The organism is Streptomyces macrosporus (assembly GCF_039533145.1).
Taxonomy (GTDB): domain Bacteria; phylum Actinomycetota; class Actinomycetes; order Streptomycetales; family Streptomycetaceae; genus Streptomyces; species Streptomyces macrosporus.
In genome coordinates, this window is sequence record NZ_BAAASZ010000017.1 from 124,524 (window position 1) to 180,167 (window position 55,644).

At 73.9% G+C, this 55,644-nt stretch carries 53 protein-coding genes, 3 pseudogenes and 1 riboswitch (1 of these 57 cut by a window edge); of the genes and pseudogenes, 29 read left to right on the forward strand and 27 right to left on the reverse strand.

All coding sequences use genetic code 11. The features are described 5' to 3' along the window. Nucleotides 1-65: 65 nt before the first annotated feature. Entirely contained in the window at nt 66-1,586 is a 1,521-nt protein-coding gene (locus ABD335_RS09015; protein ID WP_344321605.1) for an amino acid permease, read from the reverse strand. A gap of 409 nt (nt 1,587-1,995) precedes the next feature. Further along, nucleotides 1,996-2,499, reverse strand: coding sequence for an ATP-binding protein (locus tag ABD335_RS09020; RefSeq protein ID WP_425583580.1), 504 nt, complete (start codon nt 2,497-2,499; stop codon nt 1,996-1,998). A gap of 165 nt (nt 2,500-2,664) precedes the next feature. Between ABD335_RS09020 and ABD335_RS09025 the strand changes: the two genes are divergently transcribed. The 3 genes from ABD335_RS09025 to ABD335_RS09035 all read left to right on the forward strand — a co-directional run bounded on the left by ABD335_RS09025 (nt 2,665) and on the right by ABD335_RS09035 (nt 4,820). Continuing rightward, entirely contained in the window at nt 2,665-3,576 is a 912-nt protein-coding gene (locus ABD335_RS09025; protein ID WP_344322106.1) for a helix-turn-helix domain-containing protein, read from the forward strand. Beyond that, nucleotides 3,539-3,667, forward strand: a complete 129-nt coding sequence (locus ABD335_RS09030; protein ID WP_344321606.1) for a DUF397 domain-containing protein — start codon at nt 3,539-3,541, stop codon at nt 3,665-3,667. Before ABD335_RS09025 ends, ABD335_RS09030 begins: the two co-directional genes overlap by 38 nt. A 271-nt stretch (nt 3,668-3,938) precedes the next feature. Continuing rightward, nucleotides 3,939-4,820, forward strand: a complete 882-nt coding sequence (locus ABD335_RS09035) for a hypothetical protein (RefSeq protein WP_344321607.1) — start codon at nt 3,939-3,941, stop codon at nt 4,818-4,820. A 99-nt stretch (nt 4,821-4,919) separates the two neighbouring features. On the opposite strand, the pseudogene ABD335_RS09040 reads toward ABD335_RS09035, so the two are convergent. Together ABD335_RS09040 and ABD335_RS09045 are read right to left on the reverse strand one after the other, a co-directional pair. Beyond that, nucleotides 4,920-5,290: pseudogene (locus tag ABD335_RS09040) on the reverse strand (AAA family ATPase); the annotation flags it as partial. Between the two features lie 174 nt (nt 5,291-5,464). Then, the gene (locus ABD335_RS09045) at nt 5,465-6,493 is read right to left on the reverse strand and encodes a LacI family DNA-binding transcriptional regulator (protein ID WP_344321608.1); all 1,029 of its coding nucleotides are present in this window, start codon (nt 6,491-6,493) and stop codon (nt 5,465-5,467) included. 254 nt (nt 6,494-6,747) lie between these two features. On the opposite strand from ABD335_RS09045, the gene ABD335_RS09050 reads away from it, so the two are divergent. Together ABD335_RS09050 and ABD335_RS09055 are read left to right on the forward strand one after the other, a co-directional pair. Beyond that, on the forward strand, nt 6,748-6,894 hold the full coding sequence (locus ABD335_RS09050) for a hypothetical protein (RefSeq protein WP_344321609.1): 147 nt from the start codon (nt 6,748-6,750) through the stop codon (nt 6,892-6,894). A gap of 77 nt (nt 6,895-6,971) precedes the next feature. After that, complete coding sequence (locus ABD335_RS09055) at nt 6,972-7,559, forward strand: GNAT family N-acetyltransferase (RefSeq protein ID WP_344321610.1); 588 nt, start codon at nt 6,972-6,974, stop codon at nt 7,557-7,559. Nucleotides 7,560-7,647: 88 nt separating this feature from the next. On the opposite strand, the gene ABD335_RS09060 is transcribed toward ABD335_RS09055, so the two are convergent. Next, nucleotides 7,648-8,103, reverse strand: coding sequence for a MarR family winged helix-turn-helix transcriptional regulator (locus tag ABD335_RS09060; RefSeq protein WP_344321611.1), 456 nt, complete (start codon nt 8,101-8,103; stop codon nt 7,648-7,650). Between the two features lie 247 nt (nt 8,104-8,350). Between ABD335_RS09060 and ABD335_RS09065 the strand changes: the two genes are divergently transcribed. Then, complete coding sequence (locus tag ABD335_RS09065) at nt 8,351-10,495, forward strand: neutral/alkaline non-lysosomal ceramidase N-terminal domain-containing protein (RefSeq protein WP_425583581.1); 2,145 nt, start codon at nt 8,351-8,353, stop codon at nt 10,493-10,495. Nucleotides 10,496-10,529: 34 nt separating this feature from the next. Here ABD335_RS09065 and ABD335_RS09070 read toward each other — a convergent pair whose 3' ends face one another. The 3 genes from ABD335_RS09070 to ABD335_RS09080 all read right to left on the reverse strand — a co-directional run bounded on the left by ABD335_RS09070 (nt 10,530) and on the right by ABD335_RS09080 (nt 14,510). Further along, nucleotides 10,530-11,153, reverse strand: coding sequence for a hypothetical protein (locus ABD335_RS09070; protein ID WP_344321612.1), 624 nt, complete (start codon nt 11,151-11,153; stop codon nt 10,530-10,532). Between the two features lie 55 nt (nt 11,154-11,208). Next, nucleotides 11,209-12,480, reverse strand: coding sequence for an MFS transporter (locus ABD335_RS09075; protein WP_344321613.1), 1,272 nt, complete (start codon nt 12,478-12,480; stop codon nt 11,209-11,211). A gap of 872 nt (nt 12,481-13,352) precedes the next feature. Beyond that, nucleotides 13,353-14,510, reverse strand: coding sequence for a LysR family transcriptional regulator (locus tag ABD335_RS09080; RefSeq protein ID WP_344321614.1), 1,158 nt, complete (start codon nt 14,508-14,510; stop codon nt 13,353-13,355). A 249-nt stretch (nt 14,511-14,759) separates the two neighbouring features. Between ABD335_RS09080 and snpA the strand changes: the two genes are divergently transcribed. Beyond that, nucleotides 14,760-15,422, forward strand: coding sequence for a snapalysin (gene snpA / locus ABD335_RS09085; protein ID WP_344321615.1), 663 nt, complete (start codon nt 14,760-14,762; stop codon nt 15,420-15,422). Nucleotides 15,423-15,576: 154 nt separating this feature from the next. Here snpA and ABD335_RS09090 read toward each other — a convergent pair whose 3' ends face one another. The 5 genes from ABD335_RS09090 to ABD335_RS09110 form a co-directional block, all read right to left on the reverse strand. After that, on the reverse strand, nt 15,577-16,587 hold the full coding sequence (locus ABD335_RS09090) for a zinc-binding dehydrogenase (protein WP_344321616.1): 1,011 nt from the start codon (nt 16,585-16,587) through the stop codon (nt 15,577-15,579). 101 nt (nt 16,588-16,688) lie between these two features. Next, nucleotides 16,689-17,708 carry a glutathione S-transferase family protein gene (locus ABD335_RS09095; protein ID WP_344321617.1) on the reverse strand — a complete coding sequence of 340 codons (1,020 nt, stop codon included), beginning with the start codon at nt 17,706-17,708 and terminating at the stop codon, nt 16,689-16,691. 112 nt (nt 17,709-17,820) lie between these two features. Beyond that, nucleotides 17,821-18,480, reverse strand: coding sequence for an FMN reductase (locus tag ABD335_RS09100; protein ID WP_344321618.1), 660 nt, complete (start codon nt 18,478-18,480; stop codon nt 17,821-17,823). Nucleotides 18,481-18,563: 83 nt separating this feature from the next. Then, a complete protein-coding gene (locus ABD335_RS09105; protein ID WP_344321619.1) occupies nt 18,564-19,664 on the reverse strand; it encodes an LLM class flavin-dependent oxidoreductase in 1,101 nt (366 codons plus the stop codon). 379 nt (nt 19,665-20,043) lie between these two features. Next, the gene (locus ABD335_RS09110) at nt 20,044-20,358 is read right to left on the reverse strand and encodes a DMT family transporter (protein ID WP_344321620.1); all 315 of its coding nucleotides are present in this window, start codon (nt 20,356-20,358) and stop codon (nt 20,044-20,046) included. Nucleotides 20,359-20,399: 41 nt separating this feature from the next. Beyond that, nucleotides 20,400-20,461: riboswitch (guanidine-III (ykkC-III) riboswitch) on the reverse strand. Between the two features lie 319 nt (nt 20,462-20,780). On the opposite strand from ABD335_RS09110, the gene ABD335_RS09115 reads away from it, so the two are divergent. Further along, on the forward strand, nt 20,781-22,070 hold the full coding sequence (locus ABD335_RS09115; RefSeq protein WP_344321621.1) for an endonuclease Q family protein: 1,290 nt from the start codon (nt 20,781-20,783) through the stop codon (nt 22,068-22,070). A 24-nt stretch (nt 22,071-22,094) separates the two neighbouring features. Here ABD335_RS09115 and ABD335_RS09120 read toward each other — a convergent pair whose 3' ends face one another. Further along, on the reverse strand, nt 22,095-22,583 hold the full coding sequence (locus ABD335_RS09120; RefSeq protein WP_344321622.1) for a gamma-glutamylcyclotransferase family protein: 489 nt from the start codon (nt 22,581-22,583) through the stop codon (nt 22,095-22,097). 306 nt (nt 22,584-22,889) lie between these two features. Here ABD335_RS09120 and ABD335_RS09125 point away from each other — a divergent pair, with 306 nt between their 5' ends. After that, nucleotides 22,890-23,558 carry a dienelactone hydrolase family protein gene (locus ABD335_RS09125; RefSeq protein WP_344321624.1) on the forward strand — a complete coding sequence of 223 codons (669 nt, stop codon included), beginning with the start codon at nt 22,890-22,892 and terminating at the stop codon, nt 23,556-23,558. Between the two features lie 44 nt (nt 23,559-23,602). Beyond that, nucleotides 23,603-24,256, forward strand: a complete 654-nt coding sequence (locus ABD335_RS09130) for a phosphoribosyltransferase (protein WP_344321625.1) — start codon at nt 23,603-23,605, stop codon at nt 24,254-24,256. Nucleotides 24,257-24,299: 43 nt separating this feature from the next. Here ABD335_RS09130 and ABD335_RS09135 read toward each other — a convergent pair whose 3' ends face one another. From ABD335_RS09135 to ABD335_RS09150, 4 genes and pseudogenes are all read right to left on the reverse strand, one after another. Next, nucleotides 24,300-24,896, reverse strand: coding sequence for a ferredoxin reductase domain-containing protein (locus ABD335_RS09135; protein ID WP_344321626.1), 597 nt, complete (start codon nt 24,894-24,896; stop codon nt 24,300-24,302). A gap of 30 nt (nt 24,897-24,926) precedes the next feature. Beyond that, nucleotides 24,927-25,121: pseudogene (locus ABD335_RS09140) on the reverse strand (Rrf2 family transcriptional regulator); the annotation flags it as partial. A gap of 12 nt (nt 25,122-25,133) precedes the next feature. Beyond that, nucleotides 25,134-26,348 carry an anhydro-N-acetylmuramic acid kinase gene (locus ABD335_RS09145; protein ID WP_344321627.1) on the reverse strand — a complete coding sequence of 405 codons (1,215 nt, stop codon included), beginning with the start codon at nt 26,346-26,348 and terminating at the stop codon, nt 25,134-25,136. Nucleotides 26,349-26,394: 46 nt separating this feature from the next. Continuing rightward, nucleotides 26,395-27,747 carry an MFS transporter gene (locus ABD335_RS09150; protein ID WP_344321629.1) on the reverse strand — a complete coding sequence of 451 codons (1,353 nt, stop codon included), beginning with the start codon at nt 27,745-27,747 and terminating at the stop codon, nt 26,395-26,397. Nucleotides 27,748-27,995: 248 nt separating this feature from the next. Here ABD335_RS09150 and ABD335_RS09155 point away from each other — a divergent pair, with 248 nt between their 5' ends. The 4 genes from ABD335_RS09155 (at nt 27,996) to ABD335_RS09170 (ending at nt 30,805) form a co-directional block, all read left to right on the forward strand. Then, a complete protein-coding gene (locus ABD335_RS09155; RefSeq protein ID WP_344321630.1) occupies nt 27,996-28,229 on the forward strand; it encodes a hypothetical protein in 234 nt (77 codons plus the stop codon). 213 nt (nt 28,230-28,442) lie between these two features. Beyond that, complete coding sequence (locus ABD335_RS09160) at nt 28,443-29,798, forward strand: 6-phospho-beta-glucosidase (RefSeq protein ID WP_344321632.1); 1,356 nt, start codon at nt 28,443-28,445, stop codon at nt 29,796-29,798. Between the two features lie 103 nt (nt 29,799-29,901). Continuing rightward, nucleotides 29,902-30,312, forward strand: coding sequence for an SRPBCC family protein (locus tag ABD335_RS09165; RefSeq protein ID WP_344321633.1), 411 nt, complete (start codon nt 29,902-29,904; stop codon nt 30,310-30,312). 91 nt (nt 30,313-30,403) lie between these two features. Continuing rightward, nucleotides 30,404-30,805 (forward strand): OsmC family protein, encoded by a 402-nt coding sequence (locus tag ABD335_RS09170; protein WP_344321634.1) that lies wholly within the window; start codon nt 30,404-30,406, stop codon nt 30,803-30,805. 35 nt (nt 30,806-30,840) lie between these two features. On the opposite strand, the gene ABD335_RS09175 is transcribed toward ABD335_RS09170, so the two are convergent. The 3 genes from ABD335_RS09175 to ABD335_RS09185 all read right to left on the reverse strand — a co-directional run bounded on the left by ABD335_RS09175 (nt 30,841) and on the right by ABD335_RS09185 (nt 35,276). After that, entirely contained in the window at nt 30,841-32,289 is a 1,449-nt protein-coding gene (locus ABD335_RS09175; protein WP_344321635.1) for an ABC transporter substrate-binding protein, read from the reverse strand. A 5-nt stretch (nt 32,290-32,294) separates the two neighbouring features. Next, entirely contained in the window at nt 32,295-34,241 is a 1,947-nt protein-coding gene (locus ABD335_RS09180) for a hypothetical protein (protein WP_344321636.1), read from the reverse strand. A 177-nt stretch (nt 34,242-34,418) separates the two neighbouring features. Then, nucleotides 34,419-35,276, reverse strand: coding sequence for a 3-hydroxyacyl-CoA dehydrogenase family protein (locus tag ABD335_RS09185; protein ID WP_344321637.1), 858 nt, complete (start codon nt 35,274-35,276; stop codon nt 34,419-34,421). Nucleotides 35,277-35,530: 254 nt separating this feature from the next. Here ABD335_RS09185 and paaI point away from each other — a divergent pair, with 254 nt between their 5' ends. From paaI to ABD335_RS09200, 3 genes are all read left to right on the forward strand, one after another. After that, a complete protein-coding gene (gene paaI / locus ABD335_RS09190) occupies nt 35,531-35,971 on the forward strand; it encodes a hydroxyphenylacetyl-CoA thioesterase PaaI (protein ID WP_344321638.1) in 441 nt (146 codons plus the stop codon). After that, on the forward strand, nt 35,968-37,320 hold the full coding sequence (gene paaK, locus ABD335_RS09195; RefSeq protein ID WP_344321640.1) for a phenylacetate--CoA ligase PaaK: 1,353 nt from the start codon (nt 35,968-35,970) through the stop codon (nt 37,318-37,320). Before paaI ends, paaK begins: the two co-directional genes overlap by 4 nt. A 112-nt stretch (nt 37,321-37,432) precedes the next feature. Beyond that, complete coding sequence (locus tag ABD335_RS09200) at nt 37,433-37,927, forward strand: MSMEG_6728 family protein (protein ID WP_344321641.1); 495 nt, start codon at nt 37,433-37,435, stop codon at nt 37,925-37,927. A gap of 65 nt (nt 37,928-37,992) precedes the next feature. On the opposite strand, the gene ABD335_RS09205 is transcribed toward ABD335_RS09200, so the two are convergent. Then, nucleotides 37,993-39,867 carry a SpoIIE family protein phosphatase gene (locus ABD335_RS09205; RefSeq protein WP_344321642.1) on the reverse strand — a complete coding sequence of 625 codons (1,875 nt, stop codon included), beginning with the start codon at nt 39,865-39,867 and terminating at the stop codon, nt 37,993-37,995. A 381-nt stretch (nt 39,868-40,248) separates the two neighbouring features. Then, nucleotides 40,249-41,187 (reverse strand): UbiA family prenyltransferase, encoded by a 939-nt coding sequence (locus ABD335_RS09210; protein WP_344321643.1) that lies wholly within the window; start codon nt 41,185-41,187, stop codon nt 40,249-40,251. 147 nt (nt 41,188-41,334) lie between these two features. On the opposite strand from ABD335_RS09210, the gene ABD335_RS09215 reads away from it, so the two are divergent. The 5 genes from ABD335_RS09215 (at nt 41,335) to ABD335_RS09235 (ending at nt 46,466) form a co-directional block, all read left to right on the forward strand. Continuing rightward, nucleotides 41,335-42,390, forward strand: coding sequence for a type III polyketide synthase (locus ABD335_RS09215; RefSeq protein ID WP_344321644.1), 1,056 nt, complete (start codon nt 41,335-41,337; stop codon nt 42,388-42,390). 52 nt (nt 42,391-42,442) lie between these two features. Further along, nucleotides 42,443-42,994 (forward strand): isoprenylcysteine carboxyl methyltransferase family protein, encoded by a 552-nt coding sequence (locus tag ABD335_RS09220; protein ID WP_344321645.1) that lies wholly within the window; start codon nt 42,443-42,445, stop codon nt 42,992-42,994. After that, on the forward strand, nt 42,991-44,013 hold the full coding sequence (locus ABD335_RS09225; protein ID WP_344321647.1) for an NAD(P)/FAD-dependent oxidoreductase: 1,023 nt from the start codon (nt 42,991-42,993) through the stop codon (nt 44,011-44,013). The genes ABD335_RS09220 and ABD335_RS09225 overlap by 4 nt, the downstream gene beginning before the upstream one ends. A 71-nt stretch (nt 44,014-44,084) precedes the next feature. After that, nucleotides 44,085-45,317, forward strand: coding sequence for an FUSC family protein (locus ABD335_RS09230; RefSeq protein ID WP_344321648.1), 1,233 nt, complete (start codon nt 44,085-44,087; stop codon nt 45,315-45,317). A gap of 141 nt (nt 45,318-45,458) precedes the next feature. Further along, complete coding sequence (locus ABD335_RS09235; RefSeq protein WP_344321649.1) at nt 45,459-46,466, forward strand: sigma-70 family RNA polymerase sigma factor; 1,008 nt, start codon at nt 45,459-45,461, stop codon at nt 46,464-46,466. On the opposite strand, the gene ABD335_RS09240 is transcribed toward ABD335_RS09235, so the two are convergent. Beyond that, nucleotides 46,374-46,754 carry an STAS domain-containing protein gene (locus tag ABD335_RS09240; protein ID WP_344321650.1) on the reverse strand — a complete coding sequence of 127 codons (381 nt, stop codon included), beginning with the start codon at nt 46,752-46,754 and terminating at the stop codon, nt 46,374-46,376. The genes ABD335_RS09235 and ABD335_RS09240 overlap by 93 nt on opposite strands. A 443-nt stretch (nt 46,755-47,197) precedes the next feature. Here ABD335_RS09240 and ABD335_RS09245 point away from each other — a divergent pair, with 443 nt between their 5' ends. The 4 genes from ABD335_RS09245 to ABD335_RS09260 all read left to right on the forward strand — a co-directional run bounded on the left by ABD335_RS09245 (nt 47,198) and on the right by ABD335_RS09260 (nt 49,855). Continuing rightward, nucleotides 47,198-47,638 (forward strand): VOC family protein, encoded by a 441-nt coding sequence (locus ABD335_RS09245; protein ID WP_344321651.1) that lies wholly within the window; start codon nt 47,198-47,200, stop codon nt 47,636-47,638. A 228-nt stretch (nt 47,639-47,866) separates the two neighbouring features. Next, the gene (locus ABD335_RS09250) at nt 47,867-48,616 is read left to right on the forward strand and encodes an SDR family oxidoreductase (protein ID WP_344321652.1); all 750 of its coding nucleotides are present in this window, start codon (nt 47,867-47,869) and stop codon (nt 48,614-48,616) included. A 5-nt stretch (nt 48,617-48,621) separates the two neighbouring features. Continuing rightward, complete coding sequence (locus ABD335_RS09255) at nt 48,622-49,056, forward strand: hypothetical protein (RefSeq protein WP_344321654.1); 435 nt, start codon at nt 48,622-48,624, stop codon at nt 49,054-49,056. 115 nt (nt 49,057-49,171) lie between these two features. Further along, nucleotides 49,172-49,855, forward strand: a complete 684-nt coding sequence (locus tag ABD335_RS09260) for a DUF6766 family protein (protein WP_344321655.1) — start codon at nt 49,172-49,174, stop codon at nt 49,853-49,855. Nucleotides 49,856-49,916: 61 nt separating this feature from the next. Here ABD335_RS09260 and ABD335_RS09265 read toward each other — a convergent pair. The 3 genes and pseudogenes from ABD335_RS09265 to ABD335_RS09275 all read right to left on the reverse strand — a co-directional run bounded on the left by ABD335_RS09265 (nt 49,917) and on the right by ABD335_RS09275 (nt 52,456). After that, nucleotides 49,917-50,607 (reverse strand): annotated as a pseudogene (locus tag ABD335_RS09265) (MerR family transcriptional regulator). A gap of 81 nt (nt 50,608-50,688) precedes the next feature. Then, nucleotides 50,689-51,615, reverse strand: coding sequence for an alpha/beta fold hydrolase (locus tag ABD335_RS09270; protein WP_344321656.1), 927 nt, complete (start codon nt 51,613-51,615; stop codon nt 50,689-50,691). 169 nt (nt 51,616-51,784) lie between these two features. Further along, a complete protein-coding gene (locus tag ABD335_RS09275) occupies nt 51,785-52,456 on the reverse strand; it encodes a DUF4230 domain-containing protein (RefSeq protein ID WP_344321657.1) in 672 nt (223 codons plus the stop codon). An 863-nt stretch (nt 52,457-53,319) separates the two neighbouring features. Between ABD335_RS09275 and ABD335_RS09280 the strand changes: the two genes are divergently transcribed. From ABD335_RS09280 to ABD335_RS09290, 3 genes are all read left to right on the forward strand, one after another. Beyond that, nucleotides 53,320-53,973 (forward strand): DUF4360 domain-containing protein, encoded by a 654-nt coding sequence (locus tag ABD335_RS09280; protein WP_344321659.1) that lies wholly within the window; start codon nt 53,320-53,322, stop codon nt 53,971-53,973. 484 nt (nt 53,974-54,457) lie between these two features. Continuing rightward, nucleotides 54,458-55,132 (forward strand): DUF4360 domain-containing protein, encoded by a 675-nt coding sequence (locus ABD335_RS09285; protein WP_344321660.1) that lies wholly within the window; start codon nt 54,458-54,460, stop codon nt 55,130-55,132. A 453-nt stretch (nt 55,133-55,585) separates the two neighbouring features. Continuing rightward, nucleotides 55,586-55,644, forward strand: partial view of a LysR family transcriptional regulator gene (locus ABD335_RS09290; protein WP_344321661.1) — the start only. The gene runs 844 nt beyond the window's last position; the window shows 59 of its 903 coding nt (coding positions 1-59); it begins with the start codon at nt 55,586-55,588; its stop codon lies beyond the right edge, outside the window.

A 55,644-nucleotide genomic window follows, 5' to 3' on the forward strand; every position in this document is an offset into this window, starting at 1 on the left:
GCCGGGAACCGGGAGAAGCGGTCCCGGCCCCGGCCGTACGGGGCCGAGGAGCTCGCGGGAGCGGCTTACGAGGACGGCCGCGAGGCCGTGGCGGAGGGGGCCACCGGGTCCTGGTCGACGCTCCCCGCGTTCGCGTCGCCCGGCACCGCCGGCTCGACCGGCGCCGCCGACGCCGCGCGCGACCGCAGCCGCTGCCGCACCAGCGCGATCGCCAGGACCACCGCGCCCACCGCCAGCGACAGCAGCAGGGTGTCGCGGTTGCCGTGCTCGGTGTCGGTCAGCATGTAGCCGATCACCGCCACGATCAGCCCGATGGTCGCCCAGGTGAGGTAGGGGTACAGCCACATGCGCACGGTGAGCTTCTCCGGCGACTCCCGCTCGATGATCCTGCGCAGGCGCAGCTGCGAGAAGCAGATCACCAGCCACACGAACAGGGCCACGGCGCCGGAGGAGTTGACCAGGAAGAGGAAGACCGTGTCCGGATAGGCGTAGTTGAAGAACACCGCGACGAATCCGAAGACGACCGAGGCGAGGATCGCCGTCCTGGGCACGCCGCGCGAGGTGACCCGTGCGAACGCCTTCGGCGCCTCGCCCCGCTCGCCGAGCGAGAACGCCATCCTGGAGGCGGTGTAGAGCCCGGAGTTCAGGCAGGACAGCACCGAGGTCAGCACGATGAAGTTCATGATCTGACCGGCGTGCGGGATGCCGAGCGAGTCCAGCGCGGCGACGTAGGAGCCCTTCTCCACGATCGCCGGGTCGTTCCACGGCAGCAGCGTGACGACGACGAGGATGGAGCCGAGGTAGAAGACCGCGACCCGCCAGATGACGCTGTTGGTCGCCTTGGCGACCGCCCGCTGCGGGTCGGCCGACTCGCCGGCCGCGAGGGTGACGATCTCGCTGCCCATGAAGGAGAAGACGACCAGCAGCACGCCGATGAGGATCGCGCCGGGCCCGTTGGGCAGGAACCCGCCGTGGTCGGTCAGGTTGCCCAGGCTCGCGCTGCCGCTGTCGACGCCCGGCAGCACGCCCAGGACCGCCAGGCCGCCGAGGACGATGAACCCGGCGATCGCCACGACCTTGATCCCGGCGAACCAGAACTCGAACTCGCCGTAGGAGCCGACCGAGACGAGGTTGGTGGCGGTGAGCACGATCATGACGATCAGGGCCCAGGCCCACTGGGGCACGGCCGGGATCCAGCCTTCGAGGATCACCGCTCCCGCGGTCGCCTCGACGGCCAGCACCACCACCCAGAAGAACCAGTACAGCCAGCCGATCGTGAATCCGGCCCAGGGGCCGAGCGCCCGGTCCGCGTGGGCGGAGAACGATCCGGAGGTGGGGTTGGCCGCGGACATCTCGCCGAGCATCCGCATCACGAGGACGACCATCAGGCCGACCAGCGCGTAGGAGAGCAGGATGCCGGGGCCCGCGGCCGCGATGCCCGATCCGGATCCGACGAAGAGGCCGGCGCCGATGACGCCGCCGATGGCGATCATCGACAGGTGACGGTTCTTGAGTCCGGCCTGAAGGCCGCCATCGGGATCTCCGTGGCTGCCTCGGGCCTTCACCGCTGTCGGCTGCGAAGTCATGGGAGACGGATTCCTTTGTGCCGGTTGTGCGATGTGCCGTTGTACGGGTCGCGTACGAGCGGTTCACGACGTGGAGGCAGTGAATCCCAGGCCGGAGACCGAGCTGAATCCTTGATTCCGTATCTTTATGTGGATTTTCCCCCGTCTTTACAAGGCATCGACGTGGAGTTTTCGGTCCGATACCTTGCGCAGTCGTCCGGGGAGCGGCCGCGTCCCGCTCGTGAGGCGTACTCGTGTCCCCGGCTCCGGCGACACGGCCGCGATCGCGGGAAACGTCCGGGAGGACCGTAAAGAGGAACATGCCGCTCCGCGGCCCGGCCGCGCGGGTCCGGCGGGCCGCGCGGCCGGGCCTTCCCGCCCCCCGCCGGCGCACGGACGCGGACGCGATCCGGCGGGTCCTCCGCCGCGATCACGCGCCCGGTTCCCTTCCGGACGGGGGCCGGGGCTCCGTGGTCACCTCCGCCCAGACCGTCTTGCCGACCGGGTCGCGGGGGACCGTGCCCCAGCGGGCGGCGAAGGTCTCCACCAGGAGCAGGCCGCGGCCCGAATCGTCGTCGACCGACGGCGGGGGCGGGGCGGCGGGGGGCCGGGCCGGGGAGGCGTCCGAGACCTCGATGCGGACGACACGCGTCCGCGCCTCACAGGCGAGGCGGAGGCGGAAGTCGCGTCCCGGCACGCGGCCGTGCCGCACGGCGTTGGCGGCCAGCTCGCCGACCAGCAGGGAGACGGTCCGGGAGGCGTCCGACGCGGGCGGCCACCCCCACTCCTCCATGCGCCGCGCCGCCAGCTTCCGGGCGAGCCGCGCGCCCTTGGGCGACGAGGTGAACCGCTGCGTGTACACGAGCGGTTCGGGCTCGGCGTCGTCCGCCTTCTCCGGTTTCGGGTCGTCGTCCGGCGTGGTCGTCGTCGGCACGGCTGTGTTCCCCCGCTCCTCCGCGTGGTCCGCAACGTATGTGAATCATCACGTTCCGTACTCGAGGATCGGCGAACGCGCCTACGCTCGAAAGGGGTTACCGCCTTACCTTCCGATCCGTAAGGACGTGACGCCATGGCCAAGGAGATCGATCCCCACGCGTCGATGGCGGCGCTGTTCGGCTCCCGGGTCCGGAGACTCCGGATCGCCGCCGGGCTGACCCAGGCCGAACTGGGCGAGAAGGCGTACGTGGTCGGCAGCCGGATCACCCAGATCGAGCGGGCCTCCGGCGCCCGGCCCACGCTCGAACTGGCCCGCGCGCTCGACGAGGCGCTCGGCGCGGACGACCTGCTGGTCGACCTGTGGCCGTACGTCTACCGCGAGGCGTTCCCGGACTGGTCGCGGGCGTTCATCGCCCACTCGGAGCGGGCGGTGTCCATCCGCGAGTACGCGGCGCACGTGGTGCCCGGCCTCCTGCAGACCGAGGAGTACGCGCGGGCCGTGCTGAGCCTCGATGTCATGCTCAGCGGCGAGGAGCAGTTGGAGGAGCGGGTCGCCGCGCGCCTGGGCCGGCAGGACCGGCTCCGTTCGCCCGACCGTCCCGAGCTGTGGGTCGTCCTGGACGAGGCGGTGTTGCGGCGTCCGGTCGGCGGCTGGGCCGTCATGCGGGGCCAGTTGGCCGGACTGCTGGACGCCGCCGCCGAACCCCACATCACCGTGCAGGTGTTGCCGTTCGACGAGGGCGGGCACGGCGCGATGGGCGGTTCCCTGACGGTGCTGACCCTGCCGGACGGCACCGACGTCGCCTATACGGAAGGCGCCGACTACGGCCAACTCATCGAAGAACCGACCGAGGTCGAGCGGTACGCGGATATCTACGATCGGCTGCGGGCGGCGGCCCTGCCCCCGCTCATGTCGCTCGACATGATTCGATCCGTGCTGGAGGGCAACCGTGGAGCGAGTGTTCCGTCCCGATCCCAACGGCGCCGCCTGGCGCACAAGCAGTTACAGCAATCAAGCGGGTGGCAACTGCGTCGAGGTGGCCGACGGCTTCCTCGGCCTCGTCCCCGTCCGTGACAGCAAGGCTCCCGACGGCCCGGTGCTGGCCTTTCCCGCGGCGTCCTGGGCGTCCTTCATCGGCGAGTTGAGGAACGACCACCGTCTCTGAGCCGGCCGGGCACCGGTCGGCATCGGCTTCTCCGTCCCGCCGGGCCCTCGTCCGCGAGGGTCCGGCGGGCCACGGACTCCCCTGAAGAACCGGGTAAAGAACCTCCCACCCACCCTCCCCACCCCTCGTCACCCGGACGAGTGACAGGCTTGCAGGTTTGGAATGCGGGCGGTTACGTTCGCCGCGACAACCACAGAAAGACGCGGCCCCCGGCCGGGACGGCCATCCCGTTCCGAGGGCCTCACCGATCAGGAAGAAACGGCCCTTCCCGATGGCTGACCCGCAGTCTAGCGCGCCCTCGCGCGCCGACGCCGGAGTACCGACCTCCGGCGTGATCCACGTCCGCACCCGGCTCACCGCCGACTTCACCGTCCTCGCCAACGCCCTCGTACAGCGGTCCGGAAGCGCGGTCACCATCGGCGTCGCGGCCTACATCGCCTCGCTGCCGGACGGCGCTCCCGTGAGCATCGCCGCCCTGTGCGAGCACTTCACCGAGGGCGAGATCCTGATCTCACGGGCCCTCAGGGAGTTGGAGGCGGCCGGCTACCTGGAACGACGGCGCGAGCGGGGGCCGAAGGGGCGGGTCCGCACGCGCACGTACTTCCGCGACGTGCCGCGCGGGGACGACCCGAACCCCACGCCACCGTTCCGACCGCGGCGCCCCGGGCCGGAAGCGGCGCCGAAGCCCGCCACCACGTCCTTCCCCGCGCCCGCGTCTCCACCCACTCCCGCGTCTCCACCCACTCCCGCGTCTCCACCCGCTCCCGCGCCCTCGCTCGCCGAGGCCGATCCACGGGCGGTCGCGCTCCTCGCCTCGCTCCGCACGGTCGATCCCCGGCTGATCCTGTCCGGATCGGAGGTCGCCCGGCTCGCCCCGGCCGTCACGCGGTGGCTCGCGTCCGGCGTCGAGCCCGCCCGGATCACCGAGTCGCTCACCACCGGGCTCCCCGACCGCCTGCGCGCCCGGCCGTCCGGCATCCTGGCCTTCCGCCTCGCCGAACCACCGCTCCCCGTGCCCGCCCCGACCCCGCCGCCCGCCAAACCGGTCGTCCTGCCCTTCCAGACCTGCGACGGCTGCGAACGCGCCTTCCGCGCGGCCGATCCCGGCCTCTGCCGCGACTGCCGCTCCGAGGGGACCCCGCGGGCGGCGTGACCGCCCCGAGCGGGCGGGGTTCGGCGAGGTGCGCGGTCACCACCACCGCGCCGCGGGGCGGGCCCCGGCCGACGGCCCGGCGAACACGCGGTCCCCTCGGTCCAGGACGTGCCGCAGGTAGGACCGCGGGTCGGCGAGGCAGCGGCGCCAGTGGTCGACCAGGGCGAGTTCGTGCCACGCCACCCGGCGCATGCCGTGCTCGCCGACCTCGACGATGTCCGCGCCCGGCAGCGCGGTCGGCAGCGGGGAGTGGGTGGCGCGGACGACCTGACCGCCGTCCTTCGCCAACCGGTCGATGTGCCGAGCAGTTCGAGGCAGGAGGAGAACGAGAGCGCCGCCTCCGGTTCGTCCATCACATACAGCCCGGGCCGGAGGAACTTCTCCCGGAACACGGCGAGGAAGCCCTCGCCGTGGCTGACCGAGTCCGGTGCGAACCCTTCGCGGTCCAGCGCGTCCAGCGCGGCGATGGCCGCGCGGGTCGCGGGAGGGTCGAAGGCGCCGGGGGCGGCGTAGAGGTCGGCACGGCGTCATCCTCGCCACCGCGCGACGATCACGGCCGGCGGTGTGCGCCGCCGCCTGCCGGGCGTCCGACGCCGGTACGGGAACCCCTCGCGCACGGCGCGGAACGGCCTCCGGCGCGGACCTCAGAGCGTCGCGGTGTCGCGGGCGGGGGCGGCGGTGCTGCCGCGGACGGTGAGGGTGTGGTCGGGGGCCCGGCGGTGCCGGACGGCGCGTCCGCCCACCACGTCGCGGAGTTGGCGGGCCGCCAGGGCCCCGTAGGCGGCGATGTCGCGGCGCAGCGCGGTCAGGGCGGGGCGGACCAGCTCGCACAGCGGGGAGTCGTCCCACGCCACCAGGGAGACGTCGTCGGGGACGCGGACGCCCAGGCTCTGGGCGGCGCTCAGCCCGGAGACGGCCATCACGTCGTTGTCGTACAGGATCGCGGTGGGCCGCTCCGCGCCCTCCAGCAGGGCGCGGGTGACGGCGAACCCCCGCTCGCCGCTGTAGTCGGCCTCCACGTTCCGCCCGGTGACGCCCCGTTCGGCGGTGGCGGCGGTGAAGGCCTCGGCGCGTATGGCGGAGTGCCGCAGGGTGGCGGGGCCGGTGACGTGCGCGATCGAGCGGTGCCCGAGGTCGGCCAGGTGGGCCACGGCGGTCCGCACCGCCGCCGCCTCGTCGCTCCACACCGCGGGCAGGTCCCCGGAGTCGACGGGCGAACCGATCACCACGGCGGGCAGGCGCAGTTCCTCCAGGGCGCGGACCCTGGGGTCGTCGATCCGCAGGTCGAGGAGGAAGACACCGTCGACCTTGCGCTGCGCCCACCAGGCCCGGTGGGTGGCCGTCTCCGCGTCGGCGCCGGAGGCGACGGTGAACAGCAGGGAGGTGCCGTCCTCGGACAGCTCCTCCTGGATTCCCGAGACGAGCTGCATGAAGAACGGTTCGACGCCCAGGGAGCGAGCCGGACGGCCCACCACCAGGCCGAAGGCGCCGGCTCTGCCGTCCGACAGGGCACGGGCCGCGCTGTTGGGCTGCCAGCCCAGTTCGTCCGCGATGGCCAGCACCCTGGCCCGGGTGGCCTCCGACACTCCCGGCCGACCGTTGAGCGCGAAGGACACCGCGCTCTTGGTCACCCCCGCACGGCGGGCGATGTCCACCATCGTGGGACGCTTCACCGCTCCTCCCTCCCGCCCGCGGTCATGGCACGACCATCGCGGACTGCCGCCTCATCCTAGAGCGGGCCACCACGCCCCGGAACAGTGCTGGAAGGGCCGGAGGAAGGCCCCCGGGCGCCGCCCGGCCACGGCCGTCGCCCGCGGACGGCCGGCGAGCCGACATCAGCCGCGTCCGCGGGGGTAGGAGGCAGAAGAGCACAGTCCGCTGCCCGCGCGCCCGACCCGCCGGGCACACGCGATCACCTGGAGGAACCGTGCCGGGCATTCTGAGCAAGATCACCGCGTTCGCCCGCAGCCCGCAGGGGCGCCGGCTGACCCAGCAGGCCAAGCGAGCCGCCTCCGACCCCCGTAAGCGTGCCGAGGCCAAGCGCGCTCTGAGCAGGCTGCGCGGACGCCGCTGAGGCGCCCTTCGTCGCTCCCCCGTCCGTCGTCGCCGAAACAGTGACGGACGGGGGCGTGTGCTGTCAGGATGGCGCGCATGACCGAGGTCCGCACCACCAGTACCAGCGAAAACACCGGAAACGCCGGAAACACGCGAACCGTCCAGACCCTCCATACGGCCGATCTGGACACGGCCGCCCGCGAGGCGGTCCGGAAACTGCTCGACGAGGCGTTCGAGGGAGACTTCGACGACCGGGACTGGGAGCACGCCCTGGGCGGCGTGCACGCCCTGGTGTGGGAGGGCACCGAGCTGGTCGGGCACGCCTCACTGGTCCAGCGGCGGCTGCTGCACGGCGGACGGGCGCTGCGCGCGGGATACGTCGAGGGGGTCGGGGTCCGTTCCGACCGACGGGGGCTCGGGCACGGCAGGGCCATGCTGGAGGCGCTGGAGCGGGTGATCCGCGGCGCGTACGAGCTGGGGGCGCTGAGCTCCTCCGAGGAGGCGCTGGACTTCTACACGGCGCGCGGCTGGCAGCGCTGGGAGGGTCCGACCGCGGTGCTCACGCCCACGGGCGTGGTCCGCACCGAGGGGGACGACGGCGGCGTCTTCGTCCTGCCGGTGACGGCCCGCCTGGATCCGACCCGCGTGCTGGTCTGCGACTGGCGCGACGGCGACGTGTGGTGACCGTCCCGTAGCTCCCCTCCCCCGGCTCTGTCTCTTCCGTCTCTTCCGTCTCCTCGCGACCCCGGGCGGCCCGGCCCGCCCGGGTCGCTCACGCCCCGGACTCCAGTGCGCGCACCGCCGCGACGAGGGGCGCCAGCTCCGGGCGCTTCTCGGCCTCGTCGAGGGCCTCGCGCAACGCGGCGTCGTTGGTCGGCCGCGCCTTCTCCAACAGGGCCCGTCCCTCGTCGGTGACCTCGGTGTAGATGCCGCGCCGATCGGTCGGGCACAGGTAGCGGCTGAGCAGCCCGCGGTCCTCCAGCCGGGTGACCAGGCGGGTGGTGGCGCTCTGGCTGAGCACCACCGCGTCGGCCAGTTCGTTCATGCGCAGGTGCCCGCCCTCTCCGCTGTGCTGGCCGCTGAGCACGTCCAGGACGGAGAACTCGCGCACGCTGAGTCCGTGCTCGGCCTGGAGCGCGCGTTCGATGCGCGCCTCGATGCGGCCGTGCAGGGCGGACAGGGCGCACCAGCCCTGGGCGAGGCCCGGTTCGGGGCGGGTCGTGGTCATGGAGGTCTCTCCTTCGTGTCGCATCCCAGGTTAGCCAGGCGCGAAAACGCGGCGCCCACGCTCGTCGCGCGCGGGCGACGGGGTGCCCACGGCCGTTCCACGGTGTTCTCCGTCGTCCTCCGTCATCCGCCGGCGTCCTCCGCCGGCGGATTGTCCGCGCGCCCCGAGGATGTCATGCTCACATCGTCCACCGGTGAACCGGCGGTAACCCCCCACAGGCGGCACCAGAGCACCGTGAGGAGCGCAGGTGAACGATCCCCGAGCTCTACCGCAGACGTCGTCCGACGAGTCCTCCGAGGCACCGACCCGGCCGCCGGGCAGCAGCCGCCGCGGTGTGCTGCGCGCCGGGGCCGTCGCGGCCGGGCTCGGAATGGCCGGGCTCCCGCTCCCCCCGGCGTCCGCCGCCGGACGCACGCCCGCGCAGGCCCCCACCGGCGCGCGGGGAGCGGACTCGTACCTGGTCGGCCGCGGCATCGCGGACGCCACCGGTGAGGTGGCCGAGGTCGGCCTGATGGGCTACGGCCGCGCCGACCAGCAGGCCGAGGGCCTGCACACGCGTCTGCGGGCCCGCGCCTTCGTCGTCGCCGAACGCGCTCCGGACGGCACCGCGGGCGAACGGGTCGCCCTGGTCGTGGTCGACTCCCCCATGATCTTCTCCAGCGTGCACCAGGCGGTGCTGCGCGCCCTCGCCGAGCGGTACGGCGACCTCTACACCGCCCGGAACGTGATGATCACCGCCACCCACACCCACGCCGGGCCGGGCGGCTACTCCCACCACCTGCTGTACAACCTCACCACACTCGGCTTCCACGCCAAGACCTTCGACGCCGTCGTCCGCGGCGTCGTGGAGGCGGTCGGACGGGCCCACGCCGACCTGGCGCCGGCCGAACTCTCCCTCTCCCGGAGCGAGTTGCGCGACGCGAGCGTCAACCGCTCCCGCGCCGCCTTCGACCGCAACCCCGCCGACGTCCGGGAGCACTTCCCCGACGCCGTCGACCCCCTCACCACGCTGCTGCGCATCGAACGCCAGGGGCGGCTGGTGGGGGCGGTCAACTGGTTCGCCACCCACTGCACCGGCATGTCCGGCGACAACCGACTGGTCAGCGCCGACAACAAGGGCTACGCGGCCTACCACTGGGAGCGCGAGGTCGCCGGCGCGGACTACCTGGCCGCCGCCCCCGAGGTGATCTGCGCCTTCGCGCAGACCAACGCCGGTGACATGTCCCCCAACCTGGACCTGAGACCGCCGACCACGCCGGAGGACTTCGAACGCACCCGGCTCCTCGGCCTGCGCCAGTACGAGGCCGCCGCCCGGCAGGTGGAGCGCCCCGGCACCCGCCTGACCGGAGGCGTGGACTCCCGGCTGGTCTACGTCGACCTCTCCGACGTCACCGTGGAGCCGGAGTTCACCGGCGACGGCCGCTCCCACCGGACCGCCAAGCCGGCGGTCGGCGCGGCCATGGCGGCGGGCAGCCTGGAGGACGGTCCGGCGTTCCCCGGCTTCACCGAGGGCGAGAACCCGCTGTGGGACGCGATATCCCACTCGGTGATCTACACGGTCTCGCCCGAGCTGCGCGACGCCCACGCCCCCAAGGCGATCGCGGTGCCCATCGGGGAGATGAACCGGATCCTCCCCTGGGTGCAGGAGATCGTCCCCGTCCAACTGGTGCGGATCGGCCGGCTGTACCTGATCGGCATTCCGGGCGAGGTCACCATCGCGGCGGGGCTGCGCCTGCGCCGCACCGTCGCCGGCATCGTGGGCGCCGACCTGGACGACGTCCTGGTGGCCGGTTACGCGAACGCCTATGTCCACTACGTCACCACGCCCGAGGAGTACGACGCCCAGCACTACGAGGGCGGCAGCACCCTCTTCGGCCGCTGGCAACTGCCCGCGCTCCAGCAGACGGCGGCGCGGCTGGCGCGGGCCCTGCGCGACGGGCGGGAACTGCCGGCCGGGACGCCGCCGCCCGACCTCTCCGGGCAGGTCCTCTCCCTCCAGCCCCCGATCGTGCTGGACGCGCCACAGCTCGGGCGCTCCTTCGGCGACGTCCTGACCCAGCCGCGGGAGAGCTACCGGGCGGGCGAGCGGGTGACCGCCGTGTTCGCCGGCGCCCATCCCGGCAACGACCTGCGTCGGGGCAGCACCTACCTGCGGGTGGAGCGGGCCGAGGGCGGCGCCTGGCGCACGGTGGCCGACGACGGGGACTGGTCGACGACCTTCCGGTGGCGGCGCGACGGGGTCGCCGCCTCGAAGGTGACCGTCACCTGGGACGTCCCCGAGGGCGCCGAGCCCGGCAGCTACCGCATCCGCTACCACGGCGAGGCCAAACCCCTGGTGGGCGCCACCCGCTCCTTCACCGGCACCACGCGCGCGTTCACGGTCCTGGGCTGAGCGCGCGCCCGGCCGTCGTGCGGCCGGGCGCGGGTCAGTCGGACGGGACGGACTCGGTCTCCGGACCCCGGAAGGAGCCGAGGCACTCCAGGAACTCGTCGCGGTGCAGTTCGGCGATCGGTGCCATCAGGTCCGGGTGGCGCAGCAGGGGCGCGGCCTCCCGGTCGAGCGCGTCGGGCCGGACGAGTCTGCGGAAGTCGACCTGCATCTCGCGCGCGTGCTCGCTCCGCTCCACCGCGGCGACCGCGGCCTCCGCCAGCTCGGGCGAGGTCAGCAGGCAGGCCGCCCAGCTCGCCAGGACCTCGTCCACCCAGGTGCGCCAGGCGCCGTCCGAGTCGCCGGGCTCGCGGGGCGCGGGGATCCAGGAGAGGCCGGCGGACTCGGCGGCCTCCGGGGAGTCCGGGTGCGCCGGGGACTCGGAGGGCTCGGGGGGTTCCGTTCCGGTGATCCGGTCCAGTCGCCGCGCGCCGCCCGGCCCCGCGACCGCGACCAGGGCGGCGTCCATCGGCGTCGGATAGCGCAGCCAGGCGGCGACGGTGACCGCCTGGCGGGCCTGCGCCTCGGCCAGGGACGCGCTGAAGACACCACCGGCGGTCGGGTAGGCCCGGACCAGCCATCGGGTGGTTGCGGCTATGACGGAAGAGAGATCGACAGACACCTTGGTCCCGCAATCGGAGGAGCGGATTCCGGTTCGATGGTAGTACCGAGCCCGCTCAAACCATCGGAGTGAGTTCCGGCAGCGGCTCCGCCGCGGGTACGCGCCGGGCGGGCACCACCGTCGTGGACAGGGTACGGCGGCCGTGGCACAGCGCGCCCACGCCGATCGCGCCGACGACGACCAGACCGCCCGCGACCAGGGCGCCGCGCGCCCCGGCCGCCTCCATCAGCAGGCCCAGCAGCGGAGGCCCGGCGAGTCCCCAGCCGGTGCTCGCGCTGCGCCACACTCCCAGCACCCGGCCGCGCAGGCGGGCGGGCGGATCGGTCTGCAGCACGGTGGAGCCGGCGGTGTCGGAGATCGACTCCACCACCGCCATCGGAGCCACCAGCAGGACCAGCACGGCCAGGGACGGCGAGAGCCCGGCGACGACCTGGAGCAGCGCCCCGCTCGCGGCCATGGCCGCCACCAGGCGGACCGACGGCCTGCGCAGGCGCCCGGCGAGCACGGCGCCGATCGTGCCGCCGACGGCCAGGACGGTGGCGACGGTCCCGAAGTCCTCCGCGTCGCCGGCCAGCGGGCCCGTGACCAGGACCGCCAGGGTCAGCCCGTAGTTCCGCCCGAAGATCGCGCTCACCCCGGTGATCCCGGCCAGGGCCACCAGCCGGGGCCTGCGCAGGAAGAAGGCCAGGCCCTCGCGCGCGCCGCCGCGCGCCGCCGGCTTCCCGGCGGCGCGCGGGCCCCGGGCCGGGGCGGCGGCCGGTGCCTCGCCGTGCGGGGGCCGGGGCACCGGCTTCAGGAAGGGGATGACGGAGGCCACCACCAGGAACGACAGCCCGTTGGCCACGTACGCGGCGGCCGTGCCGAACCAGGCCACCGTCCCGCCGGCGAGGGCGGCCCCGGCCAACCGTCCGACGCTGTGCACCACGGACCCCAGGGCGATGGCGGAGGGGACGTCGCGGGCTTCCACCAGATCGTTGCCCAGCAGCGCGCACGCCGGTCCGTCGACGGTGGCGATCAGGCCGGTGACCGCGGCCAGCGCCATCAGCACGCCCGCGTTCAGCAGGTCGAACGCCACCAGGGCGGCCGTGACGAACGCCACGAATCCCAGCGCGGCCTGGCTCACCGTGGCGGTGATCTTGCGCGGCCAGGAGTCGACCGCCGCACCGCCCGCCACCCCGAGCAGCAGACCCGGCGCGGCCTGCACCGCCACCGACAGACCGGTCATCGCGGCGGAGCCCGTGATCTGGAGCACCAACAGGTTCTGCACCGTGAGCTGCATCCAGGTACCGGCGTTGGAGACCAGGTTGGCCGCCGACCACCACCGCATGCTCGGGCGGCGCAGCGCGCGCCACGGTGTGCGGTCCTCCCCCGTCCCGGTCCGCCGGCGCCGGAGCGCGGTGGAGCGGAGGAGGGAACGGGGAGCGGAGGGCGCGTCGGGAGGCTCGGAGGCCCCGGGAACGCGCGGACAAGAAGAAGGCATGGTGGAAGAGAGGGTGTCGAAGGCCCGGTGGGGGCGTGAACGGTCGGACGCCAGAGGGTGGTCCGACGCTCGGGCGACTCCGCGACGGTGCGGGCCCGGCGGTCCATCATCCTCACAGACCTTCTCCGCCGCCGTGCCCCGCCGGCCGCGTGACGATCCCCACCCGCCGTCAACGGCCGTGGGGGAAAGACGACTTCACCGACGGGTGTCGTTCCTCACAGCGCCTCGCGGCGGATCGCGCGCCACGGTCCGTCGACACCCGGTGGCGGTGCGCGTCGACGGATGTGGCGGGCGTTACGCTGCACCGGTCCGGCCGGCGGGCGACGACTCGGGCCGGTCGGACCGGAGTTGGCCCGTGCGTCGGACGGAGGGCGGCATACCGGAAGGCGCGGCAGGGAAAGCCGGTACGGGCGGAGGCTCTCGCCTCCTCCGCCCGCGCCGGACCGCGGTGGTCCACGGCGACGTGCGCGACGGCACCGACGGGCACCGGAGGACGGGCCCGGGAACACGGACGAACGTGGCGAGAGGCACGGCGGAAGGAGACCTGCCGGTGAACTGCACCACGTGCGGCGCCAAGGTGATCCAGGGCCCCGACGGACGGTGGTCCTGCGGCAACTGTGGAGCGAGCGGATGACGCCCTCCGAGATCCCCGCCCCGGACGTCGCCGTGATGCACTGCGCCCAGTGCGGCTGGGCGGTCCAGGAAGGCCCCCGCGGGGGCTACGTGTGCACCCAGTGCTTCCACACCGTCGAGCCCCCGGAGGTCGGCTCCGGCGAAGGCCGAGCCCACACCCCGTCCGCCGACCGTGCGGCGCGGTCCCGCTCCGACGCCCCGGCCGGCGCGCCGTCCACGGGAGCCGGGGCGCCGGACTCGGGCTCCGTGGCGCCGGACGTGCCGGACGGCAGGAGGCGGTCCCCCGGCGGGGGCAGCAGCGGGCTGCCGTGACGCAGCAGCCAGCGGCGGTAGGCGGTGCTGGCCCAGGCCGCCTCGGTGTAGGAGGCCAGGAGGTCGGCGTAGACGCCGTCGACGTCCACCGCCGCGCCGACGTCCGACCGCCGGACCAGCAACAGCCGGACCGTCAGCGGATCGCCGCGCAGCTGACGGATGACCATGCCCTGACGCGGCTGCGAGATGGGCTGGCACACGCTCACGGCCTCGCCCCCGGCGATCAGCGCCGCGGCCGTGGTGTTGTCGGGGACGTGGATCATGCGCGGGTCCAGCCCCGCCGCCTCCAGGACGCGGCGCGTGGCGACCCATTCGTCGTCGGCCGTGAAGTCGACGATCCACTGGTCTCCGGCGAGGTCCGCCAGGTCCACCACCCGGCGTCCGGCCTGCGGATGGGACGCGGGCAGGGCGACGAACTGCGGCTCCCGGGCGACCAGGACGTGCCGCTCCAGCCCCGGGGGGAAGCGCAGCGGGAACCCCTCCAACTCGTGGACGAAGGCCACGTCCACCAGGCCGTCCGCCACCGCCTGGAGCAGTGAGTTGGAGGAGACGTCGATGTGGAGCGTGACGTCGGTGCCCGGGTGACGGGCGCGGAGCCTGCGGACCCACCCCGCCACGGCCCGGCTGGCCGTGCTGCCGACCCTCAGCCGCGCCTCCCCGGCGAGGGCGGCGGCGCTCCTCGCCTCGCTCACCAAAGCCGCCATGTCCGCGACAATCGGACGCGCGCGGCAGAGCACGGACTGTCCCAGGGCCGTCGGACGACTGCCCGTGCGCTCCCTGGTGAACAGCCGTCCGCCGATGGCGTTCTCGATGCGTCGGAGCTGCGTGGTCAGGGAGGGCTGGCTCATCCCCAGGCGCAGCGCCGCCTTGCGCAGGCTGCCCGCGTCCGCGATGGCGCACAGCACGCGCAGATGCCTCACCTCGAGCTCCACGGCTGGAGGATAACGACGCCCCAACCGAGTGCACCAGACGGCCAAACGCCACTGAAACGGCATGTCACACCTTCCCGGCGGACATGGCCGGAAGAAGGCGATGCCTTGGTGCTATCGCCAGTTGACATCATCCCGAGGACACGGAGGTCGAACAGAATTCTGCCCGTCAAAAGTTCTTGCACAGGACCCGGTCGCTCCCTCACCCCCACACCGGCGCCGGGTTCACGGATGGCAAGGAGATCCCCCCACATGAAGTCCACCAGAGCCGTTCTCCCGGTCACGCTGGGCCTCGGCCTCGCCATGGGCCTGGCCTCGGTGCCGGCGTCCGCGGCCCCGACGGCCGGCGGCCGGGCCGAACTCCCGGCCTCGATCGCGGCGTACTCCGATTCCGCCGAGGACAAGGCCAACACCAGGGCCTTCTTCGAGGCGGTGCTGAAGTCGGCGCTCTCCAAGCAGAAGGCCACGGGCGCGCAGGCGGTCACGGTCGTCTACGACGCCAGCCGAGCCCCCTCGTTCGCCACCGAGATAGCCCGCAGCGCCCAGATCTGGAACTCCTCCGTCACCAGCGTGCGGCTGGTGTCGGGCAGCAACGCCGACTTCCGGTACTACGAGGGCAACGACTCCCGCGGCTCCTACGCCAGCACCGACGGCCGCGGCAACGGCTACATCTTCCTGGACTACCGGCAGAACCAGATCTACAACTCCACCCGCGTCACCTCGCACGAGACCGGTCACGTCCTCGGTCTGCCGGACCACTACTCCGGTCCGTGCAGCGAGCTGATGTCCGGTGGCGGGCCCGGCCCGTCGTGCACCAACGCCTACCCGAACGCCGCCGAGCGCAGCCGGGTGAACCAGCTGTGGGCCTCCGGCCTGAGCGCCTTCGAGAAGGAACTCTCCGTCAAGGTCCGCTGATCCGCCCGCGGTCCTCGGTGGTTCCCCGTCGGTCCGGCATCTCCCCCCACGGTTGCCGGGCCGACGGCCTTCTCGTCCGCTCCGCCCTCTCCTCGCTCTCCGCGCCTTCCCGCGCCTTCCGACCTTCCGCCTTCCGGTGCCCGGTGGCGGCGCGTCAGGGTTTGAGGATCAGCCGGACCGGGTTGCCCTCCTTGCGCAGCAGCCGGTCCACCGCCTCCTGGGCCTCGGCCAACGGGAACGTGCCGCCGACCGACCGGGAGAACTCCACGCGGTGCCGCCGCACCAGCTCCACGAGTTGCGCGACGTGCTCCTCGGAGGAGCCGTAGTGGCCCAGCACCTGCTGCTGGAAGTAGCTGAAGGCGGTGCCGTCGCTGATGGTCAACGGCCGGTCGGTGAGGCCGACCAGCACCAGCTTGCCGCCCCGGTCCAGACAGGCCACCGCCTGCTCCCGCACCGCCGGGACCCCGGCGAAGTCGAACGCGACGGCCAGCCCCGCACCGCCGGTCTCGGCCCGCACCAGAGCGGGCAGCTCCAGCTCGTCCGGGTCCAGGGCCAGGTCGGCGCCGAACGCCAGGGCCCGCTTCCGCGCCTCGGGCAGGGGGTCGACCGCGATGACCGGAGCGGCGCCGACGACGCGCAGCAACTGGACGGCGTGCGCCCCCAGTCCGCCCACGCCCCAGACGCCGACCGGGCGCCCGGGCTCGACGCGGGCGGTGGTGGTGATGGCGGCCCAGGGGGTGGACACCGCGTCCGGGATGATCGCGGCCTGTTCGAACGGCAGGTCGTCCGGCAGTTCCACCAGCGTGGACTCGTGCGCCACCGCGTACTCCGCCCAGCCGCCGTCGTAGTCCACGCCGCGCGTCCACACCGCGCCCCCGCGGTCCTCCCCGGCCTGGAGGAGGACGCGCTGCCCCGGCCGCCAGCGCGTCGTGCCCGGACCCGGCTCGGCGACGACGCCCGAGACCTCGTGGCCGAGGGTGACGGTGTCCCCGGGCAGGTAGAGCGGGGTGAGCGTGCCGTCGATCAGATGCGCGTCCGACAGACAGACGCCCGCGGCCTCGACCTTGACCAGCACCTCGTCCGGCCCGGGCCGCGGGGTGGGCACCTCCTCCACCGAGAAGGTGCGGGTCTTCACGTTGAGTCGTCCGGCGAGCACGGCGATCACCTGCTTCCGCGTCGGGGCCCGCGGTCTCCACGCACCCTTCGGGTACCCACCGGCCCGTCCGGGCACCCCGGGACGCCGGGGCCCGGTGGCGGGCGACCGCGTCAGGCGGCCCGGCCCTCGGGCGGCACCTCCTCCCCCGCGGCCGGCGGGCCGGGGGGCGTGCCGTCGCCGAAGGGGCGTCCGCCCAGCTCCTCGCGGTGGTGCGGGGTCGACCAGGAGGAGAGGTCCGGGCCGAGCGGCACGATCTGCGTCGGGTTGATGTCGGTGTGGACCTGGTGGTAGTGCCGCTTGATGTGGTCGAAGTCGACGGTGTCGCCGAAGCCGGGAGTCTGGAAGAGGTCGCGGGCGTAGGCCCACAGCACCGGGTCCTCGGCGAGCTTGTTGCGGTTGCACTTGAAGTGACCGTGGTAGACCGCGTCGAAGCGGACCAGGGTGGTGAACAGCCGCACGTCGGCCTCGGTGATGGTGTCCCCGACCAGGTAACGCCGGTCGGCCAGGCGCTCGGAGAGCAGGTCCAGACGCTCGAACACCCTGCGGTACGCCCGCTCGTAGGCCCGCTGGGACTTGGCGAACCCGGCCAGGTAGACGCCGTTGTTGACGTCCCGGTAAACGGCGTCCATCACCTCGTCGATCTCGTCGCGCAGCGGCTCGGGGTACAGGTCCGGCGCCCCGTCGCGGTGCAGCGCGGTCCACTCGGTCTCGAAGTCCAGGGTGATCCGCGGGTAGTCGTTGGTGACGAGCTTGCCGCTGGGGACGTCGACGATCGCCGGAACGCTGATCCCGCCGTCGTAGCCGGGCTCGCGGGCGGCGTACGCCTCGCCGAGGAAGGCGATGCCCAGCACCGGGTCCCTGCCGCCCTCGTCCAGGGTGAAGCGCCAGCTCCGCTCGTCCTGGAGGGGGTCGACGACCGCCAACGAGATCGCGTCCTCCAGGCCGAGCAGACGCCGCACGATCACCGCGCGGCTCGCCCAGGGACAGGCCCGGCTGACCACCAGCCGGTACCGTCCCGCCTCGACGGGCCAACCGTCCCTGCCGTCGGCCGTGATGCGGTCGGTGAAGCGGCTGGGGGAACGTTCGTACTCGGGGGTCGTGCTGCCGGGATTGCCCACGGTGGTGGTCATCGGCACCGTCTTTCGTGCAGCGGGTGCGGAACGTCGGTCCGGATCGCCTACCCGCTTCCGCGCCCGGCATCCACGGACCGGCGGCGATCCGCGGATGCCGGGGCGCGCGACCTCAGTCGAGCCCGAGGGACGCGAGCTGCTCCTGGAAGGCGGTGACGGGCGCGGCGCCTCCCGCGGCGTTCCCTCCCGCGTCCCCCGCGACGTCCGCTCCGGCGGGCTCGGGCCGGGTCCGCACCAGGTGGGCCAGCTCCTTCGCGGCCCGCTCGATCCGTGCGGAGAGTTCGCCGTGCCGGGCGTCCCCGCCGCCCCAGTCCTCGGAGGCGGCGTAGACGGCGGTGGGCACCACGATCGCCCGCAGGTAGGCGAACATCGGGCGCAGGGCGTGCTCCAGGGCCAGGGAGTGGCGCGGGGTGCCGCCGGTGGCGGCGATGAGAACGGGCTTGCCGTGCAGCGCGGTGTTGTCGATCACGTCGAAGAAGGACTTGAACAGGCCGCTGTAGGAGGCGGTGAAGATCGGCGTGACCGCGATCAGGCCGTCCGCCTCCGTCACCGTCCCGATCACCTCGCTCAGGGCGGGGGCGGGGAAGCCCGTCACCATGTTGTTGGCGATGTCACCGGCCAGGTCCCGCAGTTCGACCACCCGGATCTCGACCGGGCGTCCGCCGTTCTCCAGCTCCCGCCCGGCGGCCTCGGCCAGCCGGTCGGCCAGCAGGCGGGTGGAGGACGGCCGGCCGAGACCGGCCGAGACGGCCACGATGCGGATGGGCTTCATCTTCTTCTCCTGCGCTTCCTGGGTGTGTCGTCCCGTGGCGGTCGACGGGGTGGCGGGGGGAACGGACGTGCGCGGCACGGCGGTCAGGCCGCGGCGGCCTCGGCGTCGCGGCGGGCGACCAGGGCCTCGTGCGTCGGGCCGTCGGGGACGTCCGCCGGACGGTTGGTCGCGAACTCCTTGCGCAGCACGGGCACGACCTCCTCGCCGAGCATGTCGATCTGCTCCAGCACGGTCTTCAGCGGCAGCCCGGCGTGGTCCATCAGGAAGAGTTGGCGCTGGTAGTCGCCGACGTACTCGCGGAAGGTCAGGGTCCGCTCGATCACCTGCTGCGGGCTGCCCACCGTGAGCGGGGTCTGCGCGGTGAACTCCTCCAGGGAGGGACCGTGGCCGTAGACGGGCGCGTTGTCGAAGTACGGGCGGAACTCGCGCACCGCGTCCTGGGAGTTCTTCCGCATGAACACCTGGCCGCCGAGCCCGACGATCGCCTGCTCGGGGGTGCCGTGGCCGTAGTGGGCGTAGCGCTCCCGGTACAGGGAGACCATGCGCTGGGTGTGCTCCTTGGGCCAGAAGATGTTGTTGTGGAAGAAGCCGTCGCCGTAGTAGGCGGCCTGCTCGGCGATCTCGGGGCTGCGGATCGAGCCGTGCCAGACGAACGGCGGGACGCCGTCCAGCGGCCGGGGGGTGGAGGTGAACCCCTGCAGGGGGGTGCGGAAGCGGCCCTGCCAGTCCACCACGTCCTCGCGCCACAGCTTGTGCAGCAGCGCGTAGTTCTCGATGGCCAGCGGGATGCCCTGCCGGATGTCCTGGCCGAACCAGGGGTAGACCGGCCCGGTGTTGCCGCGGCCCAGCATCACGTCCACGCGCCCGTCGGCGAGGTGCTGGAGCATCGCGAAGTCCTCCGCGATCTTCACCGGGTCGTTGGTGGTGATCAGGGTCGTGGAGGTGGAGAGAATGAGCCGCTCGGTGCGCGCGGCGATCCAGCCCAGCATGGTGGTGGGCGAGGACGGCACGAAGGGCGGGTTGTGGTGCTCGCCGGTGGCGAAGACGTCGAGGCCGACCTCCTCCGCCTTGAGCGCGATGGCGACCATCGCCTTGATCCGCTCGTGCTCGGTCGGCGTTCGGCCCGTGGTGGGGTCGGTGGTGACGTCACCGACGGTGAAGATCCCGAACTGTACTGCGTTCACAGCACTCACATCCCGATAGTTGATTGTTCAATCACTTTCTCGAACACCCCACCGTACGCCCCTATTCCCCCGCCTCGGAGCGCCCCCGCCGCCTCCCCGTCCACCGTGCCGACGGACCGGGAGCCGCGTAGGACGGTATCCACGCAACGGGCGGGTGACGCACGAAGAACGGGGGCGTGCGCGACGGCCGGGCGCCTCGCTCCCCGTGGACACGGAGAGCGAGGCGCCACGACCGAGCGGCACCGGCACGACGAGACGTTCGACGGGAACGACGAGTGCGACGGGGCCGCCGAGAGCGTGTGCGCCGCGCCTGCCGGAAGAGGCCGCGGCGGGCCGGACCGCCGCTCCCGGCGCCTCGGGGCGCGAACCGGTGCGGGAACTAGTGCAGGAGCTTCAGACCCACGACCCCCGCGACGATCAGCAGCAGGCACACCACGCGCCCGACGCTGACCGGATCGCCGAGCGCGACCATCCCGTACAGGGCCGCGCCGGTGGCGCCGATGCCCACCCACACCGCGTACCCGGTGCCGATGGGGATCTCGCGCATGGCATAGGCCAGCCCGCCCATGCTCAGGGCGAGGGTGACGACGAACAGGAGAGAGGGCCCGAGACGGGTCAGACCCCGCGATGCGGACAGCGCGGCGGCCCACACCGCCTCCAGGATTCCCGAAACGACCAGAACGAACCACGCCATGGCGCGACCTCCGCAGTGGTGACGATGCATGACCGCGTATGTCCGCGCCGTCTTGTCCTGACCGGGTACGACGCACTCGTCCGGGGCGCTCGGGCGCCGACGGCCAACGTAACACCACCGCTCTCCGGGCCGGCGCGCGGCCGTCGAGAGCCTCGGTGGGCAGCGGAACGGGCGCGCGGGGGCGTGCACGTGCGACGCGCATCCGTTCCACGGGGGCCGGATTCCCCCGCGAGCCGTTCCCGTCCTCCCTCCCCTTCCCCCCGCCGGGCGCGCGCCGAGCGCCCCGGTCGCCGACGAGGGGAGACGGCCGAGGGGACGGGCCCGGGCCGGCCACGTCCCGCTCATGCCCGCGCCGTACCGGGGCACATGTGAGGCCACGCAGTCGACACTCGGCGGAACGAACCGCCGCGGGAGGTTCCTCCATGCGCCACTACGCCGACCTGCACGTGCACTCCCGGTACAGCAGGGCCTGTAGCCGCGACAGCGACCTCGCGCACCTGGCCTGGTGGGCCCGGCGCAAGGGGATCACCGTGCTGGGCACCGGCGACTTCACCCACCCGGTGTGGGCGCGCACCCTGCGCGAAGCGCTGGTCCCGGCGGAACCGGGCCTGTTCCGGCTGCGGGACGACCTCGACCGCGAGGTCCTGCGGACCCTGCCGCCGACGTGCCACGGGCCCCTGCGGTTCACGCTCCAGGTGGAGGTCTCCACCAACTACCGGCGCGACGGCCGGGGACGCAGGATCCACCACCTGTGCCACGTGCCCGACTTCGACGCGGCGGAGGAACTCGCCCGCCGCCTCTCCCCGTTCGGCGACCTCGCCTCCGACGGACGGCCCGCCCTGGCGATGGACGCGCGGGACCTGCTGGAGGCCGTCCTGGCCAGTGGCGAGGGCTCCTACCTGGTACCGGCCCACGTGTGGACCCCGTGGTTCGGCGTCCTCGGCTCGAAGTCCGGCTTCGACGGCGTGGAGGAGTGCTACGGCGACCTGGCCGAACACGTCTTCGCGGTGGAGACCGGCCTGTCCTCCGACCCGGAGATGAACTGGCGGGTCTCCGCCCTGGACCGCTTCCGGCTGGTCAGCCACTCCGACGCGCACTCGCCGCCCATCCTCGGCCGCAACGCCACCGTGTTCGACACCGGGCTCGACTACTTCGCGCTCCGCCACGCCCTGGAGAGCGGCGAGGGGTACGTCGGCACCGTCGACCTGTATCCCGAGGAGGGCAAGTACCACCTCGACGGGCACCGCGGCTGCGGCGTACGGCTGGAGCCGGCCGAGACCAGGGAGCGCGGGGGGAAGTGTCCGGTGTGCGGCAGGCGTCTGACGGTGGGCGTGCTCCACCGGGTCGAGGAGCTGGGCGACCGCTCCCCGGGACGGCGGCCGGCCACCGGCGGCGAGCCGCTGAAGATCGTGCCGCTGCCGGAGATCATGAGCGAGATCCTCGGGGTGGGGCCGAAGAGCAAACGCGTAGCGCGCGCGGTCGACGCCCTGACCGCCGCGCTGGGACCGGAGCTGCCCCTGCTGCTCGACGTGCCCCTGGACGAGATGCGCGAGGCCGGCGAACCGGAGGTGGCCGAGGCGATCGGACGGCTGCGCGCCCACCGGGTGCGGCGCGAACCGGGCTACGACGGGGTGTTCGGCACGGTCTCCCTGTTCGCACCGGACGAGCCCGCCGCGGCGGCCGGCCGGAGCGGCGGGGAAGCGGACCGGTAGGGCCGCGGCCCGGCGGGGCGCCGGTCAGAGGGCCGGCGCGTCCTGCTCCGGGACGGGCCCCGGGACGAGCGAGGCGCACCGGAGGACGAAGTCGGCCAGGTGGCGCTCTGCGAAGTCCTCGACGCTCCAGGTGCCGGGCAGCACCCTCCCGGCGGACCAGACGTAGGCGCAGCAGTGCCGCCCGTCGGTCAGGGCCAGACGCCGCCGGTCGTACTCGTCGCCCTCGAAGGCGTCCAGCACACGCCACTCGGCGGGCGTCAGATCCTCCAGGAGCAGGCCCGTCACCGTCTCCTCGGCGGGGACGAGGCCGGGGTAGAGGCGCCCTTCGAGGGGCGCGGCACGCCATCCGGCGACGTCGGCCGGGGTCCGGGCGGGCACCCGGCCCAGGAGCGCGCGCAGGACCTCGGGGAACCGCAGGGTCCCGTAGACGAACAGCGGGTCGGCCGCCGCGGTGGGCCGGTCCCGGTCCCCGGCGTCCACGGGGGTCGGAGCCTGGTCGGCGGGGCGGAGCACGGGTTCCTCCTGGGGCGTCGACGGCGGAGCGGGCGCGTCGCGCCGTGGACGGGACGGGCGCCACGGGTTCGGCCCGCTCCCCATGATGGCGCGGCTCCGGTGCCCGCGCGCACCGGGGTGGACCGGTCGGCGGCGGCGCCCCGGGGCGCCGGGCGCGTCCGGCCCTCCCTCCACACGACCCCACCGGAGACACATGCCTCCCGCATGTGCGGACCCGGGTCCGGACCGGACGCTCCGGGCGCGCATACCCCTGCCGGCGGCGGGTACCCCCGGCCGGGCACGGACTCCGCAGCGCGGGAGGTGACCATGCTCCCCGACACCGAGACAGCCCGAATCGCCACCGATTCGGGAGCCGTTCTGACCGGAGACCTCGCCGTGCCCGACGGGGCGCGCGGCGTGGTGGCGTTCGCCCACGGCAGCGGCAGTTCCCGGCACAGCCCGCGCAACCGCGCGGTGGCCGGGGTCCTGCGGGACGCGGGCCTGGGCACGCTGCTGTTCGACCTGCTCACCGAGGACGAGGAGCGCACCGACACGGTCACCGCCGAGCACCGCTTCGACATCCCCCTGCTCGGGCGGCGCCTGGTGGCGGCCGTCGACTGGCTCGCCGACCACCCCTCCACCGCCGGAATGCCGATCGGCCTGTTCGGGGCCAGCACGGGTGCCGCCGCCGCCCTGGTGGCGGCGGCGCAGCGGCCGGAGAAGGTGCGGGCCGTGGTCTCCCGCGGTGGCAGGCCGGACCTCGCCGAGGACGCCCTGGACCGGGTCGGCGCACCCGTCCTGCTGATCGTCGGCGGCGAGGACCGGGACGTCCTGCGGCTGAACGAGCGGGCCGCCGCGCGGCTGACCGCGCCGTGCACGGTGCACGTGGTGCCCGGCGCCACCCATCTGTTCGAGGAGCCCGGCACCCTCGACCAGGCGGCCGCCGCGGCCCGCGACTGGTTCACCCGCATGTCCCACCAGACGTCGCCCGGGTGACCGGCCCGCGGTTCGACACGCGGGGGGCGAAGGGAGGAGAGACCATGCGCTTCCACGACCGCAGGGAGGCGGGCCGCCGCCTCGCCGAACCGCTGCGCGCACTCCGACTCGCCGGGGAGTTGGAGAACCCGCTGGTCCTGGCGCTCCCCCGGGGCGGCGTTCCGGTGGCCGACGAGATCGCCCGCGTGCTGCACGCGCCGCTGGACGTGCTGGTCGCCCGCAAGATCGGCGCCCCGTTCAACCCGGAGCTGGGGGTCGGCGCCATCGCGGGCGAGGGTCCGCCGCTCTTCGACCGGCAGTCGCTGGCCATGCTCGGTCTGACGGCCGAGGGGCTCGCTCCCCAGGTCGAACGGGAGCGGGCGGAGCTGCGCCGCCGCGAGGAGCTGTACCGCGGCGGTCGCTCGGCGCCCGACGTCCACGACCGGACGGTGATCCTCGTCGACGACGGGCTGGCCACCGGCGTCACCGCGCGCGCCGCGCTGCGCGCCGTCCACGCCCTCGGCCCGGCACGGGTGGTCCTGGCCGTCCCGGTGGCCTCGCCCCAGGCCGCCGCCGCGCTGGAGCCGGAGACGGACCGGTTGGTGTGCCTGTCCCGGCCGTCGTCCTTCCAGGGCGTCGGGCAGTGGTACACGGACTTCACGCAGGTGGGCGACGACGAGGTGATCACCACCCTGCGCGCCTCCGCCGGCGCGCGGTGAGGCGCCGGCGGACGTCCGGGGCGGAGCGGGCCCGCCGCGCCGGTCAGGCGGCGTCGAGTCCCAGGTCGGGGCCGAAGGACTCGTAGTGGATGCGGGACGCCGGGACGCCGCGCTCCAGCGGCTGCGTCCGCACCGCGCGCATGAACGGCACCGGTCCGCACAGGTAGGCGCGGACGCCCTCGGGGGTCTCGATGTCGGACAGGTCGACGTATCCGGTGCGTTCGGCGGGCCAGGGTCCCTCGGGGCGCTCGTACCGAACGTGGGCGGAGGCGTCGGGCAGCTTTCCGACCAGGAGTTCCATCCGCTCGCGGTGGGCGTGGGCGGCCTGGCCGCGGTCGCCGTGGACGACGGTCACGGAACGCGGCGAGCCGGCGGCGACGAGGTGGGCCGGCATGCCGATCAGCGGGGTGCAGCCGATGCCCGCGGAGGCCGGCAGCACCGGGCCGTCGCCCTCGTCGAGCACCACGTCGCCGAAGGGCTCCCCGACGGTGAGCACGTCCCCCTCGCGGACGTGCTCGTGGAGCCAGGTGGAGACCTCGCCGGCCGGGTCGCCGGCGATCCGCTTGACGGAGATCGCGCGCTCGTCGTCGGCGGGACGCAGCGTCGCCACCTCGGCGGTCCCCTCCACCCGTTCGGTCACCCGTCAGGGCCGCCACACCCTCCCGTCGTCGACGCCCGCGCCGGCGTACAGCCGCGCCTCCGGCACGCCCAGGTGCCGGAGGCGGCTCACCACCTTGGACACGTGCGTGTACGGCGCGGCCACGGCCGCCGCCACCTCGCGCGAGGTGGCCGTCTCCGGGCCGTCCGTGACCGCCAGGCGCATCACGACACGCAGCGCCAGGTCGGTGAACTTCGTCAACCGCATGTCCTGACGGCATCAATGCGCATGTGTGATGCGAATTCCGGGCTCCCGGGGAGGTTCCGTGCCGGAGACGCGGAGGCGGACCGGTGCCGCCGTCCCGCCTCCGGCGGCCGGGAGCGGTCCGCGCCCCGGGGTGATCGACCCCAGCACGGTGGCGCGGCGCGCTCCGGTGCAGGCCGGGACCGTGCCGGGCAGGCCGTGGACGGTGAGGAAGCCCAGGACCGCGAAGGCGTACGCCTCCTTGGCGTCGGAGGGCAGCCCCAGGTCGTCGGAGGTGCGCACCGGCACGCCGTCCAGGGCCCGGCCGAGCGCGGCCATCAGGGTGGGGTTGCGGGTGCCGCCGCCCGAGGCGATCACCTCGGTGCCGCCCGCGTCGCGCACGGCGTCGGCGACCGTCCGAGCCGTCAGCTCGGTGAGCGTGGCCAGCACGTCCTCGGTGGACAGGTGCTCGAAACCGGCCAACGCGGCCCGCAGATAGGCCGCGTTGAACAGCTCCCGGCCCGTGGTCCTGGGCGCGGGCAGGGAGTAGTACGGCTCGGCCGACAGCCGCTCCAGCAGCGGCGCGTGGACGGTGCCCGCGGCGGCGAGGGCGCCGTCCACGTCGCGGTCCGCCCGGCCGCCGGTCGCCTCCCGGACGGCCGTGTCGAGCAGGACGTTGGCGGGTCCGGTGTCGTACGCCAGCGGACCGCGCCCGCCCACCGCCACCGTGATGTTGGCGATGCCGCCCAGGTTCAGGGCGACGGGGACGCCCGGCCGGTCGCGCAGCCACATCACGTCCACGGCGCTCACCAGCGGCGCCCCCTGCCCTCCGGCGGCGACGTCGCGCGGGCGCAGGTCGGAGACGACGGTGCGTCCGGTGCGCTCGGCGATCCAGGCGGGCTGCCCGAGTTGGAGGGTGCCGCGGACGTGCCCGTCCTCGGTCCAGTGGTGGACGGTCTGCCCGTGCGAGACGATCAACTCGGCCCGTCCCGCGCACAGTTCGCGGTCGGCGCGGTCCGCGGCCGACGCCAGGGCCTGCCCGAGGAGGGTGTCGAGCCGGCACACGTCGGCCATGGTGGTGGACGCGGGCGGCAGCGCGGCGAGCAGGTCGCGGCGCAGCCCGTCGGGGAAGGCGCACTCCAGCGCGCCGAGCGGGGTCAGGACGACGGTGTCGCCCTCGATGGTCAGGTCGGCCGCCGCCGCGTCGATCGCGTCGCAGGACGTGCCCGACATCAGTCCGATCACCCTCATGGTCGCGCCTCCTTCGCTCGGTGGACCCGTTCCGCGTCGGTCGCCGTCAGTCGCGCAGCGCGCGCCGGTGGTCGTCGCCGCGCAGGGAGAGCAGCGCGGGCAGGCCGACGGCGCAGACGATCGCCACGTACCAGGCGGGGATGTCGACGTCGCCGGTCCGCTTGATCAGCTCGGTGACGACGAGCCCGGCCGACCCGGAGAAGACGGCGTTGGACAGCGCGTAGGCCAGGCCGAGTCCGGTGTAGCGGACCGTGGTGGGGAACATCTCGGCGAGCATCGCGGGGCCGGGCCCGGCCAGCAGCCCCACCGCCGCGCCGGCGGCGAACACCGCCGCCGACTTGGCCGCCGTGGAGGCGTCCGGGTCCTGGAGCAGGTTCAGCAGGGGGAAGGCGAGCAGGATCAGCAGGACCGTTCCGGCGGTCATCACCGCCCGCCGCCCGATCCGGTCGCTGAGCGCTCCGGCGGGCAGGATGGCCAGCGCGAAGCCCGCGTTGGCCACGACCGTGGCCACCAGCGCCTGGCGGAAGGACGCCCCCAGGGTGGTCTGGAGGTAGGACGGCATCACGACGAGGAAGGTGTACCCGGCCGCGGACCAGCCCATCAACCGGCCGACGCCCAGCGCGATGGCGCGGGCGGTCGCGGCGGCGCCGGGCGGCGGCACGGCGGCGGGGGCGGGCGCCGGAAGGGTCCGCGGGGCGGACGCGCCCGCCGTCTCGTGGTGCGTCCGGCGGAAGGAGGGGGTCTCCTCCAGCCGCAGCCGCAGCCACAGGGCGACCAGGCCCAGCGGCACCGCCAGCAGGAACGGCAGCCGCCAGCCCCAGTCGCCCAGGGCCTCCTCGCTCAGCACCGTGGCCAGCAGCGCGGCCAGACCGGCACCGGCGAGCAGGCCCAGCGCCACCGTGAACGACTGCCACGCCCCGTACAGCCCGCGCCGGCCGGGCGGCGCGAACTCCGTCATCACCGACACCGCGCCGCCGAACTCCCCGCCCGCCGACAGCCCCTGGACGACGCGGACGAGGGTCAGCAGCCACGGCGCGGCGGCGCCCACGGTGGCGTACGTGGGCAGCAGGCCGATCGCCGCGGTGGCCGCGGTCATCAGCAGGACCACCAGGATCAGCGTGGGACGGCGGCCGATCCGGTCGCCCACCCGGCCGAAGAGGGCGGCCCCCACCGGACGGAAGAAGAAGGCCAGGGCGAAGGAGGCGTAGGTCTTCACCAGGGCCTCGATGTCGCTCGCGCCCTCGGGGGTGAAGAACCGCGCGGCGATGATCGTGGCGAAGTAGCCGTAGACCCCGAACTCGTACCACTCGATGAAGTTCCCGACCGATCCCGCCACCAGCGCGCGGCGCGACGCGGGTGGTGCGCCGCCCTCGGTCCGGGTCCCCGCGGTCGCCGTCATCCCTGTCCTCCCGGTCGTCGTGTCCCTGCCATGCCGTTCATGCCCCGCCGGGAGGAAATGAATGTCCGCACTCCGGATCGGATTGTCGGGGGCACGTCACGCCGTTCGGCGGCTCCCCGCCCGGACCCCTCGGCCGGGCGGGTGATCGCGCTGCGCCGGTCGGAGACCGGGGCCGCGTCGCGGAGGAGGGTCGGCGGACGTCCGCTCCATCCTTGCGGCTGACCGACCCAGCGGAGGAGGAACGTTTCATGAGCGTGTGCGAGGTGTGCGGCAACGACTACGAGATGGCGTTCGAGGTGCACGCGGCGGGAGCCGTCCACGTCTTCGACAGCCTGGAGTGCGCGGCCCAGCGGATGGCGCCCATCTGCGAGAACTGCCAGTGCCGCATCCTGGGCCACGGGGTGGAGGCGGACGGGCACTTCTACTGCTGTGCCCACTGCGCGCGCACGCAGGGGCACGCGCAGCTGGTCGACCACGTCTGAGCCCGCCCCCCGCGTCCCGGACGGGCCCCTCGGCCACCCGGGCCCGTCCGGGACACGGAGGTGTGCGACCATCTCAGCCTGCCTCGCCGAGTCCCGCGGGGCGCGAAGGGTTCGAGACCGTCGACGGACCGTCGACGGACCGTCGACAGACCGGGGACAGACCGTGGACGCTGTGACGACCGGGGCGGACACCGGACGGGAGGTGGCCGCACGATGAGGCTCACCGTGCTGGGCGGTGGCGGTTTCCGGGTGCCGCTGGTGCACCGGGCACTGCTCGACGACGCGGGGGGCTCCCCCGCCCACGACGGCGTCCGCTGCACCGAACTCGTCCTGTACGACACCGACCGCGCCCGGCTGGACGCGATCGGCGCGGTCCTCGCCCACCAGCGGGAACACCACACCGGACCGGCCCCCGCGCTGCGGGCCACCACCGACCTCGACGAGGCGCTGCGCGGCGCCGACTTCGTGTTCTCCGCGATCCGGGTGGGCGGCCTCGCCGGCCGCGTCCGCGACGAGCGGATCCCCCTCGCCGAGGGCGTCCTGGGGCAGGAGACCGTGGGCGCGGGCGGGGTGCTGTACGGCCTGCGCACCGTGCCGGTGGCGGTGCGGATCGCCGAGCGGATCGCCGCCCTCGCCCCCGACGCCTGGGTGATCGACTTCACCAACCCCGCGGGCATGGTGACCGAGGCGATGGGCCGCGTCTTCCGGGAGCGGGGCCTGCCCGACCGCGTGATCGGCATCTGCGACTCCCCGGTCGGACTCTGCCGCCGCGCGGCGCGCGCCCTGGGCGTCGACCCGGACCGCGCCGGCTACGACTACGTGGGCCTGAACCATCTGGGCTGGCTGCGCCGCCTCACGGTGGACGGCGTGGACCGGCTGCCCGAGCTGCTGGCCGACACCGCCGCGCTGGAGTCCTTCGAGGAGGGCCGGCTGTTCGGCGCCGACTGGCTGCGGACGCTGGGCGCGCTGCCCAACGAGTACCTGCACTACTACTACTTCAACCGGGAGGCGCTGGCCTCCGTCCGCTCCGCCGCGGCCACCCGCGGGGAGTTCCTCCTCGACCAGCAGTCCCGCTTCTACGAGCGGGCGCGGCCGGACGACCCCGCGCAGGCGCACCGGGAGTGGGAGCGCACCCGCCGCGAGCGCGAGGAGACCTACATGGCCGAGAGCCGCGAGGCGTCCGGCGGCTGGGAGCGCGACGGCTGCGACCTGGAGGGCGGCGGCTACGACCGGGTCGCGCTCGCCCTGATGCGGGCGATCGCCCGGGGCGAGCGCACCACCCTGATCCTGAACGTCCCCGGTCGCGGCGCCGTGCCGGGGATGGACGGCGACGCGGTGGTCGAGGTGCCGTGCCTGGTGGACGCCGCCGGGGCCCACCCGCTGGCGACCGGCCCCGTCGCCCCCGACCAGCTCGGGCTGATGCTCACCCTCAAGGCCGTCGAGCGGTCCACGATCGAGGCGGCGCGCGACGGCTCGCGCCGCGCGGCGCTGCGGGCCCTGGCGCTGCATCCCCTGGTGGACTCCGTGCGGGTGGCCGAGCGGATCCTGGACGCGGCGGGCGGGTTCTGAGCCGTCCCGCCCAAGCCGGCGGGCGCCGGCGTGGATGCCCGGCCCGGACGTGGGTACGCCGTTCTGCGTCCCGTGACACACCGACCTTCGGGAGTGAGATCCGGTGAGCGAATACGAGCGTTCCCGCACCATGCCCGCTCTGCCCGAGCTGGTCTTCAACGAGGTGTCCGACCTGGACGGCCTGAATCGCTGGCTGCCGATGGACCTCCACGCCCGTGTGGAGGACCCCCCGGCCGTGACCGTGCACGAGGACCGCACCGGGCACGACGTCCGGGCCCTGTTCCGCACCCGGCCCGATCAGATGCGCGCCGAGTGGGGCACCCGGGACGAGGGCTCGTACGCGGGCTGGCTCCAGGTGGCGGGCATCGGCAGCGGCGCGAGCGAGGTGACCGTGCACCTGTCCTTCTTCGACGAGGAGCACGCTCCCCCGCGGGACGCCGTCCACGTCTCCCTCGACCAGAGTCTGGAGCGGCTGGCCGAGCGGGTCAGGATGCGCACCGAGCACGCCGACTGACGGCGGGGAAGGGCGGGGAGGAGCGCGCCGGCGGACGCCGTCAGTCGATTGGAGGCGCCTCGCCGGGAGGGGGCGCGGGTAGACCTTCCCCATGTCCCCTTCCGAACAGGATCTGTACAGGGCCCAGGCCCGCTCCCGGCACGGCACCGGCCGCGTGGACATCCCCGGGAGGGCCGGCATTCCGGTCGGTGCCCCCAGCGAACTGGGCGGCAGCGGGCAGGGGTACGACCCCGAGCAGTTGTACGCGGCGGCCCTGGCCACCTGTCTGCACCAGGCCCTGGTCATCGCCGCCACCGAGACCGGCGTCGACCCCGCCGGCAGCGAGGTGACCGCCCGGGTCCGCCTGAGCGACGGCGGCGCCCAGCACTACGCCTTCGACGCCACGGCCGAGGTCTCCCTGCCCTCCGCCGAGGGCGACCGGCGGGAGCGCGTCATCGCCCAGGCCCTGCGCATCTGTCCGATCACCGACCAGCTGAACCCGCCGCCGACCTGAGCCGGCCGGCCGCGGCGGGAGCCGTCCCCGGGAACTCACCCCCGGGGGAAGACCACTTCGACGAAGACCGGGTTCCCGTCGGGCCTCAACTCCAGGATCGGGACGGCCCTCTCCGCCGGATTGCCGTCGTTCCGGAAGGACAGGAAACCGCTCGTGCCCGGCACCCTCTGCTCGCCGTGCATCTGGCGGAACATGGTGCCGACCGTCTCGCCCGTCACCTCGCTCTCGCCGCCGGCCGCCATCTGCGCCCCGACGGCGGCCGTCAGCACCGCGTCGTGGGCCATCATCGCCTGGCCGTCCCCGTGCCGGTCGCTGGGGAACCACCGGTCCATCAGGTCGCCCTCGCGGAAGGCGCGGATCGAGGGTTGGGAGACCCGGTCGGGATGGTCGCTCCACATGTCCGGGTGGGCCAGCCCGGTGTAGAGCACCCGGATGCCGCTCCTGGCGGCGTCGGTGAGCTGCTCCTTGGTGAGGTTGGTGGTGTCGTCGCCGGTCATCACCGTGACGTTCCAGTCGGTGCAGGGGCGGTTGGCCAGCCGGTCGAGGAAGTGGGTGAGGTGCTTGCCGCGGCCGGCGAAGTAGACCGCCGCGGGCTCGTGGTGGCACAACTGCTGCGCGATGAACGCCAGTTCCGTCTCCCACGCGGCCTTCGAGGAGTCGAACGTCCTGGCCTCGGTGACCAGTTCGTGCCTGCCCTTCCGGGGGAACTCCGCGGCGAAGTCCTCGCTCAGCGTCTCGGCGTACAGGTTGTGCCGTGCCGCGTCCTTGACCACCACGGCGGTCGCGATCCGCTCGCGCCTGAGGTACCTCGCCGCAGCCCGGGCCTCGTCCCGGTTGGTGGGGGCGACCCGGACGAAGCCCTCCTCGTCGCCGATGCTGGTGGCCGTCATCGCGCCGGCGACCGTGGCCAGGCCCTGCTCCGACAGCTCCCTCAGGGCCGCCAGGTTGCGGGTGGTGCTCGGACCGAGGCCGGTCACCGCCACCAGCCGCTCCTTCTCCTTGCGGGCCACCAGCTCGCGGACGGTGTGCTCCCAGTACCGCGACTCGCTGCCCACGTTGGCGATCAGCAGCCTGACCCGGGGCACGCCCCTCAGATCGCCCCGGTTGCCGCGGTACTGGGCCAGGTAGGCGCCCTGGAGCTCGTGCCGCACCGACTCCTTCGAGTTGCTGTCGCTCCCCCGGAGCGTGAAGGAGGTCATGTAGGCGATGCTCACGTACGGCTCGCCGCTCTCCACGAGCTTCTCGTTCTCCGCCGCGATCTTCTCGGTCACCTCCTTCAGGTGGCCCTCGAAGACGTGCGACCCGTCGGTCACCCCGACGCACTCGCCGGTCGCCTCCATCCTCGTCACGCCGTCCGCGCACCGGGAGCGGCGTTCGGCGTACCAGTCCCACAGGACGATCGACACCCCCGCCAGGACGGCCAGCACCACGGCCGCGGTGACGGCGCGTTTGACGGCCAGCAGGGAGATCCGGCGTCCGGGCACGCGCCTCACCCCTCGTCCGGGGCGCTCAGCGGGTGGCGCCAGCGGCGGTAGCGTTCGGCCTCGTCGTACAGGGCCACGATGTCACTCCCCCTCATCTCGGACAGCCGGTCGTACTTGGCCGCTATCACGCTGTTCAGCCGCAGCCCGGGGTCGCCGAGCGGATCGCTCCACAGCCAGCGCGCGCACACCAGCCCGCGGATCACCGAGGTGTCGGTGATCGACTGTGCGGGCTCCTCGGGGGCGAGGTCGCCCAGCAGCGCCAGCGACGGGCGGTCGGACGGGAGCCGGTTGGGCGCGGAGGTGACGGCGTTGACCAGGGCGATCCACTCCGTGGCGCTCCGTTCGCGGAAGCGGTCGGTCAGGTGGGCGACCACCTCGTCGACGCGGTGCGCCGCCAGCCGGTGGTACAGCGCCTCCACCCACCGGCCCTCCGCCTCGAAGTGGTCGCTCAGCAGTTCGTGGACGGCGTCCCACTCCCCCCGGTCGGCGGCCAGCCGCCACAGCAGCAGCCTGCGCAGCCACGGGTGCAGGCGCGGCTCGGCCCGGTCCGACTCCAGCAGCAGGCGCGAGCGCACCTCGTTGAAGAGCGGCTCCCCGGCCCCGCCCGGCGTCACGGCGCCGAGGACGCGGCTGCCCATGGCCAGGTCGCGGGCCGCCGCGCACCGGACGAGCGCGTCGCGCTGCGCCGCGGAGAAGTCCTCCAGCAGGTGGTCCAGCGCCGCGTCGGCCAGGGTGGCGTGCGGGGTGCCGCGCACCCGGTGGCCGGGCAGGGAGCGCAGCCACAGGTCGAACTCCTCGCCGCCGCGGCGGGGCGCGTTGGACAGGTCCAGGGCGTCCATCACCTGCCGCACCGCCACGGGCAGGCCGCGGGTGAGCCGGTAGACGAACGGCGCGAGACCGGAGTGCCGGGGCGAGGCCAGTTCGATGCCGGTGCGCACCTCGTCGAGGGTGAGGTCGCGCAGCCGCAGCGGGTACCACCAGGAGTCGTCGCTGTCGTGGCTCGGCCGGCGCTCGCGCCAGTCGGCGAGCGAGGCCCGGTCGGGACTCCGCAGCCGCCAGGGCCACTGGTCGCCGGAGGACGAACCCCAGTTGTCCAGCCAGCGGTTGGAGCTGCCCACCACCGTCAGGGGGTCGCAGGGGGTGCCGGCCAGGGCGGCGTCGCGGCGCGCGCCGATCAGCAACTCCAGGAACAGCCGCCCGTGGTCGGTGTGGCAGTTGTCCAGCAGCAGCAGGTGGGAACCGGGGGCGAACCAGCGGGCGGTGTCGTGGCGCAGGTCGTCGAGGAACGCGGCGAACAGCACCCGGTCCAGGTTCCGCTTCTCCTGCTCGGTGCCGTTGTGCCGCCACATGTTGAGTTCCAGCAGGGCGTCCCACGGGTCGCGGGAGGGCACCAGCGGGTGGTCGGCGAACCACTGCGGGGCGCCGGCGAAGCGCTGCCCCGGCAGTCTGCGCCCGCCTCCGCGGGCGGCGTCCCGCAGGATCGTGGCGACCACCGCGGGGGCGCCGTTGGGCGCGCCCAGGGCGCTGCCCGCGACCTCCAGGAAGGCGGCGAGGTAGTCGCCGTAGCGGCTCTCCGCCTGCTGCCGGAACTCGTCCAACTGCCGGGCGACGGCGCGCCGTCCCTCCGCGCGGGTGGTCATCCGCAGTTCGCGGTCCGAGGCGAGCAGTCCGAGCGTGAGCCGGGGGAAGCGCGAGACGCGGTACTGCGGGAGCTTGCGCTCCAACTGCCGGGCGATGAGGGCGAGGGCGTAGCGGGGCAACAGCGCCTGGCCGGCGGCGAAGTTGAGGTACGCGAAGGGGTGGTCCACGCCGAACCGGCCCATGATGGCGCCGTGGGCCTCGCTGGCGCCGCTCCCCCGCGGGCCGACGAGCATCGTCACCGGCCGCTCCGTACCGGAGGGCTGGTCGAGACACTCGGCGACGAGGGCCATGATGCCGTTCCGCCCCCGCATGCCCATTCTCGCTCCGGCGTCCTCCACCCGGCCGTCCCCTCCCCCGTGACACCCTGCGGCAACGAAACCGTCGGAACGTCCCAGGATGCCACCTTCGGTTTCCGCGCGACAGCGGTCCGCGACGGTTTTCCGGTGGGGGCGGAGGGCCGGGACGGCGGTCCCCGGCCCTCCGCCGGGTCACTCCCGCCAGGTGTAGAAGCCCTGTCCGGTCTTGCGGCCCAACTCCCCGCGGGCGACCTTCTCCCGCAGCAGCCGCGGCGGCGCGAACCTCTCGCCCAGGGTGACGTGGAGGTACTCGGCGATGGCCAGGCGCACGTCGAGGCCGACCAGGTCGGTCAGGCGCAGCGGCCCCATCGGGTGCTTGTACCCCAGCGTCATCGCGGTGTCGATGGCCTCGGGCTCGGCGACGCCCTCCTCGACCATCCGGATCGCCTCCAGCCCGAGGGCCACGCCCAGCCGGCTGCTGGCGAAGCCGGGCGAGTCCTTGACGACGACGTCCCGCTTGCCCAGGGCGTGGGTCCACTCCAGCGCGGCCCGCACGGTGTCCTCGGCGGTCTGCCCGGTGACGACCACCTCCACCAGCGCGGAGGCCGGTACGGGGTTGAAGAAGTGCATGCCCAGGAACCGCTCCGGGCGGCTCAGGGCGGAGGCGAGCTCGGTGACCGACAGGGAGCTGGTGTTGGTGGCCAGCACCGCCCGGTCGCCCACGGCCTTCTCGGCGGCGGCCAGCATCCGGGCCTTGAGGGCGGCGTCCTCCGGCACGGCCTCCACGACCAGGTCCGCGCCGGCCGGCAGGTCGTCCACCGAGGCGGTGACGGTGACGCGCTCCAGCACCCGCTCGACCGGCTCGTCGAGCCTGCCCCGCTCGGCGGCCCGGCGCAGGCCGCCCGCGACACGCTCCAGGGCGGCCTCGGCCGCCTCCCGTCCGCTCTCCACGACGACCACGTCGGAGCCGGCCGTCGCGAAGGACTGGGCGATGCCCGCGCCCATCCGTCCGCCGCCCACCACGCCGACGGTCCTCGGTGCCGCTGTCATGCCCTCTCCTCGTCCTCTCGTCGTCCACGCGCCGCCCACGCGCCGTCCTCCCGGGCCCGTCCCGCCGGCCGCACCCGGCGGATGCCGGACCCCTTGACAGGTGGTCGGGGTGTTGGGTTACCTGACGTCGCCGCAACGCTAACCGAATGGTCGGTCGGCCTCAAGAGAGGTGCACGGCCGCCCTGCCGGACCGGCGGGCCGCACGAGCGACCCGCGACGGACCACGACGGACCACGACGGAGTGGTGGAGGCACATGACACAGGTCACGGAAACCGGCCGGGGCCCCGCCCATGCGATGTTCGCCGCCGACCGGGCCTCGCGGGGCCTGGGCATCGAGCTGCTCCGCGCCGGCGACGGCACGGCGGCCGTGCGGATGACGGTGACGGAGGCGATGGTCAACGGGCACGGGGTCGCCCACGGCGGCTACCTCTTCCTGCTCGCCGACACCGCCTTCGCCTGCGCCTGCAACAGCCACGGTCCGGTGACCGTCGCGGCCGGCGCGGACGTCACCTTCGTCGCCCCCGCCCACGAGGGCGACGTGCTGGTGGCCGTCGCCGAGGAGCGCACCCGGTTCGGCCGCAGCGGCGTCTACGACGTGACCGTCCTGCGGGGCGAGCAGGTGATCGTCGAGTTCCGCGGACGCAGCCGCACCGTCGGCGACCGCGGCCTCCCCGGACGGAAGGAGACGGCATGATCAGCGATCCGACGGTTCCCACGGGCCCGGCCCGATCCCCCCGACCGCTCCGGGCGCCGGGCGAGGAGTTCACGGACGCGGCCGAGCGCATGAGCCGCGAGGAGCTGAGGGACCTCCAGCTCAACCGTCTCCGCCACACCCTGCGGCACGCCTACGAGAACGTGGAGCACTACCGGCGCGCGTTCGACGAGGCGGGCGTCACCCCGGACGACTGCCGGTCCCTGGAGGACCTGGCGCGGTTCCCGTTCACCACCAAGGCGGACCTGCGCGACACCTACCCCTTCGGCATGTTCGCCGTGCCCATGTCGCGCGTGCGGCGCCTCCACGCCTCCAGCGGCACCACCGGGCTCCCCACCGTGGTCGGCTACACCGAGAACGACCTGTCGGTCTGGGCGGACCTGGTGGCCCGCTCCATCCGGGCGGCGGGCGGCCGGCCCGGGCACAAGGTGCACGTCTCCTACGGCTACGGGCTGTTCACCGGCGGGCTGGGCGCCCACTACGGCGCCGAGCGGGCGGGCTGCACCGTCATCCCGGCCTCCGGCGGCATGACGGCCCGCCAGGTGCGGCTGATCCAGGACTTCCGGCCCGAGATCATCATGGTCACGCCCTCCTACATGCTCACCCTCCTCGACGAGTTCGAGCGCCAGGGCGTCGACCCGCGCACCTCCTCCCTGGAGATCGGCATCTTCGGCGCCGAGCCGTGGACGGAGGAGATGCGCCGCGAGATCGAGGAGCGCGGCGGTCTGCACGCGGTGGACATCTACGGCCTGTCGGAGGTGATGGGCCCCGGTGTCGCGCAGGAGTGCGTGGAGACCAAGGACGGCCTCCACATCTGGGAGGACCACTTCTACCCGGAGATCGTCGACCCGATCACCGGCGAGGTGCTGCCCGACGGCGAGGAGGGCGAGCTGGTGTTCACCTCCCTGACCAAGGAGGCCCTTCCGGTCGTCCGCTACCGCACCCGCGACCTGACCCGGCTGCTGCCCGGCACCGCGCGGCCCGCCTTCCGCCGCATGGAGAAGGTCACCGGCCGCAGCGACGACATGATCATCCTGCGCGGTGTCAACGTCTTCCCGACCCAGATCGAGGAGATCGTCCTCCGCGTCCCCGGCGTGGCGCCGCACTTCCAGATCCGGCTCACCCGCCGCGACCGGATGGACCACATGACGGTGCGGGTCGAGGCCCGCCCCGGCGCCGGTCCCGAGCAGCGCGAGGCCGCGGCCGCCGCGATCGCGCGGGGCGTCAAGGACGGGATCGGCATCACCGTCGAGGTCGAGGTCGTGGAGCCGGAGACGCTGGAACGCTCGGTGGGCAAGATCCGCCGGGTCGTCGACGAACGGGGGGCATGACCGCGGCCGGTCCGGGGAGCACCCGTCCGGCACCGCCCGGGCTGCGGGAGCCGGCACGGACTGCGATGATCGCAGTCCGTGCCGAGAGGACCGGAGAAACGGATCGGACACCGTGCAGACGTTCCTGCCGCTCCCGGACTTCGCCGGGACGGCCCGCGTGCTCGACTGGCGGCGCCTGGGGAAACAGCGGGTCGAGGCCCTCCAGGTACTGCGCGCCCTGACCGTGCCCGGCTACGGCTGGGCACGGCATCCGGCCGTCCGCATGTGGACGGGGTACGAGGAGGCCCTCGTCCGCTACGGCATGGAGATCTGCCGCCACTGGCGCCTGGCCGGACGCAGCGACACCTGCGAGGTGACGATGCTGACCGATCTGCGGCACGCGACCGGCGTCTCCTCCCCGCGCTCCCAGGAGGAGCTGGCGCGGGCGGGCGAGCTGCCTCCCTGGCTCGGGGACCCGTCCTTCCACCTCAGCCACCGGTCCGCGCTGGTCCGCAAGGACCCCGAACACTACGGGCCCCTCTTCCCTGACGTCCCGGACGACCTGCCGTACGTGTGGCCGGCCTCCGACCGCGACACCGGCGCTCCCGGGGCCGGCCGGGCGCGGTGAGGCGTGGGGCGCGCCCGCGGGAGGACGCGTCCCGCCGGGGTGGCGGTGGACGGAGCCCCGCCGGGTCAGGAGGACGGGCGGTCGTCGCCGCGCGAAGGATGCGTGCGGTCGTCACCGCGGGGGGCGTCCGTGAAGACGTCGTCGGCGCCGAGCGCCTCGGCCCCGGGAGCCGACCGGTTGTGGGCGGCCGGGCTGTGGGCACGGCCGCGGGGCGGCGGGGTGTCGTCGCCCTCGGCACCCGCCCCGTACGGCGGCAGTCGCAGGGCGAGCAGGGCCACGTCGTCGCCGCGGGGGTCCATGCGCTCCAGGAGTTCGTCGCAGAAGTCCTCCACGTCGCGGCGGGCCAGGGCGGCGGCGTGGCGGCACAGCAGGTCCATGCCGGTGTCGATGGGCCGGGTGCGGCTCTCCACGAGGCCGTCGGTGTAGAACAGCACCGTCGACCGGGGCGGGAGCTGCTCGCGGGCGTCGGGCCAGGAGGTCCCCAGGTTCAGGGTGGAGCTCATGCCCAGCAGGGGGCCGTGGCTCCGCTCCAGGTAGCGGGTGCGGCCGTCGTGGGTGACCAGGAGCGGCGGGGGGTGCCCGGCGTTGACCCAGTGCAGCCACCAGGGGCCGCCCTCGGTGCCCTCGATGCGGGCGAAGACGACCGTGGCCATGGGGGCGTCGCTGGTGTTGGTCATCGCCTCGTCCAGCCGGCGCATGATCAGGCTGGGGGGTTCCTGACGGTCCCAGGCCAGGGCGCGCAGCATGTTGCGGACCTCGGCCATGTGGGCCGCCGCCTGCAGGTCGTGCCCGACCACGTCCCCGATGACCATGGTGGTGGACCCGTCGGCCAGCAGGAAGGCGTCGTACCAGTCCCCGCCGATCTCGGCGGCCGCCTGGGCCGGCCGGTAGCGGGCCGCCATCCGCAGGTGGTCGGTCTGCGGCAGCGGGGTGAGGAGCTGGCGCTGCATGGTCTCGGCGACGTGGCGCTGCTGGTCGAAGAGGCGGGCGTTGTCCATCGCCAGCCCGGCCCGGCGGCCGATGTCGTCGAGCACCATCGCCTCGTCGTCGCCGTACTCCGGGGAGTCCTTGCCGCGTGCCGCCGTCAGCACGCCGAAGACCTGTCGGCGGCCGAGCAGCGGCACCACGACGGCACTGCGCCCGCCGAGGCGTTCGAACATCCTCCGGTGGGCGGTGTCGAGCGGTGTGCCGGGTCCGTGTTCGAGCTCGTCGGCGTCCAGCACCACCGGTCCGGAGCCGCGCAGCGCGCGGGCCAGGAGCGAGCCGGAGAACTCCGGCAGCGGTGGCAGCGGCCCCTCCAACGCCCTGGCCGTCACCGGGTCGTCCTCGCTGTGGACGGCGAGGCGCCGCAGCTCCCCCGACTGTCCGGTGTAGACGTCCACCGCGGTCCAGTCGGCCAGTTCCGGCACCAGCAGCCGGCCCAGCCGCCGCAGCACCTGGGAGATGTCCAGGCTGGAGATGAGCACGGAGGAGATCTCCGACACCAGCGTCAGCCGCGCGGTCAGGGACTCCAGGGCCGCCAGGTGGGCCTCGGTCTGCTCCTCGGCGGCCTTGCGGACGCTGAAGTCGTGGAAGACGAAGACCACACCGTCCGGCTCCCCCTCCAGCCGCAGGGGCGCCGCCGCCCAGATGATCGGGACGGTGGTGCCGTCGCCGCGCAGCAGGAACTCGTCGCTGCCCTCGGCCGGACGGCCTCCGGCGAGCACCGCGACCGTTCGGCACCGCTCCCGGGGGAACGGGCTGCCGTCCGCGTTGCGGTGCAGCAGGTCGTGCATGTCGCGGCCGAGCATCTCCTCCACCGGGCGCGCCACGATCTGCACGGCCCGCGGGTTGGCGGCGATGATGCGGCCCTCGGAGTCGGCGGCGAACACGCCGGACCCCAGGCCGTCGAAGACCGCTCGTAGGACACCGGGCTCCCGTGCCCGGTCGATCGCGTTCATCGCCTCGCTGCCCTCTCGCCGCGCGAGCCGGAGCCGTGCCCGGCCGACCGTGGCGGACCGTATCCCGCCACGGTGCCGCCCGGCTTTCTCGCGGGCCCCGCGCCGGCGGCTCCCGCACCCGGCCTGTCGGCACTGCCGTCGGGGAGTGCCGACTACCCCGTACGCGCGATCTCAGACATTCCGCGCCCGTCCGGTGGACGGACGGCCGTGCGGCGCGTCCGGACGCGCCGATCCGGTGGTTCCGGATCCGAGCCGAGTGCGGCACGGCGGTGTCGGTCCGCCGGGACTCCCCCGCTCGGGGGTGGGCTCGACCCGACGCGACGCGACCTCGTGACCGGCGCCTTCGCCGCGCCCCGCGGTTCCGGGCGCCCCGCGACCGCCTCACGCGATCGAGGCCCCGCGCGCCACCAGCAGGGCCACGTCGGCCGCCGCGACCGCGACCACCGCCACGAAGGGTCCCCGGGGCCTCGGCCGGTCCGTCCGTCTCCCGGCGGCGACCGCCCCGCCCAGGACCGCCCCGACGACGAGGGCGACGGCGACCCGGCCGAGGACGCCCTCCGGTCCCGGCGGGACCGGCACCAGCAGGGCCGTGGCCGCCGCGGGCGGCAGCGGCAGCAGCAGCCGCACCCCGGTCGGGCCGATCCGCTGGGGCCCGCCCCGCACCCCGGCGCGCAGGTCCTCGTCGATGTCCGGCAGGGCGTCGGCCAGATGGGCGCCCACCCCCAGCAGGGCGGCGGCGCCGACGGCCCACCAGGCGGGCGGGGGGTGTCCGGGCGATCCGAGGGCGATGAACGCGGGCAGGGCGCCGAAGCCCGCCGCGTACGGCAGCCAGGACCACACGGTGGCCTTCACGCCGAGGTTGTACGCCCACCCCGCCGCCACGAAGACCAGGTGCGCCGCGCCGGCGAGCGCGCCGCAGACCAGCGAGAGCGGCACGCACAGGGCCAGGGCGCTCCAGGCGGCGACCCACGCCGTACGGGCGGAGACCGCGCCGGAGGCCACCGGCTTGTCCGCGCGGCCGGCGCGCAGGTCGCGGCGGGCGTCGACGGCGTCGTTGCTCCAGCCCACGGAGAGCTGACCGGTGAGCACCGCCGCGGCCACCACCGCGCAGTCGGGGCCGGAGCGTCCGGCGGTCACGGCCAGCGCGGTCACCAGCACCGTCACCGCGACGGTGGGAAGCGGATGACAGGCCCTCGCCAGCGCCGCCGGCACCCGTACGACGGCGGGGACGGGCCGACGGGCGCGGGCCGGGACGCGGGGGGCGGGGGTGGGCGACGCGGTGGAGGGGCCGAGGGGGTGCGGCCGGTCCGGGGGGCGCATCCTCCCGAGCGTAGGGCCGCCTCGCCCGCCGGAGCCGTCCGGCGCGTACGAGATGACCCGGACGGGTGGCAGGGGGCGCGGAGGGACATGCGGCACACCCCCGGGAGGTACCCGCAAGGTGTCCCATGCCCTCGATCCGGGAAGCCGATGAGCCGCATCGCAGCCGTGCACTCGGTCCTGGCGCCGCACCGGTACAGCCAGCGCGAGATCACCGATCTGGTGGCCCGCCTCTGCCTGCCCGAGGGCGCCGACCGCCGTCCGCTGGACCGCCTCCACGGGAACGCCCGGGTGCGTTTCCGCCACACGGCGCTGCCGCTGGAGGCGTACGCCTCCCTGGAGGACTTCGGCGCGACGAACGACGTCTACGTCTCCACCGCCGTGGAGCTGGGCGCCGAGGCCGTCTCGGGGGCGCTGCGGGCGGCCGGTCTGTCGCCGCGCGACGTGGACCTGGTGATGTGCGCCTCGGTGACCGGTCTCGCCGTCCCGTCCGTGGACGCCCGGCTCGTCGGACTCCTGGGCCTGCGGCCGGACGTGCGGCGGCTCCCCGTCTTCGGTCTGGGCTGTGTGGCGGGGGCGGCCGGGATCGCCCGGCTGCACGACCACCTCCGCGGCCGGCCCGACCACGTCGCCGTCCTGCTCTGCGTCGAGCTGTGCTCCCTGACCCTGCGACGCGGCGACGCCTCCCCGGCGAACCTGGTGGCCGGCGGGCTGTTCGGCGACGGCGCCGCCGCCGCGGTGCTGTGCGGCGCCCGGCGCCCCGCGCCGCCCGGCCCGGTCGTCGTGGACACCCGCTCCCACCTGTACCCGGACACCGAGCACCTGCTGGGCTGGGACGTCACCGGCTCGGGCTTCCGGGTGGTGCTGGACGCGGCCGTGCCGGAGGTCGTGCGCAAGCACCTGGCCGACGAGGTCGACGGCCTGCTCGACGACCACGGCCTCCGGCGGCGGGACGTGGCCTTCTGGGTGTGCCATCCGGGCGGGCCGAGGGTGCTGGACGCGGTGGAGGAGGCGCTCGGCCTGCCGGACGGAGCGCTGGAGGTCTCCCGGCGCTCACTGGCGCGCGTCGGCAACCTCTCCTCCGCCTCGGTGCTGCACATCCTGCGCGACACCCTCGCCCGGCACCCGCCCGGCGGCGGGGTGCCGGGCGTCCTCCTCGCGATGGGGCCCGGCTTCTGTACGGAGCTGGTGCTGTTGCGCTGGTAGGCGTCGGCGGACGCCGGCGGAAGGACGTCGGGATCGAGGAGGCGGGACGGAAGTGTTCTGGTACGCGGCGCTGGTGCTCGCCGTCGGGGCCGAGCGGGTGGCCGAGTTGGCGGTGGCGCGGCGCAACGCCCGCTGGAGCGCGGCCCGCGGCGGGGTGGAGCACGGTCGGGGCCACTACCCGGCGATGGTGGCCCTCCACACGGCCCTGCTCGTCGGGGCGCCGGTGGAGGTGTGGGTCGCCGGACGGCCCTTCGAGCCCGCGCTGGGGTGGTCGATGCTCGCCGTGGTCCTGGCCGCGCAGGCGCTGCGCTGGTGGTGCGTCGGGACGCTGGGGCCGCGGTGGAACACCCGGGTGATCGTGGTTCCCGGACTCCCCCCGGTGGTCCGCGGCCCGTACCGCCTGCTGCGGCACCCCAACTACGCGGCGGTGGTGGCCGAGGGCGCCGCCCTGCCCCTGGTGCACGGCGCCTGGGTGACCGCCGCGGTCTTCACCGTGCTCAACGCGGCCCTGCTGGCCGTCCGCGTCCGCTGCGAGGACGCCGCCCTGGCCTCGGCGTCCCGCGCGGCCCCGGCGTCCCCCGCCTCCCCGGCGGGCGCGGCGTGATCGACCTGCTGGTGGCGGGCGGCGGACCGGCCGGACTGGCGGCGGCGGTCTGCGGCGCGCTGGCGGGCCTGGAGACGGTGGTGGTCGAGCCGCGCGAGGCGCCGGTGGACAAGGCGTGCGGCGAGGGCGTCATGCCCGGCGGGGTGCGGGCGCTGCGCGAACTCGGCGTGGACCTCGCCCCGGCGGGGGGACGCGAGCTGCGCGGCGTCCACTACACGGACGGCGTCCACAGCGTCCGGGCGGCCTTCCGCGACGGTCCCGGCCTGGGGGTGCGCCGCACCGGACTGCACCGCGCGCTGTGGCTGCGGGCCGGCGAGCTGGGGGTGCGGATCGTGCCCGGCCGGGTCGAGGACGTGCGGCAGGAGGACGACGCGGTGCTCGCCGCCGGCCTGCGGGCCCGCTGGATGATCGCCGCCGACGGCCTCCACTCCCCCGTCCGCCGGGCGCTGGGGCTCCAGGGGCCCGGGCACGGGACGCGGCGGTACGGGCTGCGCCGCCACTACCGCGTCGCGCCGTGGACGGACTTCGTCGAGGTGCACTGGTCGCCGCGCGGGGAGGCGTACGTGACGCCGGTCGGGGAGACGCTGGTGGGGGTCGCGGTGCTCAGCGCGGAACGCCGCGGTTTCGACGCCCATCTGGCGGACTTCCCCCACCTGGCCGCGCTGCTGTCCGGGCCGGCGGCCGGACCGGTGCGGGGCGCCGGTCCCCTGCGGCAGCGGGTGCGCGCCCGGGTGGCGGGCCGGGTGCTGCTGGTGGGCGACGCGGCCGGGTACGTCGACGCGCTCACCGGCGAGGGCGTCGCGCTGGCCGTGGCGTCGGCACGGGCGGCGGTGCGCTGCCTGGTGGCGGGCCGGCCGGCCGCGTACGAGGCCGCCTGGCGTCGCCTGTCGCGGCGCCACCGGCTGCTGACCGGGGCACTGGTGCGCGCGAGCGGCCGGGAGCGCACGGCGCGCCTGGTGGTGCCGGTCGCCTCGCGACTCCCCATGGTGTTCGGCGCGGCCGTTCGGGCACTGCGATAAGGGACGGAAGATCACCCGAACGTTGGGAGGACAACCGGTGTCGATCCGCTCCGCACGGGGAGGGACAGCACGTGCCTGATGTTCCCTCGCCCGTGGCCGAACTCGTCAGGCGGCGCAGGGAGCCCGCGGTCGTCCAGGCTCTCCGTTCCACGGCCGCCGCGACGCTGGCCTACGTGGCCGCCCTGTGGCTGCTCGACGTCCGGGCCCCGCTGCTGGCCCCGCTGACCGCGCTGCTGGTCGTCCAGGTCACCCTCTACGCCACGATCACCAGCGGCATCACCCGGGTCAACTCCGTGGTGGCGGGCGTCACGGTCGCGGTCGTCTTCAGTTCGCTGGTCGGTCTGAGCTGGTGGAGTCTGGGTCTGATCATCCTGGTCTCCCTGGGCATCGGTCATCTGGTGCGGGCGGGCGACTTCATCAACGAGGTCGCGATCAGCGCCATGCTGGTCCTGGGGGTGTCCCACGCGACCGACCTGGCCCTGGCCCGGGTGTTGGAGACCCTGATCGGCGCGGCGGTCGGGCTCCTGTTCAACTTCTTCTTCGTGCCCCCGGTGTGGGTGCAGCCCGCCGAGGAAGCGCTGATGGACCTGGCCGAACGGATGCGGCGGCTGCTGCTGCACCTGGGCGAGTCGCCGGGCTCCCACACGCCGGTGCACCGTGCCGCGGCGCGGCTCCAGGAGGCGCGGCGGCTGGACAACGACATCGTGCAGGTCGACCGCGCCCTCGTCCAGGCGGAGGAGAGTCTGCGCCTCAATCCCCGGGCCAAGGAGCCCCTGCTCTCCCGGGTCGTGCTGCGGACCGGTCTGGACACCCTGGAGATCTGCACCTCCGTGCTGCGGTCGGTGTCGCGGTCCCTGACCGATCTGGCCGTGCACCGCAGGGACGAGCCGCTGTTCCCCTCGGACGTCGCCGAGGTCCTGGAGGAGCTGTTCGGACATCTGGCCGAGACCGTGCGCAACTTCGCCGTCCTGGTCACCAGCCCGTTGAGCAGCAGTTCCGAGGAGGCGGAGGAGCGGCTGGCCCGCGAGCTGGAAGCCGGCCGCATCAGCCGCGAGAAGGTCGCGCACCTGCTGCTCGACCGCGTCAAGGGGCACCCGCGCCAGTGGCACCTGCAGGGCGCGCTGCTGGCCGAGATCGACCGCCTGCTCGACGAGTTGGACGTGGAGAAACGTTCCACCCGTCTGGCCGAGGAACTCGACCGCTACACCCGCGAGGCGCGGGAGCGGCACCCGATGCTGTACGAGCTCAAGCGGCGGCTCCGGCTGCCCCTCGGCCCCCGCCGCCGTCGCACGGCCGTCCGGTAGGCGGGGTCCGGCGGGCTTCCCCCGCGGCCGACCGCCTCCGGAACCGCTTCCGGGGGCGATTGTCAGTGGCCGGTGGTTTGCTGGGCAGTGGTCGGCCGCGAGGGAGCGGCCGTGCACAGTCCAGGCCTACAGGGGGACTCGATGGGTGACGTCGCGACGACGGAGAGCGCCAGGAGCGCGGCGACGCGCGAGTCGGCGGAAGGGAAGCTGGAGCGGCACCGGAGGGAGCTGACGGGCTACTGCTACCGGATGCTGGGATCGGCATTCGAGGCGGAGGACGCCGTCCAGGAGACGATGGTGCGCGCCTGGCGGGGCCTGGACCGGTTCGAGGGCCGGTCCTCGCTGCGGTCGTGGCTGTACCGCATCGCCACCAACGTGTGCCTGGACATGCTCGGGAGCAGCGCGCGGCGCGCCCGCCCCATGGACCTGTCGTCCCCGGGCGGGGCGGAGTTGCCGCCCGGGCCGGCGCTCCCCGAGACCACCTGGATCGAGCCGATGCCCGACGGCAGGATCCTCGGGGACGGAGGCGATCCGGCCGAGACGGCCGTGACGCGGGAGTCGGTGCGGTTGGCGTTCGTCGCGGCCCTCCAGCACCTCGCGCCCCGGCAGCGGGCGGTGCTCATCCTGCGCGAGGTGTTGAACTGGAGGGCGAGCGAGGTCGCCGAACTGCTGGACACCACGGTCGCGTCGGTCAACAGCGCGCTCCAGCGGGCGCGGGCGACGCTGGCCGCGAGCGACGTCACCGCCGACGGCGGGACGGACGGGATGGACGAGGAGCAGCGGGTCCTCCTGGCCCGCTACGTCCGCGCCTTCGAGGCGTACGACCTCGACGCCCTCACCTCGGTCCTCCACGACGACGCCACCCTGTCGATGCCGCCCTACGAGCTGTGGCTGCGCGGCCACGCCGACATACGGGCGTGGCTCGTCGGGCACGGCGCCGGCTGCCGGGGGTCACGGCTGGTACCGGTCACGGCGAACGGCTGCCAGGGCTTCGGCCAGTACCGGCCCGCCCCGGACGGTGGTTTCACGCCCTGGGCGCTCCAGGTCATCGAGGTGTCAGGGGGGCGGATCACCGGGATCAACGCGTTCCTGGACACCGCCCGGCTGTTCCCGCTGTTCGGCCTGCCCCCGCGGCTCGACCCCCGCTGAGCCGGCCGGGTCCGGCGCGGCCGCGGCGCCCACCTCCTCGTCCAGCCCCGTCCAGGCGAGCAGGCGCCGCAGGTCGCCGTCGGCGCGGCCCAGCCGGATCCGACGGCCGCGGCGGAGCGCGGTGAGTTGCAGCCGGGCCAGGGCCTCGACCGTGACCAGGTCCGCTGCGGAGCACTCGCCCACGTCCACGGTGACCGGATCGGCGCGGGTGCCGCTCAGCAGGCGGCCCAGACGCTCGCAGAGCGCGGGGATGTCGGCGCGGGTGATCGGCCCGTCGACGGCGAGCACGAGCCCCGCCGGCTCCGGGCACGGTCGGCGACTCTTCGGACGGGGGGTCCGCGGTTCCTCGTGAGCGGCCAAGGCCGGCCTCCTGTCGTGGGCGTCGTCAGGAAGGACCGGCCGGGCGGGCGAAACTCATCGCCGCCCGCGCGGGCACCGGCACCGACGGTGACACGGGATGCCCCACGGGTGACGGCGCGCGAAGCGGCGGTGGTGGAGCGATGAGTTCTCCACCGCCGCACCGTCCACCCTGTGCGGGCCGCTTCCGGCGTCGCCGCCCGGAACGGGGGTTCCGGAGCGTCCGGCGGTCGACGGCGGGAGCGGCGGACCACGAACGACGACTCCACGGAGAACCGCGGAGAACCCCAGAGAACCCCAAAGAACCGCAGAGAACCACAGAAAACGGCAGAGATCCCCGGGAAATCCCGGGCCACAGCAGGAAAGAGGCTTTCATGTCGAAGAAGCTCTTCGTCAACCTTCCCGTGAAGGACCTGAAGCGGTCGACCGACTTCTTCACCGCGCTCGGCTTCTCCTTCGATCCGCGGTTCACGGACGACAAGGCCGGGTGCCTGGTCATCGGCGACGACATCTACGCCATGCTGCTGACCGAGCCGTTCTTCAGGACCTTCACCCCCAAGGGCGTCGTCGACGCCTCCTCCGGCACCGAGGCCATCCTGGCGCTGGGCGTGGACAGCAGGGAGGAGGTCGACGAGTTGGCGGACAAGGCCCTGGCCTCCGGGGGCTCGCCCGCGAACGAGCCCGCCGACCAGGGTTTCATGTACTCGCGCAGCTTCCAGGACCCCGACGGCCACCTGTGGGAGGTCTTCTACATGGACATGGCCGCCGCGCAGGAGGAGCAGAAGGAGGAGACCGCCACGCAGGGGCAGCGATGATCTCCGGGTGACTCCGGCCCGGTCACCGCTCCCCGTTCGCCCGCCCGGCCGACCCTCCGGGGTCGGCCGGGCGGTTGTCCCTCCGCGCCCGGGTGTACGGCCGTTTCCGCCCTCGTCACGGGGGCAGGGCAGCCATTCCGCCCCCACGGCCCCGGCGGCCGGACGTGTGCCGCCGGGCACGGGCGGACGCGACAGCGGTCGAGGCGACCGAGCCAAGGAGGGAACGCCGTGAACGGTTCTGCGCATGTGGACCTGACGGGCAGACGCGCGCTGGTGACGGGGGGCGCCCGCGGGTTGGGCGCCTCCGTCACCCGCCGCCTGGCACGCGCCGGGGCCGCGGTGCGGGTGGTGGACGTACGGCGCGAGGAAGGCGAGAAGTTCTGCGCCCGGCTGAGCGAGGAGGAGGGCGCGGACGTGCGGTTCCTGGAGCTGGACGTCCGCGACTCCGAGGCGGTCGCGGCGGTCTTCCGCCGACTGGACGAAGCCTCGTGGGCGTTGGACGTCCTGGTCAACAACGCCGCCGTGGACGTCTCCAAGCCGATCGAGCACCTGTCCGCCGAGGAGGTCACCCGGGTGATCTCCACCAATCTGCTGGGCCCGATGTACCTGTGCCTGGAGGCCTATCGGCGCATGGTGGCCCGCGGCGGCGGACACATCGTCAACATCCTCTCCACGGCGGCGAACCGCACCTGGACGGAGGCCGGCCCCTACTCGGCGGGCAAGTCCGGGCTACGGGCCTTCACCCACACCCTCTTCAAGGAGGCGCAGCGCGACTGCCCCGGCATCGGGATCACCGGGGTGATCGCGGGCGGCATGGAGACCCCGTTCGTGACCGAGCGGTTCCCCGACGCCGACACCTCCAAGCTGCAGAGCCCGGACGTGGTGGCGGACGCGGTCATGTGCGCGCTGGCGGTGCCCGAGGGCAGCGTGATGTCCGAACTGGTCGTGGTGCCGCGGAGCGAGCCCTCCTGGCCGTGAGAGGGGTGACCACGGTGGGTCCGGCACGGCGCGCCCGTCGGACGGCGGTGGCGGCCGTGGCGGCCGTGGCGGCCGTGGCGCTGGTCTGCGGCTGCGGCGCGTCCCGGGAGCGGATCGACGGCGCCTCGGCGGCGGCGTCCTCCTTCGCCGAGGCGGCGCGGGCCGGTGACGGTGCCGCGATGTGCGCCGTGCTGGCCCCCGAGACGGAGCAGGAGTTGGAGCGGTCCGAGCGGACCGCCTGCGACGATGCGGTCGTCGAGCAACACCTGCCCACCGCCGGCCCGGTGGAGAGGGTCGACGTCCACGGCCGGCAGGCCATGGCCGTGTTCGAGGACGACACCCTGTTCCTGTCCCGGTTCTCCTCCGGCTGGAAGGTCGTCGCCGCCGGCTGCACCCCTCGCCCGGGCCGGCCGTACCAGTGCCGGATCCAGAGCGGGTGAGGCGGAATGAAGGCGCTGTTCGCGCTCTGCCTGCTGCTGGTGCTGACCGGGACGCTCTGCTTCATCGCGGTCGGACTGATGCAGCGATGACCCCTCGTCACCGCCCGGAGGAGGTGTGCCGGCCGTGCGCCGCTTCCTGCGCGACAACAGCCTGACTCTGGCCTTCCTGGTCGGCTTCCTGGTCGTCCTGGTGGCCCAGGCGTTCGCCGGGCAGGCCGAGTTCAACAGCCAACTGGTCTCCGAGGGGCTGGAGCCGATGGGGTTCCGGTCGTACGTGACCTCCTCGGACTTCGCCGTGGACGTCACCGAGAACTGGCAGTCGGAGTACCTGCAGTTCTTCCTCTACATCTTCGGCACCGTCTGGCTGGTCCAGCGTGGCTCGCCCGAGTCCAAGGAACTGCACAGGATCGGCGTCGAGTCCGACGAGGAGCAGCGGATCGGCGAGCACGCCCGGGAGGACTCTCCCCGCTGGGCCGCCGACCGCGGCTGGCGGGGCCTGGTGTACTCCCGCTCCCTGGGGTTGACCATGGGCGGCATCTTCCTGCTCACCTGGCTGGCCCAGTCCGTCACCGGCGTGGCCGCCTACAACGAGCAGCGGTTGCGGGGGCTCCAGGACCCCGTCGGCTGGGGCCGGTACCTGGCCTCCGCCGACTTCTGGGCCCGCACCCTGCAGAACTGGCAGTCCGAACTGCTCGCCGTCGCCTCCATGGTGATCTTCTCGGTCTACCTGCGGCAGCGCGGCTCCCCGGAGTCCAAGCCCGTCGGCTCCCCCCACCACGCCACCGGCGTCGAGGGCTGAGGGCGCCGGCGCGTCCCGCCCGCCGCGGCGAGGGCGGGCGGGACGCGTCGGGCCGGGCGGATCAGGCCGGGACGATCGGCTCCTGGAGTTCGGTCACCCACTCCGCGGTGCCCTCGGGACACTCCAGGTACAGCTCCCGCGCGTAGCCGGCCGAGCGGTGGCCGCTGGTGTCGATCCAGCGGGTCAGGGCCTGGGCGGTGGGCAGGACCTCGTCCATGGAACCGCGGTGGACGGATGCCCGGCCCCGCCGGGGCGATGCCCGCGCGCTCCAGGCGGCGGCACAGCTCCTCGTACAGCGGCCGGATGACCGGGCCGATGTCCTCGGGCTGGTAACTGTCGGCGGTGGCGGTCAGTTCGGCCACCCGGACGGGTGGAACGCTCTTGACCACGACGTCGTCGGTGGGCATGTGTCCCTCGCTCTCGATCGACCGGAGCCTCGCCTCGACCCGGGCCGGCCGCGCGCCGGCGACCGCCACGGCCTCCTCCGGTTCCGCCCGGCGCAGCCGGAGCATCCCGCGCAGTTCCTCGGTGCCCACTTCCTCGTCGAGGATGGACTTCACCTGGCGGAGGGTGAAGCCGAGGTCCTTCAGGGCGATGATCCGGTTGAGTCGGGCGAGCTGTGCCGCCGCGTAGAAGCGGTAGCCGCCGGCCGGGTCGACCCGGGCCGGGCGCAGCAGTCCGAGCGCGTCGTAGTGCCGCAGCATGCGGATCGACACGCGGCCGTGTTGGGCGAAGTCTCCGATGGTGAACATGGTGCTTCCCAGTCCAGGACCTCACACGGTGTCATGGTCAAGGCCCCGGTTCCCGGACGCGGGACGAGGAGGGCGGGGGCGTCAGCCGACCGGTCCGGAGGCGGCGGAGCGGTCGGGAGCGTTCCCGGCCGTACGGTCGCCGGCTCGGGCGGCGTTGCGGGTCACGGCGTCGACGATCTCGGGCCAGAGCGGTTCGGGGAGGTCGTGCCCCATGCCGGGGATCACCATCAGTTCGGCGCCGGGTACCGCCGCGGCCGTCGCCTCGCCGCCGCTGCGGTCGATGAGGGGGTCGTCGGCGCCGTGGACGACCAGGGTCGGGACCGTGACGGCGCGCAGGCGCGGCGTGCGGTCGGGCGAGGCCAGGATCGCGGCGTACTGGCGGGCGAAGCCGTCGGGCCGGTGGGAGCGGTCGTAGGCGGCGGCCGCCCGCTCCCGCAGTTCCTCGACGGGGGTCGGGTGGGCGGGGGAACCGATGACGGCGGCGGAGCGCACGGCCCGCTCCACGGCCTCCTCCCGGGTGCGGGCCGGCGGTGCGGTCAGCACGGCCAGCGCCTCCGAGGTGGCCGTGCCGATCGAGTGGTCCCCGGTGGTGGACATGATCGAGCACAGCGAGAGGACCCGGTCCGGATGGTCGATCACGAGTTGCTGGGCGATCATGCCGCCCATCGACGCCCCGACGACGTGCGCGGCGTCGACGCCCAGGGCGTCGAGCAGCCCCGCGGCGTCCCGGGCCATGTCGGCGAGGCGGTAGGGCACCGTGGAGGCGTCGCCCGCCAGGATGGCCTCGATGTCCGGCGGCGGGCAGTCGTCGAGGAAGGTGGACAGGCCGCAGTCGCGGTTGTCGTACCGGATGACGTGGAAGCCCCGCTCGGCGAGGGCGCGGCAGAACTCCGGTCGCCAGACGGTCATCTGCGCGCCCAGCCCCATGATCAGCAGCATGGCCGGACGGTCCGGGTCCCCGAAGGTGTCGTACTCCAGTTCCATCCCGTTGGACAGGGCGCGCGGCATGGTGGTCCTCCTGGAAGACGGCTGTGGGCGATCGGCCGGACAACCGCTTCCTACCGGCCGGTCGGTACGATAGCCGGGCCGCCGTCCCCGGGGAACAGGGCCGGAACCCCTCCGTTCGGTCCCGGCCGTTCGATCAGGGCCGTTCGGTCCCGCCCGCCGGTTCCGTCCGTCACCTCCGTTCGAAGACCACGGAGATCCGCTCGAAGCCCAGGGAGCGCAGCAGGTTCTCCAGCATCTCCTCGGTGTTCCGCTCGGCCCGCGCCGTCAGGCCGCTCTCCCGTGCCGCCTCGTCGATGCGCCGCACGGCCAGCCTGTGCACCTCGCGCTCGTCGCCCGGATTGTCGGAGAAGGCGTCGCCGAGCCGGTCGAGCAGGCCGCGTTCCTTGGCGACGGCGTACGAGCGCTCGACGTCCAGCGCGGGCTTCTCCAACCGGGCGCGCGGCAGCCTGACCGTGGCGCTCCTGCGGTCGTCCGTGACCGTGACGGCCTTCTCGTCCAGGCCACCGAGGTCCACGTACGCGCCGACGCTGCCCGTACCGACGAACAGCGTGCGGCTGCCGCGCACCGCGTCCGGCAGGAACTTGGCGTCCTTCTCCAGGTCGACGACGACCTGGAAGGTTCCGGAGGCGCCCTCGTAACGGCTCATGTCCTTCAGGGACTTCAGCAGCGCGGGGCCGGTCCGGTCCTCGGTGCGGGTGGCGAAGGGGTTCAACGAATCCGGAAGCAGACGCAGTTGACCGGCCAGCAGGACACCGGCCGCCAACAGCACCACGAGCACCGGGACGAGGAGCAGGGCGAACCACCGGGAGGAGGGTGAGGACCTGCGGGCGGAGCGGGCCATCCGGCGTGCACCTCCGAGGCGATGAGGGGGGCTTCCCTCCCCCGTGTTCCCGGAAACCGCCGTTCCAAGGGGGCGGACCGCGGGACGGAGGCGGCCGTGCCGACGCGCCTGCCGTTCCCCACCGCCGGCGACGCGGCGGTCTCTTCGGGGCCGGGCGGCTTTTCGCCCGACTCCGGTCCGGCCGGCCGGAATTCACGGGTGGAAAGCTCTTCGCCGGCCGTCGGGAAGGAGCGGGAAGGAGGGGGCGGGGCACCGTCCGGTACCCGACGAGCCGACTACCGGACGGGGTGCCCGTTTCCCGGGAACGGCTCCGCGCATTCCGCGCCGGAAGACCGACGGAAAGCCGGAAGAAATCTCGGAACGCCCCTTCGCGGGAAACTCCCGCGGGTTCCGGTTCGCATGACGGATTGGGTGGCACGGCCACGGGGGTTCCGTTTCGGACGTGTTCTCCGAGCGTTGTCCCAGACCTTGCCCGACCATCTTCCGCTCCTTACCTTGGGAGCGCTCCCACCCCCTTGATGGGTCGGCAGGAGACCAGGCCGCGGACGACCGTCTGGTCGAGCGACACCGTCTCGCCCTCCCGCCCCACGGACGCACGTCCCGTTCACCCGCACCGGCCCGCCGGGCGCGTGGATCGCTCCGGTCGCGACCCGACCGGACCCGCGCCCGCGCGAGCGCACGGCACCGACGACCGCGTCCTCGCCGAGCGGTCGCCTCCGTCCGCCGGGAACACGCCGCCGCGTCCGACCCCGCGGAGGAGTTCCGGGAGCCCGGATGGCAACACCCGCACATCCCACGCCCGTGGACCGGCGGAGTCGGAACCGCTCTCCTCCTCCGCGCCCACGACGAACGATTGGAGAGTCATGTCCGGAGTCTTCCTCGCCGGCGGAGCGGCCGCGGCGTTGCTCGCCTCGGCCCTGGCCGGTCCCACCCTGGACCTGGAGACGCCCTCCACGGTCCCCGCCGAGAAGATCCAGATCGGCATCAACACGGTCAACGGTTCCGGTTGCCCGGCGGGGACGGCGGCCGTGGCCGTCGCCCCCGACAACACGGCCTTCACCGTGACCTACAGCGACTACCTCGCCCAGGTGGGCGTGGGCGCGTCCCCGACCGACGCCCGGAAGAACTGCCAGCTCAACCTCGGTGTGAAGGTCCCGCACGGCTTCACCTACGCGATCGCCGGCGTCACCTACCGCGGATACGGCTACCTGGAGAACGGCGCCACCGCCCTGCAGAAGGCGCAGTACTACTTCCAGGGGTCGGCGCAGACGGCCTCGTCGTCGCACGGCTTCGCCGGACCGTTCGACAGCAACTGGCAGACCACCGACAAGACCGAGGTCGGCGAACTGGTGTGGGCCCCCTGCGGCGTGGAGCGGAACTTCAACATCAACACCGAACTCCGGGTCGACGGCGGCGACTCCAACGTCAAGGAGACCACCAGCTTCATGACCATGGACTCCACCGACGGTGCCGTCAGCACCGTCTACAACATCGCCTGGAAGAAGTGCGACGGCTGATCCGCGCGGTCCGCGCGTAGCCGTGTCCGGACCCTCCGCCGGCGGGCCCTCCGCCGGCGGGAGGTGCACCTCCCCTGGGGAGGGTCGAACCCGGTTCCGGGCAGGCCGCCTTCCGGACGTCCCGGGCCGGTGACCGGCGCCGATCGCCACGGCGCCCGGTCGTCCGCCCCGACGTCCCGGAGGAAGCCCCGCCCGGACACGGAGAACCGAACGGAGCGGGCCGTCGTCCCCGCGCCCGGCCGGCCGTCGCCGTCGAGGCGTCGAAGGCCCGCACCCGCCCCCGTGGCCTCCGGGACCGTGCGGCGGTACCGGGGCACACGGGGGAGTCCGTCTCTCGGATCCTTTCCTCCGCACCGCACCACGCGCGTTCGGCGTTCGGTGTGCGTTCCGACGGCGCGGTACGCGCGAACCGGCGAGTTCCACTCGGCAAACGCGTCGGATTTCCCTTTTCCGTCGCGCTCCACAGACGATCGATTGGAGAACCATGTCCGGAGCACTTGCAGCGGGAAGTGCGATCGCGGCGTTATTCGCCTCGTCCTTCTCCCCGAACGTCATCGCCACGCCTCCCTACTTCGAGGACGCGCCGACCGACAGAATGGTGATCGAGGTCGTCACCGTCAACGGCTCGGGCTGCCCGCTGGGAACGGCGGCCGTGGCCGTCGCCCCCGACAACACGGCCTTCACCGTGACCTACAGCGACTACCTCGCCCAGGTGGGCGTGGGGGCCAAGCCCACCGACTTCCGGAAGAACTGTCAGCTCAACCTGGCCGTGCGCGTCCCGCAGGGCTTCACCTACGCGGTCGCGAGCGTCACCTACCGCGGATACGCGTACCTGGAGAACGGCGCCACCGCCACACAGAAGGCGCACTACTACTTCCAGGGGCAGGAGCAGACGAACGAGGGTGTCCACCCGTTCAACGGGCCGTTCGACGACAACTGGCAGACCAACGACGTGACCGAGATCGGCGCCCTGGTCTGGGCGCCGTGCGGCGAGCTGAGGAACTTCAACATCAACACCGAGCTCCGGGTCAACGCCGGGACCTCGAACACCAAGGAGACCACCAGCTTCATCGCGATGGACTCCGCCGACGGTTCCGTCAACACCACCTACCAGCTCGCCTGGAAGAAGTGCCCGACCGACGGCGGGGGCGGCGCGTGACGCCTCCCTCCCGGCCGGCGGCGGGGACCGCGGTCCCCTGACCGACGGCGGGGTGCCGCGCCCGGCGGGCGCGGCACCCGTGGGCCGGCGGGCGCGGACGGCCGCCGCCGACTCACGGGGCGCGCAGCGGAACGGACCGGCCCGTCCCCGGTCCACGGGGGTCCGGGCGCCCGCGCACGGCGATCCGGACCCCCGTCTCGTCCACGACCCGCACCTGCAGGGAACCGCAGGCGCACCGGGTCCACACCGTCTGTCCCGTGGACGTCCGGTGCCGGGAGACCACCCGGACCGGCTGCGTATCCGGCCATCCGCAGTGTGGGCACCGGCTGGTCATCTCGGCTCCTCCCCTTCCCCCGGCCCTTTCTCCGGGCCGCTGTCACCGACCAGGGTGGAGGCCGTGAACATTCCATGTCCAGGTTGACTTTCCACTCCGAACCGTTAAGCGTGAACTACATGATCGACCTGCGTCGCCTCCGCGTCCTCAGGGCGGTGGCCCACTACGGAACGGTCAC

What these genes read in the sequence shown, in the direction of transcription:
- ABD335_RS09015 (WP_344321605.1), bottom strand. Translation starts at nt 1,586, where the DNA reads ATGACTTCGCAGCCGACAGCGGTGAAGGCCCGAGGCAGCCACGGAGAT.
- ABD335_RS09025 (WP_344322106.1), top strand. Translation starts at nt 2,665, where the DNA reads ATGGCGGCGCTGTTCGGCTCCCGGGTCCGGAGACTCCGGATCGCCGCC.
- ABD335_RS09035 (WP_344321607.1), top strand. Translation starts at nt 3,939, where the DNA reads ATGGCTGACCCGCAGTCTAGCGCGCCCTCGCGCGCCGACGCCGGAGTA.
- ABD335_RS09055 (WP_344321610.1), top strand. Translation starts at nt 6,972, where the DNA reads ATGACCGAGGTCCGCACCACCAGTACCAGCGAAAACACCGGAAACGCC.
- ABD335_RS09060 (WP_344321611.1), bottom strand. Translation starts at nt 8,103, where the DNA reads ATGACCACGACCCGCCCCGAACCGGGCCTCGCCCAGGGCTGGTGCGCC.
- ABD335_RS09075 (WP_344321613.1), bottom strand. Translation starts at nt 12,480, where the DNA reads ATGCGGTGGTGGTCGGCGGCCAACCTGGTCTCCAACGCCGGTACCTGG.
- snpA (WP_344321615.1), top strand. Translation starts at nt 14,760, where the DNA reads ATGAAGTCCACCAGAGCCGTTCTCCCGGTCACGCTGGGCCTCGGCCTC.
- ABD335_RS09095 (WP_344321617.1), bottom strand. Translation starts at nt 17,708, where the DNA reads ATGACCACCACCGTGGGCAATCCCGGCAGCACGACCCCCGAGTACGAA.
- ABD335_RS09100 (WP_344321618.1), bottom strand. Translation starts at nt 18,480, where the DNA reads ATGAAGCCCATCCGCATCGTGGCCGTCTCGGCCGGTCTCGGCCGGCCG.
- ABD335_RS09110 (WP_344321620.1), bottom strand. Translation starts at nt 20,358, where the DNA reads ATGGCGTGGTTCGTTCTGGTCGTTTCGGGAATCCTGGAGGCGGTGTGG.
- ABD335_RS09115 (WP_344321621.1), top strand. Translation starts at nt 20,781, where the DNA reads ATGCGCCACTACGCCGACCTGCACGTGCACTCCCGGTACAGCAGGGCC.
- ABD335_RS09125 (WP_344321624.1), top strand. Translation starts at nt 22,890, where the DNA reads ATGCTCCCCGACACCGAGACAGCCCGAATCGCCACCGATTCGGGAGCC.
- ABD335_RS09130 (WP_344321625.1), top strand. Translation starts at nt 23,603, where the DNA reads ATGCGCTTCCACGACCGCAGGGAGGCGGGCCGCCGCCTCGCCGAACCG.
- ABD335_RS09145 (WP_344321627.1), bottom strand. Translation starts at nt 26,348, where the DNA reads ATGAGGGTGATCGGACTGATGTCGGGCACGTCCTGCGACGCGATCGAC.
- ABD335_RS09150 (WP_344321629.1), bottom strand. Translation starts at nt 27,747, where the DNA reads ATGACGGCGACCGCGGGGACCCGGACCGAGGGCGGCGCACCACCCGCG.
- ABD335_RS09155 (WP_344321630.1), top strand. Translation starts at nt 27,996, where the DNA reads ATGAGCGTGTGCGAGGTGTGCGGCAACGACTACGAGATGGCGTTCGAG.
- ABD335_RS09160 (WP_344321632.1), top strand. Translation starts at nt 28,443, where the DNA reads ATGAGGCTCACCGTGCTGGGCGGTGGCGGTTTCCGGGTGCCGCTGGTG.
- ABD335_RS09170 (WP_344321634.1), top strand. Translation starts at nt 30,404, where the DNA reads ATGTCCCCTTCCGAACAGGATCTGTACAGGGCCCAGGCCCGCTCCCGG.
- ABD335_RS09180 (WP_344321636.1), bottom strand. Translation starts at nt 34,241, where the DNA reads ATGCGGGGGCGGAACGGCATCATGGCCCTCGTCGCCGAGTGTCTCGAC.
- ABD335_RS09185 (WP_344321637.1), bottom strand. Translation starts at nt 35,276, where the DNA reads ATGACAGCGGCACCGAGGACCGTCGGCGTGGTGGGCGGCGGACGGATG.
- paaI (WP_344321638.1), top strand. Translation starts at nt 35,531, where the DNA reads ATGACACAGGTCACGGAAACCGGCCGGGGCCCCGCCCATGCGATGTTC.
- paaK (WP_344321640.1), top strand. Translation starts at nt 35,968, where the DNA reads ATGATCAGCGATCCGACGGTTCCCACGGGCCCGGCCCGATCCCCCCGA.
- ABD335_RS09205 (WP_344321642.1), bottom strand. Translation starts at nt 39,867, where the DNA reads ATGAACGCGATCGACCGGGCACGGGAGCCCGGTGTCCTACGAGCGGTC.
- ABD335_RS09210 (WP_344321643.1), bottom strand. Translation starts at nt 41,187, where the DNA reads ATGCGCCCCCCGGACCGGCCGCACCCCCTCGGCCCCTCCACCGCGTCG.
- ABD335_RS09215 (WP_344321644.1), top strand. Translation starts at nt 41,335, where the DNA reads ATGAGCCGCATCGCAGCCGTGCACTCGGTCCTGGCGCCGCACCGGTAC.
- ABD335_RS09235 (WP_344321649.1), top strand. Translation starts at nt 45,459, where the DNA reads ATGGGTGACGTCGCGACGACGGAGAGCGCCAGGAGCGCGGCGACGCGC.
- ABD335_RS09245 (WP_344321651.1), top strand. Translation starts at nt 47,198, where the DNA reads ATGTCGAAGAAGCTCTTCGTCAACCTTCCCGTGAAGGACCTGAAGCGG.
- ABD335_RS09270 (WP_344321656.1), bottom strand. Translation starts at nt 51,615, where the DNA reads ATGCCGCGCGCCCTGTCCAACGGGATGGAACTGGAGTACGACACCTTC.
- ABD335_RS09275 (WP_344321657.1), bottom strand. Translation starts at nt 52,456, where the DNA reads ATGGCCCGCTCCGCCCGCAGGTCCTCACCCTCCTCCCGGTGGTTCGCC.
- ABD335_RS09280 (WP_344321659.1), top strand. Translation starts at nt 53,320, where the DNA reads ATGTCCGGAGTCTTCCTCGCCGGCGGAGCGGCCGCGGCGTTGCTCGCC.
- ABD335_RS09285 (WP_344321660.1), top strand. Translation starts at nt 54,458, where the DNA reads ATGTCCGGAGCACTTGCAGCGGGAAGTGCGATCGCGGCGTTATTCGCC.